48 protein-coding genes (2 of these 48 running past the window's edge) are annotated in these 57671 nt (G+C 51.2%); 24 read left to right on the forward strand and 24 right to left on the reverse strand.

Annotated features, from left to right (window positions below; all coding sequences use genetic code 11):
• The 3 genes in view from FOA19_RS08525 to FOA19_RS08535 are tightly spaced (at most 34 nt apart) and all read left to right on the forward strand, a layout consistent with a single transcriptional unit that may run on beyond the window.
• Nucleotides 1-2041, forward strand: the 3' portion of a protein-coding gene (locus FOA19_RS08525; RefSeq protein WP_149090308.1) for an ice-binding family protein. Its footprint begins 200 nt before the window's first position; only the last 2041 of its 2241 coding nucleotides appear in the window; its start codon lies off the left edge, out of view; the stop codon is at nucleotides 2039-2041.
• 34 nt (nucleotides 2042-2075) lie between these two features.
• Complete coding sequence (locus tag FOA19_RS08530; protein WP_149090309.1) at nucleotides 2076-3029, forward strand: PorP/SprF family type IX secretion system membrane protein; 954 nt, start codon at nucleotides 2076-2078, stop codon at nucleotides 3027-3029.
• A 17-nt stretch (nucleotides 3030-3046) separates the two neighbouring features.
• Nucleotides 3047-5032: an OmpA family protein gene (locus FOA19_RS08535; RefSeq protein WP_149090310.1), complete on the forward strand. Its 1986-nt coding sequence runs from the start codon at nucleotides 3047-3049 to the stop codon at nucleotides 5030-5032.
• An 87-nt stretch (nucleotides 5033-5119) separates the two neighbouring features.
• Here the strand turns inward: FOA19_RS08535 and FOA19_RS08540 are convergent, their stop codons facing one another.
• Both FOA19_RS08540 and gcvP read right to left on the reverse strand, forming a co-directional pair.
• Complete coding sequence (locus FOA19_RS08540) at nucleotides 5120-5743, reverse strand: DUF4136 domain-containing protein (protein WP_190300326.1); 624 nt, start codon at nucleotides 5741-5743, stop codon at nucleotides 5120-5122.
• Nucleotides 5744-6038: 295 nt separating this feature from the next.
• Nucleotides 6039-8954, reverse strand: a complete 2916-nt coding sequence (gene gcvP, locus FOA19_RS08545) for an aminomethyl-transferring glycine dehydrogenase (protein WP_149090312.1) — start codon at nucleotides 8952-8954, stop codon at nucleotides 6039-6041.
• Between the two features lie 205 nt (nucleotides 8955-9159).
• On the opposite strand from gcvP, the gene FOA19_RS08550 reads away from it, so the two are divergent.
• Nucleotides 9160-10392 (forward strand): NAD(P)-dependent oxidoreductase, encoded by a 1233-nt coding sequence (locus FOA19_RS08550; protein ID WP_149090313.1) that lies wholly within the window; start codon nucleotides 9160-9162, stop codon nucleotides 10390-10392.
• A 30-nt stretch (nucleotides 10393-10422) separates the two neighbouring features.
• On the opposite strand, the gene FOA19_RS08555 is transcribed toward FOA19_RS08550, so the two are convergent.
• The gene (locus FOA19_RS08555; protein WP_149090314.1) at nucleotides 10423-10881 is read right to left on the reverse strand and encodes a hypothetical protein; all 459 of its coding nucleotides are present in this window, start codon (nucleotides 10879-10881) and stop codon (nucleotides 10423-10425) included.
• A gap of 185 nt (nucleotides 10882-11066) precedes the next feature.
• A complete protein-coding gene (locus FOA19_RS08560) occupies nucleotides 11067-11309 on the reverse strand; it encodes a hypothetical protein (protein ID WP_149090315.1) in 243 nt (80 codons plus the stop codon).
• 545 nt (nucleotides 11310-11854) lie between these two features.
• On the opposite strand from FOA19_RS08560, the gene FOA19_RS08565 reads away from it, so the two are divergent.
• On the forward strand, nucleotides 11855-12730 hold the full coding sequence (locus FOA19_RS08565) for a manganese catalase family protein (RefSeq protein WP_149090316.1): 876 nt from the start codon (nucleotides 11855-11857) through the stop codon (nucleotides 12728-12730).
• Between the two features lie 65 nt (nucleotides 12731-12795).
• Here the strand turns inward: FOA19_RS08565 and FOA19_RS08570 are convergent, their stop codons facing one another.
• The 3 genes from FOA19_RS08570 to FOA19_RS08580 form a co-directional block, all read right to left on the reverse strand.
• Nucleotides 12796-13182 (reverse strand): DUF6960 family protein, encoded by a 387-nt coding sequence (locus tag FOA19_RS08570; protein ID WP_149090317.1) that lies wholly within the window; start codon nucleotides 13180-13182, stop codon nucleotides 12796-12798.
• 37 nt (nucleotides 13183-13219) lie between these two features.
• Complete coding sequence (locus tag FOA19_RS08575) at nucleotides 13220-14368, reverse strand: ribonuclease D (RefSeq protein ID WP_149090318.1); 1149 nt, start codon at nucleotides 14366-14368, stop codon at nucleotides 13220-13222.
• Nucleotides 14369-14610: 242 nt separating this feature from the next.
• Nucleotides 14611-15318: an SIMPL domain-containing protein gene (locus FOA19_RS08580; protein ID WP_223808786.1), complete on the reverse strand. Its 708-nt coding sequence runs from the start codon at nucleotides 15316-15318 to the stop codon at nucleotides 14611-14613.
• A 148-nt stretch (nucleotides 15319-15466) separates the two neighbouring features.
• Between FOA19_RS08580 and FOA19_RS08585 the strand changes: the two genes are divergently transcribed.
• From FOA19_RS08585 to FOA19_RS08595, 3 genes are all read left to right on the forward strand, one after another.
• Complete coding sequence (locus tag FOA19_RS08585) at nucleotides 15467-16471, forward strand: hypothetical protein (protein ID WP_149090319.1); 1005 nt, start codon at nucleotides 15467-15469, stop codon at nucleotides 16469-16471.
• A gap of 377 nt (nucleotides 16472-16848) precedes the next feature.
• A complete protein-coding gene (locus FOA19_RS08590) occupies nucleotides 16849-17040 on the forward strand; it encodes a hypothetical protein (protein WP_149090320.1) in 192 nt (63 codons plus the stop codon).
• A gap of 27 nt (nucleotides 17041-17067) precedes the next feature.
• A complete protein-coding gene (locus FOA19_RS08595; protein WP_149090321.1) occupies nucleotides 17068-17892 on the forward strand; it encodes a PRC-barrel domain-containing protein in 825 nt (274 codons plus the stop codon).
• A 133-nt stretch (nucleotides 17893-18025) separates the two neighbouring features.
• Here the strand turns inward: FOA19_RS08595 and FOA19_RS08600 are convergent, their stop codons facing one another.
• Nucleotides 18026-19126, reverse strand: coding sequence for an MBL fold metallo-hydrolase (locus tag FOA19_RS08600; protein WP_223808787.1), 1101 nt, complete (start codon nucleotides 19124-19126; stop codon nucleotides 18026-18028).
• Between the two features lie 22 nt (nucleotides 19127-19148).
• Nucleotides 19149-19394 carry a hypothetical protein gene (locus FOA19_RS08605; RefSeq protein WP_149090322.1) on the reverse strand — a complete coding sequence of 82 codons (246 nt, stop codon included), beginning with the start codon at nucleotides 19392-19394 and terminating at the stop codon, nucleotides 19149-19151.
• 259 nt (nucleotides 19395-19653) lie between these two features.
• Here FOA19_RS08605 and FOA19_RS08610 point away from each other — a divergent pair, with 259 nt between their 5' ends.
• Complete coding sequence (locus FOA19_RS08610; RefSeq protein ID WP_149090323.1) at nucleotides 19654-19914, forward strand: hypothetical protein; 261 nt, start codon at nucleotides 19654-19656, stop codon at nucleotides 19912-19914.
• Nucleotides 19915-20042: 128 nt separating this feature from the next.
• Here the strand turns inward: FOA19_RS08610 and FOA19_RS08615 are convergent, their stop codons facing one another.
• Nucleotides 20043-23594, reverse strand: a complete 3552-nt coding sequence (locus tag FOA19_RS08615; protein ID WP_190300327.1) for a BamA/TamA family outer membrane protein — start codon at nucleotides 23592-23594, stop codon at nucleotides 20043-20045.
• Nucleotides 23595-23855: 261 nt separating this feature from the next.
• Between FOA19_RS08615 and FOA19_RS08620 the strand changes: the two genes are divergently transcribed.
• Entirely contained in the window at nucleotides 23856-24407 is a 552-nt protein-coding gene (locus FOA19_RS08620; protein WP_149090325.1) for a hypothetical protein, read from the forward strand.
• A gap of 251 nt (nucleotides 24408-24658) precedes the next feature.
• Here the strand turns inward: FOA19_RS08620 and FOA19_RS08625 are convergent, their stop codons facing one another.
• From FOA19_RS08625 to FOA19_RS08635, 3 genes are all read right to left on the reverse strand, one after another.
• Nucleotides 24659-25138: a very short patch repair endonuclease gene (locus FOA19_RS08625; protein WP_149090326.1), complete on the reverse strand. Its 480-nt coding sequence runs from the start codon at nucleotides 25136-25138 to the stop codon at nucleotides 24659-24661.
• A 213-nt stretch (nucleotides 25139-25351) separates the two neighbouring features.
• The gene (locus tag FOA19_RS08630; RefSeq protein WP_149090327.1) at nucleotides 25352-25621 is read right to left on the reverse strand and encodes a hypothetical protein; all 270 of its coding nucleotides are present in this window, start codon (nucleotides 25619-25621) and stop codon (nucleotides 25352-25354) included.
• A gap of 118 nt (nucleotides 25622-25739) precedes the next feature.
• Nucleotides 25740-26012 (reverse strand): hypothetical protein, encoded by a 273-nt coding sequence (locus tag FOA19_RS08635; protein WP_149090328.1) that lies wholly within the window; start codon nucleotides 26010-26012, stop codon nucleotides 25740-25742.
• A 192-nt stretch (nucleotides 26013-26204) separates the two neighbouring features.
• On the opposite strand from FOA19_RS08635, the gene FOA19_RS08640 reads away from it, so the two are divergent.
• Nucleotides 26205-27821 (forward strand): hypothetical protein, encoded by a 1617-nt coding sequence (locus FOA19_RS08640; RefSeq protein ID WP_149090329.1) that lies wholly within the window; start codon nucleotides 26205-26207, stop codon nucleotides 27819-27821.
• Nucleotides 27822-27880: 59 nt separating this feature from the next.
• Here FOA19_RS08640 and FOA19_RS08645 read toward each other — a convergent pair whose 3' ends face one another.
• The gene (locus FOA19_RS08645) at nucleotides 27881-28474 is read right to left on the reverse strand and encodes a DsbA family oxidoreductase (protein ID WP_149090330.1); all 594 of its coding nucleotides are present in this window, start codon (nucleotides 28472-28474) and stop codon (nucleotides 27881-27883) included.
• 466 nt (nucleotides 28475-28940) lie between these two features.
• On the opposite strand from FOA19_RS08645, the gene FOA19_RS08650 reads away from it, so the two are divergent.
• From FOA19_RS08650 to FOA19_RS08665, 5 genes are all read left to right on the forward strand, one after another.
• Nucleotides 28941-31718, forward strand: a complete 2778-nt coding sequence (locus FOA19_RS08650; RefSeq protein WP_149090331.1) for a 2-oxoglutarate dehydrogenase E1 component — start codon at nucleotides 28941-28943, stop codon at nucleotides 31716-31718.
• Between the two features lie 87 nt (nucleotides 31719-31805).
• Complete coding sequence (gene odhB, locus FOA19_RS08655; protein ID WP_149090332.1) at nucleotides 31806-33449, forward strand: 2-oxoglutarate dehydrogenase complex dihydrolipoyllysine-residue succinyltransferase; 1644 nt, start codon at nucleotides 31806-31808, stop codon at nucleotides 33447-33449.
• A gap of 106 nt (nucleotides 33450-33555) precedes the next feature.
• Nucleotides 33556-34959 (forward strand): dihydrolipoyl dehydrogenase, encoded by a 1404-nt coding sequence (gene lpdA, locus FOA19_RS08660; RefSeq protein WP_149090333.1) that lies wholly within the window; start codon nucleotides 33556-33558, stop codon nucleotides 34957-34959.
• 272 nt (nucleotides 34960-35231) lie between these two features.
• Nucleotides 35232-37322: a hypothetical protein gene (locus FOA19_RS23330; protein ID WP_190300328.1), complete on the forward strand. Its 2091-nt coding sequence runs from the start codon at nucleotides 35232-35234 to the stop codon at nucleotides 37320-37322.
• 20 nt (nucleotides 37323-37342) lie between these two features.
• Complete coding sequence (locus tag FOA19_RS08665) at nucleotides 37343-39061, forward strand: T9SS type A sorting domain-containing protein (protein WP_223808788.1); 1719 nt, start codon at nucleotides 37343-37345, stop codon at nucleotides 39059-39061.
• A 119-nt stretch (nucleotides 39062-39180) separates the two neighbouring features.
• On the opposite strand, the gene FOA19_RS08670 is transcribed toward FOA19_RS08665, so the two are convergent.
• Together FOA19_RS08670 and FOA19_RS08675 are read right to left on the reverse strand one after the other, a co-directional pair.
• A complete protein-coding gene (locus tag FOA19_RS08670; protein WP_149090335.1) occupies nucleotides 39181-40662 on the reverse strand; it encodes an OmpP1/FadL family transporter in 1482 nt (493 codons plus the stop codon).
• Nucleotides 40663-40683: 21 nt separating this feature from the next.
• On the reverse strand, nucleotides 40684-41778 hold the full coding sequence (locus tag FOA19_RS08675; RefSeq protein ID WP_149090336.1) for a hypothetical protein: 1095 nt from the start codon (nucleotides 41776-41778) through the stop codon (nucleotides 40684-40686).
• Between the two features lie 200 nt (nucleotides 41779-41978).
• Between FOA19_RS08675 and proS the strand changes: the two genes are divergently transcribed.
• Nucleotides 41979-43457 (forward strand): proline--tRNA ligase, encoded by a 1479-nt coding sequence (gene proS, locus FOA19_RS08680; protein ID WP_149090337.1) that lies wholly within the window; start codon nucleotides 41979-41981, stop codon nucleotides 43455-43457.
• A 121-nt stretch (nucleotides 43458-43578) separates the two neighbouring features.
• On the opposite strand, the gene FOA19_RS08685 is transcribed toward proS, so the two are convergent.
• The 5 genes from FOA19_RS08685 to FOA19_RS08705 are packed head-to-tail and all read right to left on the reverse strand — an operon-like array spanning nucleotide 43579 to nucleotide 50287.
• Nucleotides 43579-45306 (reverse strand): hypothetical protein, encoded by a 1728-nt coding sequence (locus tag FOA19_RS08685; RefSeq protein WP_149090338.1) that lies wholly within the window; start codon nucleotides 45304-45306, stop codon nucleotides 43579-43581.
• Nucleotides 45296-47878, reverse strand: coding sequence for a ribosomal protein L7/L12 (locus tag FOA19_RS08690; RefSeq protein WP_149090339.1), 2583 nt, complete (start codon nucleotides 47876-47878; stop codon nucleotides 45296-45298). Before FOA19_RS08690 ends, FOA19_RS08685 begins: the two co-directional genes overlap by 11 nt.
• Nucleotides 47879-47881: 3 nt before the next feature.
• Nucleotides 47882-48628, reverse strand: a complete 747-nt coding sequence (locus FOA19_RS08695) for a hypothetical protein (protein WP_149090340.1) — start codon at nucleotides 48626-48628, stop codon at nucleotides 47882-47884.
• The gene (locus FOA19_RS08700) at nucleotides 48601-49770 is read right to left on the reverse strand and encodes an AAA family ATPase (protein ID WP_223808789.1); all 1170 of its coding nucleotides are present in this window, start codon (nucleotides 49768-49770) and stop codon (nucleotides 48601-48603) included. The genes FOA19_RS08695 and FOA19_RS08700 overlap by 28 nt, the downstream gene beginning before the upstream one ends.
• Nucleotides 49739-50287 carry a hypothetical protein gene (locus FOA19_RS08705; RefSeq protein ID WP_149090342.1) on the reverse strand — a complete coding sequence of 183 codons (549 nt, stop codon included), beginning with the start codon at nucleotides 50285-50287 and terminating at the stop codon, nucleotides 49739-49741. The genes FOA19_RS08700 and FOA19_RS08705 overlap by 32 nt, the downstream gene beginning before the upstream one ends.
• A 304-nt stretch (nucleotides 50288-50591) precedes the next feature.
• Here FOA19_RS08705 and FOA19_RS08710 point away from each other — a divergent pair, with 304 nt between their 5' ends.
• Nucleotides 50592-51173, forward strand: a complete 582-nt coding sequence (locus FOA19_RS08710; RefSeq protein ID WP_149090343.1) for an LOG family protein — start codon at nucleotides 50592-50594, stop codon at nucleotides 51171-51173.
• 89 nt (nucleotides 51174-51262) lie between these two features.
• Nucleotides 51263-51637 (forward strand): putative quinol monooxygenase, encoded by a 375-nt coding sequence (locus FOA19_RS08715; RefSeq protein WP_223808791.1) that lies wholly within the window; start codon nucleotides 51263-51265, stop codon nucleotides 51635-51637.
• Between the two features lie 178 nt (nucleotides 51638-51815).
• Here FOA19_RS08715 and hemH read toward each other — a convergent pair whose 3' ends face one another.
• On the reverse strand, nucleotides 51816-52844 hold the full coding sequence (hemH, locus tag FOA19_RS08720; RefSeq protein ID WP_149090344.1) for a ferrochelatase: 1029 nt from the start codon (nucleotides 52842-52844) through the stop codon (nucleotides 51816-51818).
• 510 nt (nucleotides 52845-53354) lie between these two features.
• Here hemH and era point away from each other — a divergent pair.
• The 5 genes from era (at nucleotide 53355) to FOA19_RS08745 (ending at nucleotide 56779) form a co-directional block, all read left to right on the forward strand.
• On the forward strand, nucleotides 53355-54245 hold the full coding sequence (era, locus tag FOA19_RS08725) for a GTPase Era (RefSeq protein WP_149090345.1): 891 nt from the start codon (nucleotides 53355-53357) through the stop codon (nucleotides 54243-54245).
• 257 nt (nucleotides 54246-54502) lie between these two features.
• On the forward strand, nucleotides 54503-55816 hold the full coding sequence (gene der / locus FOA19_RS08730; protein ID WP_149090346.1) for a ribosome biogenesis GTPase Der: 1314 nt from the start codon (nucleotides 54503-54505) through the stop codon (nucleotides 55814-55816).
• Between the two features lie 65 nt (nucleotides 55817-55881).
• Entirely contained in the window at nucleotides 55882-56082 is a 201-nt protein-coding gene (locus tag FOA19_RS08735; protein ID WP_149090347.1) for a hypothetical protein, read from the forward strand.
• Between the two features lie 257 nt (nucleotides 56083-56339).
• Nucleotides 56340-56534, forward strand: a complete 195-nt coding sequence (locus FOA19_RS08740) for a hypothetical protein (RefSeq protein WP_149090348.1) — start codon at nucleotides 56340-56342, stop codon at nucleotides 56532-56534.
• 50 nt (nucleotides 56535-56584) lie between these two features.
• Entirely contained in the window at nucleotides 56585-56779 is a 195-nt protein-coding gene (locus FOA19_RS08745; protein ID WP_149090349.1) for a hypothetical protein, read from the forward strand.
• A gap of 139 nt (nucleotides 56780-56918) precedes the next feature.
• On the opposite strand, the gene FOA19_RS08750 is transcribed toward FOA19_RS08745, so the two are convergent.
• Together FOA19_RS08750 and murQ are read right to left on the reverse strand one after the other, a co-directional pair.
• Complete coding sequence (locus tag FOA19_RS08750; RefSeq protein ID WP_149090350.1) at nucleotides 56919-57488, reverse strand: hypothetical protein; 570 nt, start codon at nucleotides 57486-57488, stop codon at nucleotides 56919-56921.
• A gap of 150 nt (nucleotides 57489-57638) precedes the next feature.
• Nucleotides 57639-57671: the end of an N-acetylmuramic acid 6-phosphate etherase gene (murQ, locus tag FOA19_RS08755; RefSeq protein WP_149090351.1), read on the reverse strand. The gene runs 774 nt beyond the window's last position; the window shows 33 of its 807 coding nt (coding positions 775-807); the start codon falls outside the window, past its right edge; it ends in the stop codon at nucleotides 57639-57641.

The raw sequence follows: 57671 nt of genomic DNA on the forward strand, positions 1-57671 counted from the left end.
AGGCAAAGTGCTGGGAGACACGCAACGCGGGAATGCCGCGGCCGCCACTGCCAAAACCGACGTTGTACGGGTGTACAATGAACTGGGGCAATTCACGCCCACCCGCAACCTAACCGGGCAAACGTTAGGCGAAGGTTTTACCAAAGGGGAGGCCGCCGTGCGCGGTACTTTGCTTACCCGCGGGGTTTACAGATTTGACGGTAACGCGCGTATCAGCGGTCGCCTGAAGTTTGATGGCCAGGGAAATCCCAACTCAGTGTTCATCATTCAGGTGAACGGCGACCTAGTCATTGACCCAGGTTCCGCTATCAATGTCTTCAACGCTACCCCAAACAACATCTTCTTCCGGGTAACCGGAAACATCACCATAGGCACAGGAGGGATGTTGACCACGCCTTCTACCTTGAGTGGAAACTTTGTGGTACAGAATAACGCCTTCCTGAGCCTGAGCTCCACGCTGGTAGGGCGGGTGTTGTCTACGAATGGGGCAATCACGCTTAATAACAACAACATTTCTTTGCCGGAGCCGCTTACCACCAACAACGGTGGAGATGATGGTGACGACGGCGATGGCGATGGAGGAGATGGAGGACCTGGCGATGGTGGTACCGGTGGCGGGGGAACAACCCCTGGTAGCGCTAACCTAAGCATCACCAAGGCAGTCAATGCTACTACCGTGACTTTAGGCGATAATGTCATCTACACCATCAGAGTCACCAACTCAGGAGCCGCGGATGCCACCAATGTAACGGTAGAAGACAGATTGCCCGAAGGCTTGGCCCTGGTGCCACCAGCGGTAGCAGACAAAGGAACCTATAATGGCACCACGGGAATATGGGACATCGGCACCTTGCCTGCGAACTCCATTGCCACGCTGACCATCACTGCTAAAACTTTGAGGCTTGGAGAAATCACCAACGTTGCGGTTATTGAGAATAACGGCGGAACTGACGAGGCAACTACCTGCGTGCGTCCGGCCAGACCTAATGTGGTAGGTCCGCAGGAAGTATGCGTGGGCGGAACCTCTACCTTCACAGTAAGCAACGTCTCAGCAGGCGTGACAAGCCTGGCCATCGTAGCGCCAGCCAACAGCGGCATCACCATTGAAGCACAATCGCTGACTTCTTTCACGGTGAGAGCAAGCGCCACAACAGCACCAGGCACTTATCCAATCTCCGTTGTGGCGGTAACTACGGGCAACTGCCAGAACAGCCTTGCCTTCCCAATTGAATTGGTGGTAAGAACAGCTCCGACTACTCCAACCATTACAGGCCCGGGAACCGCCTTGTGTGCCGGGGCCACCTACCAATACAGCATCAGCCAACCGGTAGCGGGCGTAACCTATACCTGGAGCGTGTCTGGTACCGGCTGGGAGAGAGTAGGCGCTGCTACTGGTACTTCTATTCAAGTAAAAGCTGGGACTGGCTCAGGAAAAGTAACTGTGGTGGCTTCTAACGCCTGCGGTACGGCTACGGCCTCTACCCCAGACGTGACCCCGAGCACGCCACCTGCTACTCCAATTATCCTGGACAACAGCGGACCGTGCACAGGCCTGACCTACGGCATCTCTAACCCAGTGGCGGGTGTGACCTACACCTGGACCGCGCCAGCCGGCTTCACGTTCGCCGATAACAGCACGACTGCCACCGGCACTTCTGTGACCCTGAAAGCCGCTAGCGCCAACGCCGTGGGCACACTTAAGGTAAGTGCCAGCACTGCCGGTTCTACCTGCGCCAGCAACGAAGCCTCGGTGGAAGTGAGAGCCGCCGATGCCGGTACTGAGATCGTGGTGCCTACGGTGTTCAGCCCGAATGGTGATGGCATCAACGACACCTTCGTGATCCGGAACCTCCTGAACTTCCCTGACAATGATCTGACCGTCTACAACCGTTGGGGCAACGAGATCTACAAAACCAAAGGCTACAAGAACGACTGGCAGGCTGCTGGCCTGGAAGAAGCCACTTACTTCTATGTCCTGCGCGTGCGCGGCTGTGACGGCAAAGACCAGGTATTCAGAGGACCGGTACAGGTAGTGCGCTAAGCGCAGGTAGTTCAAACATTAATTTCCCTTAGAAATGAAAAGAATCTTTATCATACTTATTTCCATGCTGGCTGCGGGGAGCAGTTGGGCACAGCACCGGTCACAGTTTTCCCAGTACATCTTCAACCAATTAGTAATCAATCCGGCCTATGCCGGGAGTAAGGAAACGCTTACCCTCAACGCCTTCCACCGCACCCAGTGGGTAGGCTTACGGGGAGCGCCCAATACGCAGACCTTCAGCATTGACGGGCTCACCAAGAACAAGCACCTGGGCCTTGGTTTCCACGCCACCCGTGATGAGATCTTCGCCCAGAACCGCAAGAACATCGAGGTAGACGCGGCCGTGAAGTTGCCGGTAAGTGAAACCGGTATCCTTTCCTTCGGGTTGGCGGCTGGGGTGTCGCACTTCGCGGTAGACGGCTCTAAACTGATCACCGGGAATGACCAGGAAGATCCGGCGGTGATCAACGCCCAAAAGGAAACCACTTGGAGCCCGAGTTTGAAAGCGGGGATTTTCTTCCACACCGAGCGCTTCTACGCCGGCGTTTCCGTGACCGATTTGCTGGGCATCGACAAAGACATCAACTATGACCCGGAGCGCCACTACTTCTTCAACATCGGGTACGTGGCCGACATCAGCCACAACATCAAGGTGAAGCCCAGCATCATGCTGAAGGAGAACTTTGACGGTCCTACGAACGTGGACTTTAATGCTTTCTTCCTGTTTGGCGAGCGCATCTGGTTAGGCGCCAGCTACCGCACAGCCATGAACATCTTCAAGAATGATTTCGAGGCGAAGGGACTTTCCTCCAAAGACGCGGTGGTGGCCATGGCCGATCTGTACGTGACAAAGCGCCTGCGCCTGGGTTATGCCCATGATTTTACGCTGCACGGCAACCTGAATGATTTGAGCACCCATGAAATATCCGTTGGCTACAGTTTCCTGAGAAAGGAAGCCACCAAGATGGTAACTCCCCGGTATTTCTAATTTTAACAGACGCTTCTATGCATAACATATACAAATCTCTTTTACTTTCCTTTTTTGCTGGTAGCCTAGCCTTAGGCGGCTGCCAAACCACCCGCAAAGCCGACAGGCTGTACGAGAACTTTGACTATTCCCTGGCTATTGAAGAGTACCAGGAGGTGTTTTCCGATAAGGAACCAACCCTGCAGGGAGCCCAACGCCTGGCCGATGCTTACCGCCTGACAGGTCGTACTAACGAGACCGAGCAGTGGTACGCCAAAGTAGTGGCCATGCCTGAGTCCGACCCCATTAACACCTATTACTATGCCGAGGCTTTGCGTAGCAACGGGAAGTATTTCGAGGCGAAAACCCAGTACCAGGATTACGCCCGCAAGGTGCCCGCCGAAGCCGCCAGAGCCAACGCGAAGGCGCAGGCCTCAGACGCTGCTTTGAAGCTGTTGGAAGAGCCTGCCTCCGCTATTGTGGTGAACGAGACGCAGATCAACTCCGGCAACGCCGACTTCAGCCCTACGGTGTATGACCAAGGCATCCTGTTTACCTCAGACCGCGGCGGCAATGTAAGCAGCGACAAAGATGTGGATGCCGGCACTTACGGTTGGACCGGCCGCCCGTACCTGCAGATGTTCTACGCCCAGCGCAACGCAGACAGCACCTGGCAAATGCCTGCCATCGCGAGCAATACGCTGAACTCCGTTTACCATGACGGCCCCGCGGTGCTTGATTCTGCGAATACCACTCTTTACTTCACCCGCACCCACATGGTGGAGAAAAAGCAGAAAGACGTGAATGTGGACCCCACCAGCTGGGTGAAAAAGCCGCTCTCCAGTGACTATGTGAACCGTCTGGAGATTTTCTCGGCCCGCCGTGACGGAACCAACTGGACCGAGGTGACCCCTTTCACCCATAACAAGGTGGAGGAATACAGTGTGGGGCACCCGGCCATCTCCCCCGATGGGCAAGTGCTGTACTTCGTGTCTGACAAACCCGGCGGCTACGGCGAGACCGATATCTACTACGCAGAACTGCAGGCCGATGGCACCTGGGGTCAGCCCATGAACGCCGGCAATATGGTGAATACCGTGGGCAAAGAGATGTTCCCGGGCTTCGACCAGAACGGTACCCTGTACTTCTCCTCAGACACGCACCCGGGCTTCGGTGGATTGGATGTGTTCAAGGTGAAAGGCAGCCGTGCTACCTGGAGCAAACCAGAAAACCTGCGCGCACCCGTGAACTCGCCCAAAGATGATTTCGGGATGGTGTTCATGCGCGGCGCGAACAATGCCCAAGTAGGGTATCTGTCCTCTAACCGCGACAGCAACAACGGCACCGATGACATCTACTCGTTCAAGCTGTTGAGCAACGCCGTCTTGTTTGTGACTACTTTAGAGAGAGTGCAAGTGAAAGGCAAGCGCGCCATCAACCAGCCGCTAGCCGATGTCCGGCTGAAACTAACTCCAAAAGAGACCCAAGATTCTGTGGTAGCATTCTCCGACCGCAACGGCGAATACAAGTTTGGGGTGCAGAAAGGCACCACCTATGACCTGGTAGGGGATAAGTTCGGGTACCTGACGCAGTCGGCCTTGGTGGCCATTGACACCGTGAAGCTAGCCGATACTACCCGCGTGACGCTTATCTTTGACAAGAGCCAGAAGAACCAAGTGATCGCTATAGAGAACATCTACTATGACCTAGACAAATGGAACATCCGCCCCGATGCTGCCAAGGAACTGGACAAACTGGTGCGCATGCTTAAAGACAATCCCAGTATCAAGATTGAGTTAGGCTCCCACACCGATAGCCGCGAAGGCCACGGCTACAACCAAGTCTTGTCTGAACGCCGGGCCCAGTCGGCGGTGGAGTACCTGGTGAGCCAGGGCATCGCGAGAAACCGACTCACCTGGAAAGGCTACGGCGAGACCGTCCTGATCAACGGCTGCGCCGATGGTGTGGAATGTACCGAAGACCAGCACCAACTCAACCGCCGGACGGAAATCAAGATTAAGTAGCGTTTTGCAGGTGTTTTCGCTAAAACAGTCTTAAAACAAAAGAGCCACTCAAATGAGTGGCTCTTTTGTTTTGGGTATGTCAATTAATTACCGGCGAGCAGTGGCTCTCTCCTGCTCTTGTGGCGGGAACTTGGCCAGAATGCTGGAGACAATCTGCTGCACTTTCTCATCGGTGAGGGATCTTTCAGAGGCGGCAGTTTCGCTGCTTCCGCGCCAGATCAATTCATTGGATTTAGCGTCTACCACGTCCAGAATCAAGGTGCCTTGCTGATAGTCCTGCAAAGAGGTGGTGTTGTACAGGCGGTTGTAGGTGTACGCATAACGATACCCGTACCAGTACCCGTAACCGATAGACGGCACGCTTACAAAGTTAGGGTTCAGGCGCTGCTGGTTCTCGATGGTGAAATCGTAGGCCAGTAACATGTCTGGTTTGTCAGAGGCACTTGCTTTCTGGAAGCCGCGGCGCTGCATCTCGGCTTCTACCGCGTTTTTCACGCGTTTATCTAAAAACGTAGTGTAACGACGGTTGGTAGAATCCTTGGCAACTGGTGCGTCCTGGTACCAGCGCCAGGTTTTGTACGCCTGGAAATTGGTGCCTTTGTCAAAGTCGGTGGTAACGTTATAGGTGGTGGCACATCCGGTGAAACCCAGTACCAACAGCCCCATCATTACCCCTGTGATCAACTTCGCTATCTTATTGAATGGTTTCATTGATTTGTACAGTTTTAGTGTAGTGAAAGAATAGGAGAGAAACATCTCGTAAATGGCCTCTCCGCTCAGATTGATAACATGAAAGCGGAAAAGTTGGTTTCGGAGAATGTTTCTTTCGTACAATCAATACGCAAAAACTATGCCTTTATTATACCAATTGGTTTATTTTCAATCTCGATTTTTTAGATTGTTTAAGGTGGGGTTTGAGGCTTGTTTTTTGCAAAGTAGGCTTAAAACAAAAAGGCCTGCGGAATGTCTCCACAGGCCTTTTTTATTACCAATAATTAGATCAGCTTTAAACGGCTTTCATTTCCTGGCCTTGCTCGTTGTAGGCCTCAATAGGAGCGCAGCTGCACACCAGGTTACGGTCACCGTAGGCGCTGTCAATCCGGCTCACGGTTGGCCAGAACTTAGCGGTGCGGGTGTAAGGAATCGGGTAAACGGCACGCTCACGAGAGTACGGGAATGACCAATCTTCGGCCAAGGCCACGTGTGCTGGGTGCGGAGCGTTTTTGAGCAGGTTGTTTTTCTGATCAGCCTGTCCTTCCTCAATCTCGGTGATTTCTGCCCGAATGGAGATCATGGCATCGCAGAAACGGTCCAGCTCTTCTTTGCTCTCACTCTCGGTAGGCTCTACCATCAACGTACCCGCTACTGGGAACGATACGGTTGGGGCGTGGAAACCATAGTCCATCAGACGCTTCGCGATGTCTTCCACTTCAACGCCGGCCTTTTTGAAGGAGCGGCAGTCTAAGATCATCTCGTGGGCACAACGGCCGTTAGAACCAACGTACAACACTGGGTAGTGCTCTTCCAGGCGCGCTTTGATGTAGTTTGCATTCAGGATCGCCATTTTGGTCGCCTCTGTCAAGCCCTCGCCGCCCATCATGTTGATATAGGCGTAAGAGATTGGCAGAATGCTGGCGCTTCCCCAAGGTGCCGCAGAAACCGCGTTGATCGCTTCCGGACGCTCTAAGTCTACTACGGCGTGGCCTGGCAAGAACGGAGCCAAGTCAGCAACTACGCCAATCGGGCCAACGCCTGGTCCACCGCCACCGTGCGGAATGCAGAAGGTTTTGTGCAGGTTCAGGTGACACACGTCCGCGCCGATGTTGGCCGGAGAGGTCAAACCTACCTGGGCATTCATGTTGGCACCGTCCATGTACACGCGGCCACCGTTCTGGTGGATGATCTCGCAGATCTCGATGATGCTTTCCTCGTACACGCCGTGGGTAGACGGATAGGTTACCATGAGGCAAGACAGGTCATCTTTGTGCTCATCGGCTTTCGCACGGAGGTCGGCTACGTCAATGTTGCCGCGCTCATCGCATTTCACAATCACCACTTTCATGCCAGCCATTACCGCCGAGGCAGGGTTAGTGCCGTGCGCCGAGGAAGGGATCAAGGAGATGTTGCGGTGATGATCGCCACGGGCTTCGTGGTAGGCTCTGATTACCATCAGACCAGCGTACTCACCCTGGGCACCGGAGTTAGGCTGCAATGAAACGGCGGCAAAACCAGTTACTTCGCATAACCAGGCTTCCAGGTCCTGGAAGATCTGGGCGTAACCTTTAGCCTGATCAGCCGGGGCGAAGGGGTGCAAAGACCCAATCTCTGGCCAGGTCACCGGGATCATCTCGGCGGTGGCGTTCAGTTTCATGGTGCAGGAACCCAACGGAATCATGCCGTGCGCCAGCGAGAAGTCTTTGTTCTCCAAGTACTTCATGTAGCGCAGGATTTCGCTCTCAGAGTGGTACTTGTTGAAAACTTCGGCTTGCAGGTAAGGAGAGGTACGGATCAAGGACTCAGGCCAGGTGATTTCGGTCTCTTCCGGAATAGCGTCCAGTTCCAGCGTGGCATCCGGTTTTCCAGCTACTTTCGCGAAAACGGCCAAAATATCCTTCACCTCGTCCAGATCAGTGTTCTGGTGCAGGGAAATCCCGATGTTGTTGTCACCAAAATAACGGAAGTTGATCTGCGCCGCTTCAGCCTCCTGACGGATGGCCTGCTGCAACTCCGCGCTCTCAATGCGCAGGTTCAGCGTATCGAAATAGTTTTCGTTCAGTTGCTCGAAGCCTAAGCGCTCCAGACCTTTCTCCAGAATCTGCGTCAAGCTGTGGATGTTCAGACCGATGTATTTCAGACGGCGCGGTCCATGGTAGACAGCGTACATTCCGGCCATTACCGCCAGCAATACCTGCGCGGTACAGATGTTGGAAGTCGCTTTCTCTCTCCGGATGTGCTGCTCGCGGGTCTGCAGGGCCATGCGGTACGCTTTCTGCCCAAAAGCATCCTGTGACAACCCGATGATACGGCCCGGGATAGAGCGCTTGTACTCGTCTTTGGTCGCGAAGAAACCAGCGTGCGGTCCGCCGTAACCCATCGGTACGCCAAAACGCTGCGAAGAACCCACTACCACGTCGGCACCCATCTCACCTGGAGATTTCAACAAAGTCAAGCTCAGCAGGTCAGCAGCTACAGCTACCGGTAAGCCAACGGCGTGTCCTTGCGAGATGAAATCGGTGTAATCGAATACCTCACCGTCAGCGGCGGGGTACTGTACCAAGGCTCCGAACAAGGTATCGTCTTGCAGGTTGATTTCGCGGTGATCGCCAATGACCAGTTCAATGCCCAGCGGCGTGGCGCGGGAAAGCAACACGTCAATGGTTTGCGGCAGTACCTGGTTAGACACAAAGTAGCGGTTCGCGTTTTTGCGGGCGCCTTTGCGCAGCGAGTACTGCAGGTTCATGGCCTCAGCGGCGGCGGTAGCCTCATCCAACAGAGACGCGTTGGCGATGGCCATACCAGTCAGGTCAATGATGAGGGTCTGGTAGTTGATCAACGCCTCCAAACGACCTTGGGCAATCTCGGCCTGGTAGGGCGTGTAAGCAGTGTACCAGCCTGGGTTCTCCAGAATGTTACGCTGGATCACCGGCGGCAGGATAGTGTCATGGTACCCAAGCCCGATGTAGGATTTGTAGAGTTTGTTCTGCTTCGCAATCTTGGCGAACTTCCGGAGGAAGTCACGCTCAGTCAGCGCAGCAGGTAAGTTCAGCGGGTTTTTCAGGCGGATAGCCGGCGGAACGGTCTCGTCAATGAGTTGGTCTAGAGATGCTGCCCCAATGGTTTGCAGCATATCCTGCATCTGCTCTTTTACGGGGCCGTTATGGCGCTCCTTGAAGATATCGGCAGGCTTGGTTTTAAAGATCATTTATCGCTGGAATTTAGGTAGATAAGTTTCTTTTGTCCTGTAACAAACGTTTGGTGCAAATGATTTAACAAAAGTACAGGTTATAATTCACAATTACAGCCAGAGCCATTAAATTGCGGGACAGGCTGAGAGGGAGTTATGGTTTTTGCCTTGTTTTTTGGAAAACAGCCCCAGAACGTACATCAGGCCCCTTGGGTCGTCCCCTATGAAAAAGCTAAAGATTGGAGTTTTGCGCGAAGGAAAAGTGCCGGTAGACAAACGGGTGCCCCTTACGCCAAAAAAATGCCAGGAAGTGCTGCAATCCTTTCCGGAGGTGCAGTTGGTGGTGCAGCCCAGCCCCATCCGGTGCTTCTCAGACGAGGAGTACGCCGACCTGGGTATTCCCCTCAAAGAGGACCTGAGCTCCTGCGATGTTTTGTTTGGCGTTAAGGAAGTGCCTGTAGACCAGCTTATCCCTAACAAGACCTATTTCTTTTTCTCGCATACTATTAAGAAACAGGCCCATAACCAGAAACTGCTGCAGGCCATTCTGGAAAAGAAGATCACCATGATTGACTACGAGACCATCACCAACGCCCAGGGCGAGCGGGAAGTGGCCTTCGGGAGATGGGCCGGCATTGTGGGTGCCTACAACGGACTGCTGACCTACGGACGTAAATGGGATCTCTATCACCTCAAACCCGCGCACCAGTGCACAGACATGGAAGACATGCTGGAGGAGTTCTTCAAGGTGAAGACTTTGCCCAACATTAAGATTGCCATTACCGGAAACGGCCGCGTGACCCACGGTGCCCTGGAGGTGCTCACGCGCATGGGCCTGCGGCAGGTGAGCGTATTTGACTATCTGTACAAAGAGTTCGCTGAGCCGGTGTTTGTGCAGTTGCGCTCTTCAGACTACCACGTGCGCCCCGATGTGGAGGTGTGGGACTCCAAAGATTTCTACCAGAACCCGCACCTGTACCAGTCTACTTTCCATAAGTTCTCCAAAGTGACCGATCTGCTCATGCCTTGCGCCTACTGGAACCCCGCCGCGCCCGTGCTGTTCACCCAAGAAGACATGCAGCAGCCAGATTTCAAGATCAACACCATTGCCGATATCACCTGCGACGTGGGCGGATCCATCCCCTGTACCAAGCGCGTGTCTACCATTGCGGAGCCGGCCTTTGACTATAACCCCTTGACGGGCGAATTGGAAGAAGCTTATTCCTCAGAGAAGAACATCACCATCATGGCCGTGGATAACCTACCCTGTGAGTTGCCCCGCAATGCTTCCCGCGATTTCGGGCGCCAGATCATTGACAAGGTGCTGCCCTATCTGTTTAACGGGGATAAAGACGGTGTGTTGAGGAATGCCACCGTTGCGAAGGATGGCCGATTGTGTGAGAAGTACAGCTACCTGCAGGATTATGCCTATCCGGCCCAGGCTAGCAGCATCTGACAGGTTGATATAAGGTAGGGAAAGGATTGCCTACAGAGCCGAAGCCAGGCTTTTACGGGAAGAAGTCAGTGGGTTGTTTTCTAAGGGTGTTGTTTTGGAAACCCATTCCAATGCAGAGGCCACGTCTTCAAAATACTGTAGCTCAAAGGGAATAGAGAGGTATTTTGAATAGACCAGTTGGTTCAGGTCCAGCAGGTTGGTGCCGTTGGCCGCCTCCAGAACAGCCACTTTCCGGATGGGTGCATCCATTAATAAAGGTAGTACCTCGTCAATAAACCAATCCTGGTCCTGGGGCGGTATGCTTTTGAGCTGCCGGATGTCATAGATGCAGGCCAGCAGGTTGTTGCTTTTGATCAGTTCCATGACATAAAGCAGGGTTCTCCGGAAGGTATCGCTGGGGACAAGTCCTTCACACGCAATATGAACAGCCTGTAAACTGGCGTCTACGAATATGTTGGTATAAGGTGATTTCTGGCAGTCTAGATCCACAATGCAGGTTGTTATTTGTATGCTGAGAAACGGGGATACAAATATAGCGCCTTCCTGATAAGTTATATCATTATGCCAAAAAAAAATTGAATAATTCTGTATGGTGCTGATTATAAAATAAATCCGTTGGCCCAAGCATTTCCAGCGGGCCAACGGATTTATTGCAAATCTATATGAGAGTATTTCTATTGGTTGTCCACCTTGTCGGCTACGCCGTCTTTCACAGGTTCTTCTCTCACTGAGATAGTATCTGTAGAGGTTAGAGCAGAATCTGCCTCAGCGGTTACTTCTTCAGCGGCGGAAGATACTTCGTCTGCAGCCGATTCAGCGGTGTTTTCTACATTCTGGGCGGTTTTAGATTCACAGGAGGTAAACCCAAAGGCAAGTGCTATCATAGCCGCTGCCAATACCTTAGATGCTTTTTTCATAGTTTTGGTACATTGGTTTCGTTGGGATGTGTATACGGTAAATACTCATTTAAGATTGAGGTGCCTGCTGTAAATCATATAACACCCTCTGCTTTATGTTGGAAGCTTAAGAATTTGCTGTGGTTTTATTTTTGTAACTATTCCATTCTGAACTTATCTATATTCCTTCAATTATTCTATCTTTTTCTGATAGCGTTTTATAGCTGTTTTTTGATAACTAGCTTTAAAATAAATAAGAAGCTTAGGCGTAGCTTAAGAAGAAAAATAGCCTTTTCATTTCTGCTCAGCTTAGGAATAAATACAGAGCGATATTGACGGTATTAATACTGAATTTTACTAAACATTCTTTCTCTTTTATTCAAACCTATTATGCATAAATTATTGCGTAAGCAACTAAAAACTAATCAGTTAAGGTGAATACGTTAATATATTTATATTGGGTTTAATTAATTTATAACAGGATTTTTTAATTGCCCTAAAACAAATTATGCTCGTTTAGGAAGTGGGTATGCTTTTGTTTAATTCACTAAAAATAGAACAAGCCCATGTTTTACCATGATCGAAAACTCCAGTACAAAGTAAGAGTTGACAAACCCAATCCTCAGTTTGCCAGATTGCTGCAACAGGCCATTGGCGGAATTGAGGGAGAGATGCGTGTGTGTTTACAGTACTTGTTCCAGGCCTGGAACTCCCGCGGACCAGTGAAATACAAGCACATGCTGCTGGAAACCGGAACCGAGGAAATAGGCCATATTGAGATGCTAGCCACGGCAGTGGCGTTGAACCTGGAAGGGGCCACTGCCTCTCTCAAAGATGAAATTGTAGGCAATAACCCCGTGGTAGGCCACATTATGGGCGGGATGGACCCGCGCCATTTCCTGTCCGGGGGATTAGGAGCCATGGCTGCCGATGCCAATGGCGTGCCGTTTAACGGCTCATGGGTCGTAAGCAGCGGTAACCTGGCCGCCGATATGTACGCCAACGTAATGGCCGAGTCTACCGGCCGGGTGCTGGCCACCCGCCTGTGGGAAGCCACTGATGACCCTGGTATGAAAGACATGCTTTCGTTCCTGATTGCCCGTGACACCATGCACCAGAACCAATGGTTGGCCGTGATTGAAGAACTGGGCGGTTTGACCAATGCGGTGCCTATCCCTAACAGCTTCCCGCAAAGTGAGGAAGTGGAAGGCTTCAACTACGCCTTTGTGACCACTAACATTTACAAAGACGATGCTGCTTCCGGCAGATGGTCCAGTGGTCCGTCATTAGACGGTAAAGGGCAGTTTGCGATGGTTCCTGGCGAGCCGATGGGCGGTGAGCCTACCTTGGCCCCACCCGTACCTTTCGCGCATGCGCAGGTAGAGCAAATGACCGGCTCTCCAGACGGTGGAATCATTAATAAGATCAAGGATGCGCTGTAAACGTAGCCAGCCATAAAAGAAGTGGTACATAAAAAAAGCCTTCCTGTAAACCAGGAAGGCTTTTTTTATGCGGGGCGTAGTTTCTCTTGCCGAAATACGCCGTCTAGTCTTTGTTTGCCTTGCTTAAGGGCAAAGAATGGGGCATCGTCAGGGACGCTCCAGTAAATGTCGGTGATCTCGGCTACGGGTCCAGTGGGTTGGTTGGCGGGCCTTACCCATTCGCCAAAAGTAAACGGCAACCAGGAAATGCTGGTGAACAGATCGGGCCGCACCTTGAACTCCTCGTCTGAGTACCGGAGCAGCAGCCATCCGTTTATCTCGCCAATCTTTTCAAATACTTTGTTGTGGGGCTCCAGCAACTCAAACTCGCGGCGGTTGGCCGGATGAATGTGGGTGTAGCCGTACCCCGGAAACCAGTTGTATAAACCAAATTCAAGGCTTTTCTTAGGCATAATCCTTTTCTATTTCTGTGCAAGCCAGTCCTCTCGGTTACAGGTTCACCTGCATTTCGCGGGCGGTGGCATGTACGATCTCTCTCGCGTATTTCTTTGGGATCACCAGCTCGCCGGTCTGGCTGTAGTTGGTGATAATGCTTTGGTCCAGGAGCATGGGCGTGGCGTGGGTGCCGTAGCGTTCAATAAGGCCGCGCTGCACGGTGCAAAGCAACTCTCTCCTGGCCTCTGTCTCCGGCGTCTTGAGCCGCGGAGGGTAGGGGTTAGGCGGCAACCGGTTGGGGATGCGCCGTTTCTCTGCTTCTCTCAACGCCCCGTTCAGGATGCGCTGTAGTTGCTCCTCGTAGCGGTCCTGCTGCAGCCGTCCATTGATGCCTTTGGTGTGGTAGAGCCATTCGTTCATGCTCTGCGCAGGGTTGCTGAGAAGCGCCATGAGCGCGTTGGTATTGATGATCTGGCCCGCTGGCAGGTTCCATTTTTTGGCCAGTTGGTCCCGGAAGTCATAGATGGGTTTCAGGATGAACTGCTGCAGTAAGGTAAGCCGTTGCGGAAACTTGATTTTGAGGTGCGGGTCTTCCAATTCCACATAGGTGATGGATTCCAGCAGTTGGTCTTCCTCCTCTAGCCAAGCCATACGGCCCAGTTCCTGAATCTTGGTCACCATGGCATTTTTAAGGGCATGCAGGTACAGCACATCCTGAGCGGCGTACTCCAGCTGTCGTCTGGAAAGCGGGCGCTGGTTCCAGTTGCTCATCTGCTGGGATTTGTCAAGGTGCAGGCCCAGTTCTTCTTCCAGCAGCGTGCCCAGGGCAGCCTTGGCGTAATTCAGGATTTTGGCCGCCACTGCGGTGTCTACCAACGTGCGTACCTGGCAGCCCAGCATGCTCAGCAGCATGAGGTCATTGTTGGCGTGGTGGAATATCTTCACAATAGCCGGGTTCTCCAGCACGTGCCAGAGCGGCTGCAGGTCAGATAATGGAAAGGGATCAATTACAAAACACGTGTGGCCGTCAGAGATTTGAATCAGGCACAGCGTGAAACCGTAGGTATAGTGATGTTGGTCAAATTCCAGGTCTAAGGCTAGCTCTGGCTGCTGACTTAAATGGGCCACAGCCTCCTGTAATGCGTCATCGGTTTGCACCACATGAACAGGCTTCCCCTCCAGAGTAAATGCAGGTTCCTTCATAATCTTGTAAATGTACCCAAAAAACAGGTTAGTTCCTTGACGGGTAAGCGTAGTGTAGCGTTGCCGTTTTGCGGCAGATTCCAGAAAAACAGTTCAAAAATGCGAACATCTGCTTACATAACTTCGCCACAGGCGAAAATAGTACGGGAGCAACGGAAAGAATGACCACCTGGCCACGCTTCCCGTTGCTCCCGTACTTGTCCTCTAGAGTCTGCGCTGAGGCGCTAACAGAAGAGAGGCTGTTACTCCAGCAGGAAACTCACCTGCACCGTAGAGCTGACGATGATCTCTCCCAAGGCCAGGGTAGTGCCCCCCGCATCCATGGCCTGCTCCCGCATGGCGGCTTTATACATCACCGGTCCTATGGGTTGGTTGTTGATTGCCTCGTTTATCTGGTAAGGTCTTCCAACTTTGGCCCCTAGTTCCGAAGCCAGCGCCACGGCTTTCTGTTTGGCGTCTTGCACGGCTCTTTTGCGGGCTTCCTCCTGGTGCTTCTTCAGTTGGGAACTCTGGTAGTTGATGCCGTCTACCCGGTTGGCGCCCGCTTTGTACAGGCCGGCCATGACCTCGTCAAACTTATCTGGTTTGGTTAACGTGACGGAGATAGACCGAGTGGCCAGGTAGAACTGGGGTGTGGTCTGACCAAACTCGCCGGTGTACACCGGTTGCAGCGAAAGATAAGCGGTTTGCACGTGCTTGTCTTCTACCCCGTTTTTCTTCAGGTAGCTCAGCAAGGCGGCTGTCCGTTGGTCGGCTACGCGGCGGGCATCCTCCAGGGTTTTCTCCCGGATCTCTACGCCGGTCATAAAGATCACTTGGTCGGGCTGCACCTTTACCTCGCCTAATCCTGAGGTGCTTACCAAAGGAGGCAACTGGGACTGCTGGGCTTGGGACGAAAAGGAGAGAAACGAGGCCATAAAGGCAAGGGCAAAGGCAAGGGTGGTTTTCATAGTGTTATAAATATATACTGAAAATGAATTTACAAGTTCCGTGCCGAGTTTTGGCGTCGCTGGTTTAATAAACGCCACCAACGCAGGTGTGCGGGCCAAGCCGGTCTTGTGTGTATCTTTGTAGATTCATTATCTTACCCTTACCCCTATGCAGCAGCACCTGTCCATTTTTGATCCGTTTGAGGGAATGCGTTTCGGGAACCACATCTGTTTTCTGTGCGGCACCCACGTGACCGCGGAGGAGCAGACGCCCGTCTTCCCGGCCTGGCTCATGAAGGAGTATGCTTTTGCCCACGAGCCGCTCCGGCTGCTGGACCAAAGTGTGGTCACCTACCAGGACCTGAAAATCCCCTGCTGCCATAACTGCCAAACCAACCACCTGCAGCCGCTGGAAGACAAGGTGCAGCAAGCGCTCTCCCAAGGCATAGCCGGTATGCGGGCCCTGGACGAGAAACTGCTCTACCAATGGATGGGCAAGATGTTCTACGGCACGCTCATTACGGAGCTCATCAAAGAGCAGAACCCGCTGGTGCAGCCAGAGCACGCCGTGAGCGAGCAGCCCAAAATGCTCATGAAGTTCCAGGCGTTCTTCAGGGTGCTGCAATCCCTGCGGGTGCCCATGGAGTTCCCCGATTTTATTCCCGGGTCTTTGTTTGTCTTAGACGTGGATGCCGCTTCTGAGCCTACCCGGTTTGAGTTCCGCGATGAGCTGTCTACCATGATGTTCAGCCTGCGGCTGGATAACATGCTCATCGTGGCCTGCCTTCTGGACAACGCCATGATCAAAGACGCCATGAAACGCGTGTGGCAGGAGATTGAGCCGCGGCAACTGCAACCCATCCAGGCTGCCGAATTCAGTGCCCGTGTTTTCTATGCCGGGTATCTGCTCAACGTGATCCCAGATTACCTGCTCAGGCCCGTAAAACTCCAGGACGATCACCTGGTTATGGACACGCTCATTGACGATGTCACCAACGTGATCTTCAACCCGTGGCAGAACAGTTCCTACGCCAAATTGCTGGCCACCATGTGGACCCGGTGGGGCATCACCCAAGCCGATATCCTGCGTGACCCCCAAGAGCCCATGAGCATGCTCTTCAGCCCGGAGGGCGAGTTTATCCAGTTCCCGCAGATACCGGGGCAGGAGAAGTAAAAGCCGCTCAACCAAGGATTCGTTAAATCTCCAAAGGCTGCCGTTTCGGGCCTGTTTTAGCTAAAACAGGCCCGAAACGGCAGCCTTCTTTTATGGTGGAAATGCTTGCTAACAAGCTGCAGGGCGTCCACTTCTGCCGGCAGATGGAGGACCTGCCCAGGTTTGGGTAAAAGAAAATTCATATCCCTTGTTACTTCCAAAAACGGAAATAGGCTAACCAGGTGCGGTGCAGTGACCTGCGTTCGGCTGCACCGCCGTTTTCACCCGTTTGGTACTCTCCATGCTATAGTTTGTGCCTGGCTAAGGATAAACCTCTGTAAAAAAGCTTCGTACGCAAGTAAACGGTATTGCCGTATTGATCTAAACAAAATAAAACTATGGCTGAAATAAACATTGAACCCAAGAAACGATCCAGCTGGGCCTGGATCATAGTGCTGCTCATTCTGCTGGTGGTAGGCTATCTTTTATACAAATACTTCTTTGAGGCGCAGGGAGGGAACCCCGAGACCACAGGCGCCCCTACCTCTGGCATGATCATGTCCTTGGTCCCTGGTTTTGTGTCTATTTAACTAAAGAACCCTAAAAACAAGAAACCAATGGCAAACCATGCAAATGATGGGCTGGCACGACTGGCTCCCCTACACGACTTAAAAGATTTCAAAGTAGCCAACCATAACCTGGACGTTAGAGGCTGGGAGGTAATTGGCTCAGACGGCAAACGCATAGGCAAGGTAGATGACCTCATTGTAGACCGCGAGCTCATGAAAGTGCGCTACCTTGACATAGACGTAGACAAAGACCATGTGCTCGTAGATACAGATCCACGGCATATCCTTATCCCTATTGGGGCGGCGCAGTTAGACGATGACGGTGATCAGGTGTTCATTAGCCTGGACAGGAACTCGCTGTCCCGTTTCCCTTTTTACCGGGGCGGAGCCGTAGATTCAGAGTATGAGTACCGGGTGATGCACGCGGTAACCAGCCCTAACGACACCTACGCGCAGCAGACCACAACTCAGAATTCTCCCAACGCAGAATTCTATGGCCGCGACCAGTTCAACGAGGATCGGTTCTATGGAAACCGGCACCAACGGTCCCAAGCTATGCCGCAGGACCAAAGCCATCTCCATACCTCCACCTCTAATTTCAACACAAACCCCAACTTCAACACCGGCCCGAGCTCGTACTCTGATGCAAACTTAGGCTCTGGTACGCACGCTACCTCTGGTATGGGGTCAGGAACTGGCATGCATTCCAACTCGGGGTTGGGGGCTACGGGCTCAAGCTCTAACTCTAACATGGATAGCAACCCTATCCAGAATGACATTGCCACTATTGAAAGGCTACGCGCCATGCTAGAGCAGGGAACCATCACCCAGGAGGAATTCACTGCCCTAAAGCGGAAAGCGATTGGGTTGTAATGGAAACTGTTTCGGGGCTGCTTTTCCATAATCAGCTCCTAAATGGGATTTTACAATTCAGTTAGACCAAATACAAATAGAGAGGGCACGCTTTACGGCGTGCCCTCTCTATTTGTTAACCCTTTGGTTTCCTTTACGGGTAATTGTTGGTGATGTGATCGTCTTGGTCATGGGTGAAGGAAGCGTGTTCCTGCACGTGCGGCTCAGAAGAAGACCTGTTGTTAGGATTGCTGGCATAGCCCGGCCAGGTTCTTTTAACCCTGGAATAAGTCCGGTTTTCTTTCCGGCGCTTGGTGAGCGCGTACGTGGCCAGACCCGCCAGGGCTACCAGGCCAGCAGTCGCCAGGACCTTGGGCACGGTGTTGTTCACGTTAGGCGGAAGCTGCACTACCCCGTTGCGGTTGGTGATGGCCGGTTCTGGTACGTAGCGTCCTTTAGAGGGAATCGCCAACTGGTCAAATAACCGGGACAATTCATCCAAACCTTGTTTCAACTCCTGGCCCTGCATAGGCAAGCCGTGGCCGGTGGCCGCAATCTCCGGCCGCAGGTCATGGAGTTTCCTTACCGAGGTACGGGCCGAAACCCAGTCTGGCGTGAAATACGCCGGAGGTCCGCAGACTTCCTGTTTCTGGGTAAGCACCGCCAACGCAGATTCTGGCTTCCTGGTCACAAAAGCATCACCTGCAATAAGCAGCCGGTCACGCTCCCTGAAGAAGGAAACGTGCCCCGGTGAATGGCCCGGCGTCTCCAGCCACTTCCACTCCGGCAGAAACGGCACCGATCCGTCTGAAGGGAGCAGTTCCAGCCGTCCTCTGAACGTGATGGGCTTTTTAGGGTACATGAAAGACAAGTACGCCATGCCGCCGCCGCCCACGCTGGAATCTGGCGGAGGGTAGCTGGACAAACCGGTAAGGTAAGGCAGCTCCAGCGGATGCGCGTACACGGGCACCTGCCAGATATCGGCTAGGGTTTGCAGGGCGCCTACGTGGTCAAAGTGGCCGTGCGTGAGCAGAATGGCTTTGGGCGGATTGCCTTTGCCAAACTTGTCCTCGGCGGCTTTTCTGATCCTATCGGCAGAGCCGTATAAACCGGCGTCTATCAATACCCAGGATTTGTCTGGGTTCTCAATGTAGTACAGGTTCACAAACACAATCTCCATGCCCATGACACCTGGTGCCACGTGAAAAGTGGAGTGCTGCTTCTGCCGAAGCACGTTGGTTAACTGATCTTGCATATATCTTTCTGGCTCAGGGAGATTAGCTGTCTAAACGGCCAAATACGCTCATTTCATCACCGGTGTCATGGCGAGAGTTTTCATCTGAGTCTGACGATTTGCCGCCCTGGCCACCCTGGCTGTTGCCTGGTTGCTGACCGCCCTGCTGGAAGCTGGCATTGCCTTTGGCCTCGGCACCCGGTTCCTCGGAGGTGTTTTTCAGATCATCCTGAGATTCTTTTCCGTTCGGCAGTTTTTCCTTTTCGTTAAACTTATTGTCGTTTTCCATGGTGCAGTATAATTTATGTTTTAAAAACAAGTAAAAACCGGCAGAACCGGCATGTGATTGTACGAGCAGATAGAAAAGAGGGTGTCTTCTGGCCGATAAATTCTGACGGGCAGAGTTGCAAAAGTCAGAATCCGTGCGTAAACTAGTCATACCATTGTACCGAGATGCACGTGATCTGGACGGAGGAGTTTAAGTGAACAGCAAAGAAGAGAGTCATGTGCCGCCGGAATTTTTCTCACCTGTTTATAGTTAATAAGACATGGTAAATTTGATCTATCCACCTAGCTATATGGCGGTCTACGCCAAGTGCATTGATGCCACCCTCCCTAGCTTTGAGCCCGAGGAATGGGTAAAGGAGGGGCATGTTTATGTTGTGAAACACTTTACAGAACCTTTGAACCAGGAAGAAGGAATGGCGGTGACCATTATTGACGAGGCCGGCGAAGAGATTCACCCATCGCCCTCGCACTGGAGTTTCTCCTCAAACCGTTTTGAGCTGTTCTCCATTTTCCTGAACTAAGCGTTTAACAGCTCTTTTCCTGAAAAGAGCCCTAAAACAGAGAAGGCTGACCCGCGGGTCAGCCTTCTCTGTTTATAAGGGGAATATGGTTTGCACGCATTCCGTTTTAGAGAGATGCTGGGTTCAGCCTAGAACTGGAAACCCGCTCTTAGCAGGAACTGGCTCTGCTCTGGCGTGGAAGCAAACCCTGCGGAGATGACAATCTGGTTAAGGGGCGAGATCCACAATGCGCCGCCGTAGCTTCTATGCCACTTGTCTGAGTCTTCGTTCTTCATCCATACGCGCCCAATGTCATGGAAGCCTAGGATTCCCAACGAGGCTGGGAAGAGATAGGTGGTGAAGCTGAACAGACGCAGGCGGGCCTCGGTGTTGTTGTAGAAGCTGCTTTGCCCACTGAAACGGTTGCGCCGGTAGCCCCGCAGCATGGTAGGACCGTCCAGGTACTGCGCCTGGAAGAACTCAAAACCATCACCGAAGGTGTGACCGCCGCCAAAGCGAGTAGCCAACGTGAGTTTCAAAGGAATGCGCACGGTTTGGTAAAGCGCGAATTGGGAGTGTACCCGCGCCACGTCTGAGGCACTCTGGTTCACGCCTTTCAGCAGGTCACCGGCTACCTGCCAGAACACACCTTTGGCCGGCAAGGCCGGATGGTCGCGGGAGTCCAGGGTGTACTCTACTCGTGCACCGGCGTACGCTTTGGGCTCATAATATCCTTCAAACTGGTCTGATCCTTCCAATTGCTCTGGCAGAAACCGGCCGGTGGTGCGGTCTACGTTCACGTTCTGGTACACTGGCCCCGCAAACACGCTCTCGTACTCCCCAATTTTGCCGCCAAACAAGGCGTTCGCATAAAGCTGCGAGGACTGGAACCGGTAATAGTCTATGTCAATGTCTGGGTTGAAGTCGGTTTCGTTACCCAACCCGAAGAAGTTCTCGGCGTAGCCGGGGCTTTTGAAGTTCACGTTCAGCTTCACGTCCATGCCTAACCGCAACCTAGGGAAATGCGCGGCATAGTCCACCAAGAAGGATTGGGTGTTGAAGGCATACGTGCCCACCAGGCGCTGCATCATGCCGTAGGGCTGCTTCTGGAACCCCTGGGTTTTGAGCAACACGCCGGCACCCAGCAAGAGACCATCATCGCGGTTAGCTTCAATAGACAACAGAGGCCCCAGGTAATTGTAGTTGAAACTTTTGCGGTCATACACGGGTGTTTTGCGCAGGTAGGTGAGGTTGCGGGCCTCAGAACCTAACTGCAGCTGTGCGCCATTGGGCTGGTCATAGACGTACGTGAGCCGGCGCAGACCTGCCACGCTGGAACTGTCCGTGATTCTGTCCTGGCCATCGCCGCCAATTATCCGTAACCTGATGCCGTCTGAAGCTTTGCCCTGCACGTTGAATTCATCTGCCCCTCCCAGGCCATACAGCCTGATCTCGCGGGTTTCCCCTGGCTGGAAGAGCCGACGGTAGAGTTGGTCTTTGGCTGAGTTGCCCCCTTTTTTGTAAATGGTCACCAAAGTGGCGCCACCAGCCTCGCGCTGTACCTCAAAACGCTCGTCCAGGTCGGTGCCAATGACGTCTACTTTCTGGGCCAGGAACTCATAATAGTCCTCGGCGTCGCGTTTTATGTAGGCGCGGCGTGCTTTTAAGGTGTTGGCGAGCCTGGCCCCGGATACCTTCTGGATCTCTGGGGGTAATTGGCGCACGGCTTCCTCAATGGCTTCATCAGTGAGGCTAGCACGGACAGAATCGGCCATGGCCACCCAGTCAGCACGCTCCAGGCCGGTGAGGAAGTAGCGGTCAAAGTAGCGGTTGTTGAAGTTGAAGCCTTTGATGTCGCGCAGGCTCTCATCAAATCCCTGCACCTTGGGCAGAATCCAGCGCCGGCTGGCAATGTTGGGAATCACCCCCTGGTTCACGAAGAAAGCCTGGTCGCGGTCGCGCGGGATGGGTTTGTAGATCTTGCCTTTGCCTTCTTTCTCAAACTCGGCCCAGCGCCACTGGTCATCGTGGCGGTCCCAGTCTGCCATAAAGAAATCCAGGAGGCGCGCGCGTAGCAGGCTTCTCTGGTCTACTTCGTCGTTCTGGTCTTCCAAGGTATTCTCCAGGACTTTGTCGGTGCCCACCACGTTTTTGGCGTTCCCGAAGCTGGCCATGTCAGACATGTCCTCATCGGGGCGCTCCTCAAACAAACCGATGGTATTGGCGAACCCTTTGAGGTACCGGCCAAATCTTGGGTCATCCGGAATCACAAAATATTGCGGGTTGGTATGGTACACGCCCACGGCATCGGCGAGCTTAGGCGCCACCAAGGAGCCGTACGGGTGCGAGGCCGAGATCTGATCTTTCACCACATCGGCGGCCAAGGTCTGGCGCAAAATACGGGGCAGGGCCGCATCGGGGTACTTCTCCACCGAGCGCAACACGTACTGGCGGCCAGTGCTGTCTTCCAGCCGCAGAGAGACCGTCTGGAAACCGCCACCGCGCTGTACTACCTTAAGACCACCGTTTTGGGTGCCTATATCAAAAACCGGCAACGAAACGGGTGTTTCCCATTCAGGTCGATAGTTCTGGCCCAGGAGCCACTCTCTGATACCGCTGGCCTTGTACACCTGGCTGGCGGGCAGCGTAGCTTTTTTTCCAGCAAAGCTGATGTTCATTTTCTTTGTTTGCTCTTCCAGTTGTTTCTGGGTAGGCTTGCGGGAGAGAAGCTGGCGGTGGGCCACTTGTCCCTGGGCGCTTTGCGCGTCTGGGGCAGTCCAGATCTCTAGCCAAGTTTCGCCGTTGGGGAAGTATATCAGCTTCACCAGCCCTGCCGAGGACTGTTGGAAAGCCGGTGTGCCGTGGAGTTGGTTCAGCTTTTTCATGCCTGTACCGGCGCCCACGTAATGGATGCTGTCCTGGAAAGCGTGGTTTAAGGCGGCGGAGTTGCCCTCGGCGTGTACCAGGCCTTTGTGCTGGCTGTACATCTGGGCAAGTTGGCGGTGCATGAGGCGGTACTCCAGGCTCTTGATCTCCGGCGAAATGCTCATGGCCACCAACAGGTTCTTGTCTTCGTTGCTGCGCAGCACGTCATCCAGGGCAGCCAGCGTGGCGGTGCCGCCCGTGGTGGGGCAACCGCGCTGCTCCTTGTCATCGTCCATGCGGCGGTTGGGCAGCAGCCACTGGGTGTCCAGCAGGAGCAGGTGCACATCGTTGGTGAGGGCAATGTCGGTGGGGCCGGGGCAATAGTTCTCCGGCTGAATAAGCTGCTCGTTTTTCAGGTACTGGGAGATGAATCTTTCCTGGTTCCGGATCTCGGGCACCAGACGGCCTTTGGCATCGTGCTCGCCCGGCATAAGAATGATCTTGCCTTCGTAGCCCTGCAGGTAGTTGAGTTGGGTTTGAAGTTGCGTTTCCAGGTCTTTGCGGTTGGCCGCCGATACCCCAGGCAAGCTGGCCGGCTGAAACGGATTGCCTAGAAATACCACGGTGCTGTTCTTGCCCGCGCTTGTCAGTTGGTTCTGCAGCAACGGCAATGGCGCAGTGGAGCTTTGGCCCGGCGACGAGCGGCCCACCAGCAGTACCATGTACGAGGGGGAAGCGGTGGGCAGAGCCGGTAGTTGAGCGAGGGCCATAGCCGGACCCATTAGCCAGGCGCAAATCTGAAGTAGGATTACCCTAAAGGGTAAAAGTTCTCTCATGGTCATGATGTTAGATGCTGGCAGCTTCTCTGTTTTAGGCCTCTTTTTCAGGAACCAGGGTGAAAACAGGAAGAAGCTCTTAGGTATAAGTTGGGGATAACCAGCCACGTTTGCCGCTGTTTACGCAGTTTAGGGCGGTTTAGGTTAAGGCAATTGTGGTGTAGGTACGTAAAGTGAGTACCTAAAAAAGGAAATAAAGAAAAATCACGGGGATGGAATATGTAGCCGCCTTTGCTTGTTCTTTCTTTAGAGAATCAATTTATGCCCGCATTAGAGAAAGACTTACGCCAGGCCGTTCTTGGCCTGCCCGCCGCCCGCAAAGACAAGTTGCTTCTTCAGTTGCTTTCTTCCCAGCCCGTGCTGCAAGACCAGCTCAAATTTGAGTTGCTGGAAGGCGAGGAGGGATTGGAACTGCGGCGCGAGGCACTGGCGGCCCAGATACAAACCGTAGCCCAAGGCTTCTACTATAACGCCACAGACCTGCTGATTTGCCTCCGGACGTTGTGCCCGCCCCTGAGCTACCATGCCAAAATCACCAACGATGTGTACGGGGAGATCAACCTGCTCCTGCAGCTGCTGCAGGAAGTATTAACCCACCAAAAAGAGATGCTGCAGGTGCTTACCGGAGGAACGGAGGCGCTGGGCCTTTTCCTGGCCAAACGCGCCGAGGAGATGCTGCAGAAACTGAACAAGCTCCATGAAGACCTGCACGTAGAATTTGCCGATGCCGTCAATGAAGTGCTGCCCAAACTACATGCCTCCGCCGCTGGTTACGCCGCCAGAAAACAAGGTGTACCGGTGCAATGGAAGTAGCTAATAGCGGATGTCGTAGTAGGCTTTACTTCCAGAGTAAAAAGACAAAAACTTTAAGGATGGTTTAGCCTGGATATAGGAGGAAATAGCCTTGCATACTAAATGCATTTCATGGTGCTGCGAGACTTTTCGCCTGACCTAATAGAAGTTGCATGCATGAGGGACTTAAAACCACAATCGTTTAAAAGCCGATTTCTGGGAATGGCCTTGAAACAGAGGCGTCCTAAAGTTATTCTGAAGTCGAAGGATGGCTATGCCGCCTCCAGCCAATAACTCTCCGGAGCGCCTGCGTGTAGCGCTCTAATCGTGAATACGCAACCGTCTAGGTTTTCCTGTAACTGGCAAGCCCAGATCACCACAACCTGCCAGCCGGCGGCTTTCAGTTTCTCCCGATGACGCTGGTCTCGTTCCTGATTACGGGCAAATTTATCGGTCCAGAAAGGGATGTTGGTTTTGGGCATGGCCGGCAGGCAATGGGGGCAACGGTGCCAGAAACAGCCATGGATAAAGATCGCGAGCCGGCGGCCGGGGTAGCAGACATCGGGCTTGCCCGGCAGCTTTTTCCAGTGCAACCTGTACCCGCGCAAACCGCCGTGCCAAAGTGCCCGGCGCAACAGCAGCTCGGGTTGCGTGTGCTTGGCCCGGTTGCCGCGCATGTAGCGGCTAATCCGCTCCTGGGCGGTGAGAGGGGTAGCTTCTGCGGCAGCGTATTTTTTCTTCTTCTTTGGCATGCACGTGGCGTGTTACAAGTAAACACAAATGCCGCCGACAGAGTGCCGCTACAAGGCCTACTTTTACATACCCGTAATGAGAACGCCCAAAAGCTGGAAAAGGAAGGAGCCGTTTTAAGCTTGTTTCTTGTAAAATGGCTTTAAAAAGGCCCCTAACACAAAAGCCCCGCTTATCTAGATAAGCGGGGCTTTTGTGTTAGGGGCAGAATTACCTTACGGGGTTACCACTTCTTCGGCATCTGAGAATTGGGTGCTGCCGTAAGAAACCAGTACAATGGCGCCAATGGCCACGGCGGCCACAGACAGCACCAACTGCACAGGAGTCATTTTCTGTCTTACTTTCAATAACATTCTGCCGGCATCTGAAAGCAGGTCTGGGAGCACGTCGTGGTTGCCTTGGTACACGTTCACAATAGATTCTACGGTTCTGGCGAAGTCTTTTGGCTGTACCAATTGGGTGGAGGTATTCTGTGTTTGTTCCATAGTTGTTTTCTCTGTGATAGTGATCTGTTTGTAAATGAAAAATCCCGGCCTGCGCCATAAGGCAGGGCCGGGATTTTTATACGCAAATAAATACGCTTAGGTCAATCTTTTTTGCAAGTTACGCCACCTGGCCACCCGCGCCGCGCACGGCTTCGTCTATTTTCTGGATAATCTTGTCTGGGCTAAACATCATGCTGGCCGGAAAGCTTACCTGTACGTTGTTGATCTGCAGCGTTTGGGAAGTTTCTTCATAGGCATAGTCTGCGGTTACGCCTTGCTTGGAAACACGGCCGTTATTGCCTGCCAGTTCAATGCCGGCAGCGCTCAATTTGCCTCTAAGGTTGTTGTACAGTTCTGGGGTAATGCCTTTGTAAGTAGCACTATTTGCCATAGGGGTAGTATTAAGATTGTGGATAGAATAGTCTAACGCAGCCGGTAACGCAAAGTTAACTTCTGCTCTAAAGCTTAAAGATATATGTTTTCCGGCGGTTTCACGTAAAAGAAGCGGGCAGACTTTGATCCTTCTTTCTGAACCTTTCCCGCCCAATTGAGGTAAAGCTGAACTCGAAATCAAACCACACAAATGAAAAGGAGGATTTTTCTGGCATTGTTAGGGGCGCTTTTCCTGTACGGAGTGGTGCGCTTGTTCTTTGCCGATCAGCCTTCCGGAAAAAGGAGTAACTCAGCAACCTACTTCGGCGATGCCGGTCTTAAAAAATACCCCCAGGACAGTGTGATGGTGAGCGCCGGAGACCACTACCAGCTTAGCAAAGTAGGGGAGTTTTTCCTGGGCCGCCATTACCGGGCGGTGTGGGCCGAGCCCGTAAAAGCCAAGGTGTTTCACATGAATGAGGCAAAGGGCGGGCTCTCCATTGAGAAAATTGGCGGCGGTATGCAAACCACCAGCCTTACTCTTATAGACTCCCTGGGCAGGCGGTTTGCGTTGCGCTCTTTAGACAAAGATCCCGTAAACGTGCTTTCTCCCTTCTGGCGCAAGACCTTTGTGGGTTCCTTTGTGCGGGACCAGGTATCGGCCACCAATCCGTATGCCGCGATGGTAGTAGCGCCACTGGCGGAGGCCGCCGGAGTTTTTCATCCTACCCCGCAGCTGGTGTATGTGCTTCCCTCAGACCAGAGCTTCAAACAGTACGCCAACCTGTTCGGGAATAAGCTTTTCATGATGGAGGAGAAGTTCACCTCCCGGGCCTCACTGCCAAAAGAATTTGGGGAGGCCGCGGATCTGGTAAGTACAGAGGAGATGCTAAGGCGCCGTTACAAGTCTAGCCAGCACCGCATAGACCAATGGGCGTTTGCCCGGGCCCGTCTCCTGGACCTGCTGCTCAGCGATTGGGACCGTCACGAAGGCCAATGGGACTGGGCCGTGTATGCCCAGGACCAAGAGGTCTGGTACAAACCAATCCCTAAAGACCGTGACCAGGCCCTTTGCCTGTATGACGATGGACTTGTACCGTGGCTCGCCACCAGAAAGTTTGCGATGCGCAAGTTTGAGTCTTTCCACCCGAAGTTCAAGGATGTGTTTGGGCTCACCATTAACGCGGCTTTCCTGGACGCCCGCGCTCTTTCCGAAGTTTCTTTGGTGGATTTTAGAAGACTGGCCCGGGAGATGCAAGTGAACCTATCTGATTCTGTCCTGCGCCTGGCTGTGAAACGTATGCCGTTGCCCGTGTACAAATTGGTGGGAGAAGACACCTATAAAAAACTGAGGAGCCGCCGTCAACTGTTGGTGCAGACCTCCGAGGAATACTATAAGATTCTGGCCAAAGAGGTTTCAGTGGTAGGAGCCGATGAGCCCGAGCGTTTTGTGGTGCAGCGCCTCTCCCAGGGAAGAACCGTTGTAGAGGTGTACAAGTTGGGCAAAGGGAACATCAACGGCGAAAAGATCTACAGCCGCACTTTCTTTGCGAGCGAGACCGAGCAAATCAACCTGTATGGCCTGAATGGAGACGATATTTTTGATATCAAGGGTGCCGCTGCCAAAGGAAGCTATGTGCATGTGTTCGGAGGTCCCGGGGCAGATCAGGTAATCGACAAGTCTAGCGTGGAAGGCTGGCGCAAAAAGACGGTGGTCATGGATGACACCCGTGGCGTGCAGTTGCAGGAAGGACCCATTACGGATGCCAAGCTATCAGAATCATTAAAGGAGGTGCCTTCCTTTGTGCGGGTCCGTATCCGGCCCTAAAGGGCTTTCCGTTTATTGCCTGTTTTCGCTAAAAGAGACGGAAAACGTGAAAGCGTACGCTATTCTGTACTTTGTAGCACTTTCACTAAATCCTGGGCCCGCAGCATTCCCCTGATCGTATGTCCTTTAATGATCATAGTGGGGACGGCGGTAATCTTCTTTTCCTCAAACGCGTGTTTAAGCGCCACTTCGTGCACCGCCTTGTACCTGCGCGAAATCAAGGCTTCTCTGAAAGCTTCTCTGTCCAGACCTATCTCTGCTGCCAACTGCGTTAATACTTCTATGTCGCCAATGTCCTGGCTTTCCTGAAAGAAGGCCGTAAACATGCGGTGGGTGTAGGCATTTCCTTTGCCGTGCTCTTTCGCGAACTGAAAGCCTTCAAACGCCAGGTGCGAGTACGGCTGCGGAGAGACGCTGGGGAGCTGGATTTTCACCCCCAGTTCCTCGGCCATAGGATACACAGAGTTCTTCCAGGTAGTTTGCAGGTAGTTGTCTTCGGGCCGTAAGGTAGGAGTGGGTTCGGACCGAAGCTCAAAGGGCATCCACTCCACCTCTATTTCCTTGCCCAACATCCGTTGCGCTTTTACCACTTCCTCTTCGGCCAGAAAACAGAAAGGGCAGACATAATCTGAATAGATGGTGATTGCTGGCATAAGACGAATGGTTTTACCTACTTCTACTACGGTTATATGTTGAAAGATGCCATAAGCGCTGGGGGTGTTCACTACGAAAGTTTACCAACTAAGTACACACTAAAGTTACGCCCTGGAGTGTTTAAGAAAGGAATTCCAAAAGAAGCGAGAAGGTTTTCTGCGGTCTGGTATAAAGTGGGTTTCTATACCTGAGAAATTGAATATTGGAAAGAATAGAAGAAAAGAGTGTAATTAAAAGGCCAGTTTTACTAAAGGTTTGTCTCTTATCTATTTATCCATAATTTCGCCAAAACCAAAAATTTTCACGTATCCCATACATGAGATTTTTACGCCAGGGCAGATACGTTAGAGGATCAATGCAAAATTGATAAACAGAGATGAATATTTGCTTATGCGAATGTATGATTATGTGTATTGCTTAAGTTTTTATAATTTGCCTTGAATTAGGCAAGTACTATCAATTTTTATGGATAAATACTCATATATAGCCAACGCGCACGGTGCGTACATTGATGAGCTGTACAAGCAGTATCAACAAGATCCGGGTTCCGTGGATTTTGGTTGGCAGAAGTTTTTTGAAGGATTTGACTTTTCTCAAACCTACCCTAACGGAAACGGTCAGGCAACCACTGCGGCGGCTCCTGCGGCGGCTCCTGCTGCTGCGCCTGCTACTGGTGCAACTGCTTCTGCCGGTGAGATAGAGAAGGAAATCCAGGTGCGTAATTTGATTTACGCCTACCGTTCGCGTGGTCACCTGCGCTCTAACACGAACCCAGTTCGTCCGCGCAAAGACCGCAAGGCCTTGTTGGACCTGAAAGACTTTGGTCTGTCTGAGGCTGATTTGGACACTAAATTCCAGAGCGGTTCTGAGCTGGGCTTAGGCGCGGCCACGTTGCGTGATATTCTGGCTACCCTGAAGAAAGTATATGAAGGAACCATCGGGTTTGAATTCATGTACATCCGGGACCCAGAGGTTTTGACCTGGTTTAAGGAAAAGGCCGAGAAAGAGTCGGTGAACTTTAACCCTTCAGTAGATTATAAAAAACGCATCCTGTCTAAGTTGAATGAGGCAGTGGTGTTTGAGAACTTCCTGCATACCAAATTCTTAGGTCAGAAGCGTTTCTCTCTGGAAGGTGGCGAAACCACTATTCCGGCGTTAGATGCCATTATTGACAAAGGCTCTGAACTGGGCGTAGAGGAAGTGGTGATAGGCATGGCGCACCGCGGCCGTTTGAACGTGCTGGCCAACATCATGGGCAAAACCTACGAGCAAATCTTTTCTGAATTTGAGGGAACTGCCGTTCCGGATTTGACTATGGGTGATGGTGACGTGAAATACCACATGGGATTCTCCAGTGAGGTAAACACCCCGTCAGGCGGAAAAGTGAACCTGAAACTGGCGCCCAACCCTTCGCACTTAGAAGCGGTAAACCCAGTGGTAGAAGGCTTTGTGCGCGCCAAACTGGACTCCATGTATGGTCGTGACACCAACAAGATTCTTCCAATCCTAATTCACGGGGATGCAGCCGTAGCTGGACAAGGCATCGGTTACGAGGTGACCCAGATGGCGAACCTGGAAGGCTACAGCACCGGCGGTACCATCCACTTCGTTATTAACAACCAGGTTGGTTTTACCACCGACTTTGAAGACGCTCGTTCCTCTATCTACAGCACTGATTTAGCGAAAATCATTGACGCTCCGGTACTACACGTAAACGGCGATGACCCGGAAGCAGTGGTGTTCGCCGTGCGTTTAGCGACGGAATACCGTCAGCGTTTCCACAACGATATTTTCATTGACATGGTGTGTTACCGCCGCCATGGCCACAACGAGGCAGATGAGCCTAAATTCACGCAGCCACAGTTGTACAATCTCATCTCCAAGCATGACAACCCACGGGAAGTCTATAATAAGGAATTGATTAGACGCGGTGAGCTGGACGCGAAGGTAGCCGAGGAGATGGACAAAGAGTTCCGTCAGATGCTGCAAGACCGTCTGGATATGGTGAAGCAAAAGCCATTGCCATACAACTACCAGGTTCTGGAGAAAGAATGGCAAGAGCTTCGTCGTTCTAAGCCCGAAGACTTCAACCAGTCACCAGAAACCGGTATCTCTGCCGAGGCGATTGAGAAAGTGGGGAAAGCGTTGACCACGCTGCCAGAAAACTTCAAGCCGCTGAAGCAGATTGAGAAACTGACCAAAGAGCGTCAGGATATGTTCTTCAATAACCGTGCACTGAACTGGGCCTCGGCTGAATTGCTGGCCTACGGCTCAATCCTGTTAGAAAACAAGATTGTGCGCATGAGCGGCCAGGACGTGCAGCGGGGGACTTTCTCGCACCGCCACGCCGTTTTGCATGATGCCAACACCAGCGCTGCTTATACCAACCTGAACCACATTCAGGAAGGTCAGCAGAAGCTGCAGATTTACAATTCCCTGCTGTCTGAGTACGGTGTGTTAGGCTTTGAGTTCGGCTATGCGATGGCGAACCCGAATGCCTTAGTGCTTTGGGAAGCGCAGTTCGGTGACTTTGCCAACGGCTCGCAGGTGATGATTGACCAGTTCATCTCGTCCACAGAGTCTAAGTGGCAGCGCATGAACGGTGTGGTAATGTTGTTGCCGCACGGTTACGAAGGCCAGGGACCGGAGCACTCCAATGCTCGTCCTGAACGCTTCCTGCAGTTGGCCGCCGAGTACAATATGTACGTGACCCAGTGTACCACCCCTGCCAACTTCTTCCACATGCTGCGCCGCCAGTTGGCTACGCCATTCCGGAAGCCGTGTATTCACATGTCGCCTAAGTCTATGCTGCGTCACCAGAATGTGATGTCGCCGCTGGAAGACTTCATGCAGGGTTCTTTCCAGGAAGTAATTGGAGATACCTACGCCGAGGCAAACGCTGTCACCAAAGTGTTGCTGTGTACCGGTAAAGTGTACTATGACCTGTTGGAGGAACAGCAGAAAACCAACCGCAAAGACGTGGCCATCATCCGTCTGGAGCAGCTGCATCCGTTCCCGCAAGTACAGCTAGACCGTGAGTTGAGCAAGTACCCGAACGCACAGATTTTCTGGGTACAGGAAGAGCCGTACAACATGGGTGCCTGGACCTACATCCTGAGCGTAATGCGCAAAGGCATTGATGACGTGGTTTCCCGTAAACCAAGCTCATCACCGGCCACTGGTTACAACAAAATCCACCAGAAAGAGCAGCGCGCGGTGGTAGAGAAAGCATTCAGTATCTAAGTAAAAGGTATGTCCGTTTAAAGCCTGTTTCAGAAAAGCAGGCTCTAAACGGACTTTTAACAACATAACTTAATCTAAAAAGAGATTATGGCATTAGACGTAAAAGTGCCGGTAGTAGGCGAATCCATCACGGAGGTAACCATTGCCAAGTGGCTTAAACAAGATGGCGACCAAGTGGCCATGGACGAGGTGATCTGTGAACTGGAATCAGACAAAGCCACCTTTGAGTTACCCGCCGAAGCTGCCGGTATTCTAAGAATTGTGGCCCAGGAAGGCGATACCATTGCCATTGGAGAGGTAATCTGCTCCATTGATGGCGCCGGACAAGGTGCTTCTACGCCTCAGCCTACCACTGTTTCTACTGAGCACAGCCTTACTGAGTCTAAATCAGTAACAGACCCGCAGAGCACCGTGGCCGCTGAGAACACGCCAAGCCAAGGCGTTCCCAACCAACCGCAAGGTGGTGGAGCCGGCACTGGTCAGACGTTAGAGGTGAAAATCCCAACCGTAGGCGAATCTATCTCTGAGGTGACTATCTCCAAGTGGCTCAAAGCCGATGGCGACCAAGTTTCTATGGACGAAGTTCTTTGCGAACTGGAGTCTGATAAGGCTACGTTTGAACTGCCAGCCGAAGCGGCGGGTGTTTTGAGAATTGTAGCCCAGGAAGGTGATACCGTAGAAATTGGTGCTACCATCTGCCGCATTGAAGTAGGTGCTGGTTCAGGTGTTTCTACCGCTCCTGCTCCTCAACTAAATGCTCCGGCCGCACAACCAGCCCAGGCTGCTGCTGCTTCAAGCGGTGCTACTACCTACGCCAGCGGAACACCTTCGCCAGCCGCCGGTAAAATCCTTTCTGAGAGAGGCATTAATGCTGGTGACGTAAACGGTACTGGCCGTGACGGACGTATTACCAAAGAAGACGCCCAAAACGCCCAGGCTCGTCCGGCTGCTCCGGCGCCGCAACCTGCCGCTGCTTCTGCTGCACCAGCTGCCAAAGAAGCTGCTGCTCCGGCTCCGGCTGCTCCAGGTTCCCGCAACAGCCGTCGCGAGAAAATGACCAGCTTGCGTAAAACCGTAGCGCGTCGTTTGGTGGCGGTGAAAAATGAAACGGCCATGTTGACCACCTTCAATGAGGTTGACATGAAACCAATCATGGACATTAGAGCCAAATACAAAGACAAGTTCAAAGAGAAGCACGAAGTAGGCTTAGGCTTCATGTCGTTCTTCGTGAAGGCGTGTACGGTTGCCCTGCAAGAGTGGCCAGCCGTAAACGCCCAGATTGACGGCGCTGAGATTGTGTACAACGATTTCTGCGACGTATCCATCGCGGTGTCTGCGCCTAAAGGCCTGGTAGTTCCGGTTATCCGCAACGCCGAAGGCCTGAGCTTAGACGGTATTGAGAAAGAAGTGGTTCGTCTGGCCAAGCGTGCCCGCGAAAACAAACTGGGTATTGACGAGATGACCGGCGGTACCTTCACCATCACCAACGGTGGCGTATTCGGTTCTATGATGTCCACGCCTATCATCAATGCGCCGCAATCAGCAATACTGGGTATGCACAACATCGTGAACCGCCCAGTAGCCATCAACAACCAAGTGGAAATCCGTCCGATGATGTACCTGGCCCTGTCTTATGACCACCGCATCATTGACGGTCGTGAGTCAGTGAGCTTCCTGGTACGCGTGAAGGAGTTGCTGGAAGATCCAATGAGATTGCTTCTAGGAGTCTAAACGTACGCTTTACGCGTGATTTCGTAAAAATGAGTTAAAAACGAAAGGCTCCGTGCTGCTGGACAAGAGCGGGTACGGAGCCTTTCTTCACATAAATAGAAAGAACATGAAATACGATGTAACGGTAATCGGTTCCGGTCCTGGGGGCTACGTGGCAGCAATCCGCTGTGCGCAGTTAGGTCTGAAAACCGCCATTATTGAGAAATATTCAGTGTTGGGTGGTACTTGCCTAAACGTAGGCTGTATTCCGTCTAAAGCGTTGTTAGATTCATCTGAGCACTTCCACAATGCCGCGCACACCTTCAAGACGCACGGTATTGAAATTGAGAACCTGCGGGTGAACCTGGAGCAGATGATTGCCCGCAAAAGCGACGTCATCAAGTCTAACAACGACGGGATTGCGTACCTCATGAAAAAGAACAAAGTGGACGTGTACAACGGCCTTGGCTCTTTCGTGAACAAGAACACCATCAGAATCACCGGACAGGACGGTGCCGAGCAGCAGATTGAAACTGATAAGGCCATCATCGCGACCGGCTCTAAGCCGATCAACTTGCCGTTTCTACCTGTAGACAAAAACCGGATCATCACGTCTACCGAGGCCTTGACGTTGAAAGAAGTACCGAAGCACATGATCGTGATTGGCGGCGGTGTAATTGGTCTGGAATTAGGTTCTGTGTATGCCCGTTTGGGCGCGAAAGTGTCGGTAGTGGAATACACCGATGCTATCATCCCCACCATGGACCGTTCCCTTGGGAAAGAATTACAGCGCGTATTGAAAAAGACACTCGGCTTTGAGTTCTTCTTCGGGCACAAAGTAACCGGTGCCGAAGTGCAAGGCGAAGGCGTAGTAGTAACGGCTGAGTCTCCCAAAGGCCAAACCGTAACGTTTGAAGGTGACTATTGCTTGGTGTCCGTTGGCCGTAAACCGTACACCGAAGGCTTAGGCTTAGAGAACGCGGGTGTACAGTTGGGCGAGCGCGGCATGATTGCCGTAGACGATCACCTGCAAACCAACGTACCCGGCATCTACGCCATCGGGGACGTGATCAGAGGCGCCATGCTGGCGCACAAAGCCGAGGAAGAAGGTGTGTTGGTAGCCGAAATCATGGCGGGCCAGAAACCACACATCAACTATAACCTGATCCCAGGGGTGGTGTACACCTGGCCGGAAGTGGCCGGGGTTGGCTTCACCGAGGAACAATTGAAAGAGAAAGGAACTGCCTACAAAACCGGTTCTTTCCCGTTCAAAGCATCAGGCCGCGCCAAAGCGTCTATGGATACCGATGGTTTCGTGAAAGTACTAGCCGATGCGCAGACCGATGAAATCCTGGGCGTGCACATGATCGGACCCCGCATCGCGGATTTGATTGCGGAGGCTGTCGTTGCGATGGAATTCCGGGCTTCCGCCGAGGACATTGCTCGTATGAGCCATGCGCACCCAACCTATACTGAGGCTATGAAAGAAGCTTGTCTAGCAGCAACTGAGAACAGAGCCATTCATATCTAAGGTTTATTTACCTAAACAGCGAGGCCTCTTCTATCTTAGGAGAGGCCTCGCTGTTTTAAAGCGTTTATGGCCTGTTTTCTTAAAAGCAGGCCGTAAACGCTTCTTTTTTTAAAGAGGGATACCAAGGCGTAACCAAAGGAGAATTCATCAATGCTGAGTTTGAGGTGCTGAAGGAAATCTGTATATCAGAAATATTGCTATAAAGTGTAGGGGACATTTGTTAGTTCTCCCTGATTCCTTACTTTTCTACTATCTAAGAAAATGCCGTCTGCATGAAACACCGTTTACTCAAAGCTCTTCTCCTTTTCTTTTGTTTTTTGCCCCTTTTAGCTAAAGCACAGCTAAAAGGGAACATCCTATCTTTTGGCGGAAAATACGGGGATGGCATCTCCAAAGTCCTGCACGATAAAGAGGACAATAGGTATGTATTGGGTTCAATTGGAACGCCCGGTTCGTTAAGTTTGAACGAATACCAAGGCGAAGAGGTAGATTTCGGCGATTTTAAAAAGAGAATATTTAATGGCTTTATAGCAAAATTCAGCAAAGACAATAAGCTCTTATGGGTGAGGGAATGTCCAAAAGACCTGGGAGGTTCTTATTACGACTTTGCTATTGACGCTAGCGGGGCCGTATTTGTGACCGGTTCTGTGCACTATGTGCATTTTGTGCTGGAAAAGCTTGACACCAACGGAAATCTACTCTGGGAAAAGAAATACCGATCCCAAACTATTTTCAGGGATTTTATTGGGCAAAGTGTGGCCACCGACAGTAAAGGAAACGCCTATGTAGTTGGTTCTTTTGACGGTACCGGCATGGACCAGTTAACGTTTGATTTTGTTGGAACCGGCGAAGACTACTACACAGACTTTCTAGCCAAGTTTAAGCCAGATGGAACGGTGGCATGGGTAAAGACATCTTTGAAGACTAATATGTCATATGACCGGGTGCTCGTAGATAGCCAAGATAATGTTATCACCGCTGGAGGGTTTAAAGATACCATCACAATAGGTGAAAATACTTTTATAAACAAAACTCCCGCGGATAGCTACGGGTCTGTGTACAATAAGCTATTGGTGAAAAGGAGCCCCGAAGGAGAGGTACTTTGGGCTAAAAGTTATCCCATCAGAACGCACGGATATGTAACATTGGCAGATGATAATTCTTTTTATCTTTTTACAAATAATAGTGCATCAGACAATAAAGAAGTGACTCTTGATGGTGTCACCTATAACAATTCACTAGGTAGTGTTTTACTGAAATTAGATGCCAGTGGAACAGCCGAGTGGGCAATCCCATTCTGGTTGCCTCGCTATCCTGTTTCCTTGTTACCAGTAAAAGATGGACTCTATTTTGCAGGAAATTTATTCTCAGAGCTTGTCTTTAAGGACAGAGTCGTCAAAGGGAAATCATCTGGGGATTCCGATATTTTTTTAATGCATTTAACTTCTTCGGGAGAAGTTTTAGGAGTAATTACTTTTGGAGGGCAAAATACTGAAGGAAGTCCGAAGCTTTCTTACATGCCTAAAAGCAAAGCTTTAGGGTTAGCGGGGATTTTCTACAACCAACTTCCTATCAATGACAAATTCCTGCAGAGTAAAGGCGATGCCGATATTTTCATAGGTGAACTGATAGATACCTTAAGTGGGGAGCAGACGGCCAGAATAAGTGGCAGGCTGTATAAAGACCAGAATGCTAACTGCGTATTTGATGCTACTGATAAAGGCCTGGCCAATACCCTGATCAAGATTGAACCGGGGGCTTTCTACAGTATGTCAGATAGCGCAGGGAATTACTCATTTAGAGTGCCTTTGGGAACAACCACTATCACACCTGTGCTTTCCCCTGCTTCCAAGTCGCAGGTTGTAAAATCTTGTTTGGAAACCGCTGAGGTGCTAACGGACAGCCTGAAACGCGACATCAAGAATGTGAACTTCGGGTACAATATTAAAGAGTGTGCAGTCCTTTCAGTTGATATAGCCGCTGACCGCCGCCGGCGCTGCTTCAGAAGTAGCACCACCGTTACCTACACCAATGAAGGCTCCGCAGCGGCGCACAACGTCAAAATCAAGGTCATCTATCCGCAATATGTAGTGCCCATCAGCAGCAGTTTGCCTTGGATAGCCAGACAAGATTCTGCCATGATTTTTGATATTGGCACTTTAAAGGCAGGTGAGCGCAAAAGCTTTACCATTGCAGATTCCACCATTTGCGGAAACGAATCCATAAGAGGGTTGAGCCAATGTGTGAAAGCTTTTATCACTCCTCAAAACTCCTGTACTCCCCAAAGCGAAGAATGGAACCAAGCCAGTGTGCCCTGGCTGCTAATTTCACAAATCAGCAACAGACGGCAGAATTCACCATAGCTAATGAAGGAGTTGGTGATATGACGGATAGCACGAAGTATAGGGTGTACGCCAATGCTTCTCTGGTGAAGGAGGGGAAAGTCAAACTGCAGAAGGGGGCATCTACTACCTTGGAAATGCCTTCCCAAGTGGTCACCTACCGGTTAGAGGCAGACCAGGTGCCGCACCATCCCGGCCAAAGCCGACCCACCGTAAGCTTGCAACCAACAAGCATCCCTACAAATCTTCCATCCATGGCCATGCCAATGCCTATTGATGATTTCTACCAGGATGACGCCGATGCGGAGGTGGATATTTATTGTCTGGAGATTGTAGATAGCTTTGACCCTAATGACAAACAAGTAAGCCCTAGAGGAATTTCTTCTAGGCATTACATCAAAGCCGAGGATGAGTTAGAGTATTTGATTCGTTTTCAGAATACAGGCACAGATGTGGCGTACAATGTGGTGGTAAAAGATACCATTAGTGAGCATCTGGATATCGCATCGTTGCGGGTGGGGTCAGGCTCGCATCCTTTCACTTACACGGTCACTGGGAGAGGCAAGCCGGTGATTACGTTTACCTTCAAGAACATCAACCTGCCAGACCATAAAACCAATGAACCGGGCAGCCATGGGTTTGTGAAGTTCTCCATCGCGCAGAATCCAGACAACCCAAAAGGAACCGTGATCAAAAACACCGCCCATAATTACTTTGACTACAACAGTCCTATTGCCACAAATGAAGTCACCAATATTATTGGGGATACGGTGCTTGTCTCGCCCGTAGCAGTTGCAGTCACTGATTGTGGTGTAGAAGAACCTACCGTTGCGCAGGCCGGAAGCACCATTAGTTTATGTGAAACCAGTAGTGCGGTCCTGAACGGAAACCAGCCTATCAAAGGAACTGGCAGATGGAAAGTCGTGAGTGGGCAGGCCTTTATTGTGGACTCAGAGAACCCTGGTTCTGCTGTTCAGGCCCTTGGGTACGGTGAAACGGTGCTGGAGTGGACGGTTTCTTTATGTAAGAAGACCTCCACCAGCCAAGTAAAGATCTTCAGATACCAAGTGCCAACTGCTCCATTTATTGCTGAGGTGCCGCTGCAGTGTGAGGGAGATGCGTTAAGGCCATTGGTAGCCACGGGTACCAACATCACCTGGTATTCAGATGCGGTCAAGAAACACAAGCTTTCTACAGGAAATGAATTCACCCCGTCTGTAACCAGCAGTACCACCTTCTTCGCTACGCAAAATATCAACGGGTGCGAAGGACCTGCAAAGGCCGTGGAAGTAAAGATTCAGCCTAAAAAGATTGAGATTGTGGCAAAGGGTGATACGCTAGTGGCTCCGCCGGCAGACAGTTACCAGTGGTACTTCAACGATGAACCCATGCCACATGCAAAAGGGCAGAAACTGATCGTGAAGAACTCAGGCCTCTACAAAGCAAAAGTGGTAACCAATGGCTGTGAATCCATCAGCGAGAATCTGGAGCATACCATCCATTTGCCCGCAGCAGAACTCAAGGTGCAGCCCAATCCGGTTTCGGAAGCGCTCTCTTTGACTTATGCCTCCAACGCTACTGGGCAAGTTCAGTTGATCGTTAGAAGTCATTTGGGAATACAGGTGATGCATTTTTCCGCTGAGAAAAGCCTGACCGTACTGGAGAAAAACCTCATTGTAAGCAGTCTTGTGCCGGGGATGTATGTCTTGGAAGTAAGGTTAGGGAGAGAAGTACAGCGGTATAAGTTTATCAAACTCTGATGCTCGCCTAAACTGGGTAGAAGGTGTATAAAAAGAAAGGGCTCTCCAGATGTAGGAGAGCCCTTCTTATTTGAATTATGTTTTGCGCCTGTTTTTAGTAAACAGGCCTTAAAACGGTTTTAGAAGTTCCAGCCAACCGTAGCAATGAAGTTGGTGTTAGAGATTTTGCTGTTTACAGTGGGCACCGGTAAGTTGTAGAACTCTGAATTCTGATCACCTGCCTCCAGGTTGGTGTAAGGCGAGTACACGCTGTTGTATTTGCTGAATACCAGGGCACCGTCAATGAAGAAGTTGTTCTGCCTGATCCCGAAACCACCGGTATAGTAAGACCGGGCCTGATCTACGTCGCTGTCTTTGAACGGATCTCCGTAGAGCGCATATCCCGCTCTCACCCGGAAGATGTTGAACCGAGCCTCTGCACCTAGACGGTAGTTCAGGGCTTTGTTATACACATTCTTGATGGTCTGGTTCTCGTTCTGGAAAGAATCGTCGGAGTCAAGGCGAGAGTTGCTGTAGTCCACGTACTCCACATCGGCGGTAATGAACCCGTTCTTCCCTATAAAAAACGCTGCCCCACCACTGGCTTTGAAAGGCGTGGTCAGGCTATACTCGTACTCACCCGGATCTGTGGAGAAGTACTGGTTAAGGGAAGCACCGGTTTCCGGCGCCTGGTTGAAGTTCACCGTGAGGTTGGTGTTATACCGGTCGGTTAACGTGTACCAGGTGGGCGTCTGCACCGAGAAGCCCAACCGCAGAGCGTCGCTCGGACGGTAGATGGCACCCACGCGCAGGCTCAAACCAGACCCTTCGGTGGTTAAATCATCCCGCAGGCTCAGGTCGGTGATGTCAGAGGCGGGGCCTTCCTCAGAGTACGTTCTGGTTTGCTTGAAGCGCAAGGTAGTCAGGCCCAAAGATGCTCCTACAAAGAATTTGTCTCTGAAACTGGCACCGTAGGCAAAGTCCCACTGGTTCTGCGAGCCGGTAGTCTGGATGGTCTCTTGAAACGCGTTTGTCGCTGCCATATTAGGGAAATAGAACCCTTGGTCGTCTTCGTTGATCAGGTACGTTTCAAAGGCCAGTTCCTGCAGGGAGTTGGTGTTCAACCCAAAGGCATTGGCCCGTTGCGCGGCGTATTCCCCAAATTTTAGGTTATCCTCAGGGGCAGTAGCCCGATAGAAGCTGCGCTGGTTGAAGTTGTTCTGTCTGGTGAAGCCAATCCCGAAAGAGCTGGAACGCCAGTCACCTTCCTCGTCATCGGCTTTGCGGGTAGAGAACACGGCAGAGAAACCCGGGATGTTGAGGTTGTTGCGGCTATTGGTAGCCTGTGAACCATATACGGTGCTGTTGACCTCATTCACGTTCACACCGGCAGACACCGTGATCTCAGAGCGTCTGAAAAGACCCAAGCCAGCTGGGTTAGTGGAAAAAGAACCGGCGTCGCCGCCAAGGGCTACGTTGGCACCGCCAAGACCCATGGAGCGGGCAGTACCGCCAAATTCAGTACGGGAATAACGAAGAGCATCTACCTCATTCTGGGCAAAGCTCTTCCCGGCACTGCCTAACAAAGCCAGGCAGGCCAAAAGAAAGCTATATTGTTTCATGTAGTTAAAGGGAAGGGGGGATTAATTTCTGCCTCTGCGACCACCGCCGCCACCTGAGCTGCTTCCACCACCGCTAGAAGAACCAGAGGAAGAACGGGAAGGCTCATAAGATGGGCTAGGCTCGTAAGAGCGGGTACGGGTTTCTGTTTGTCTTGGGGCCGGAGCAGGCGTGTACTCGGTCCGCTGGCGTCTGGTAGGCTGTGTACCTTCAGAACTTCCGGAGCTGGTACGCACTCTTCTTTCCTGAGACGGAAGGCCTATTTCCTGAGACTGGGTGCCGGCTGGCATCTGTCTGCGGCGCGGCTGTACGGTACCGTCTGCGTTGGTTACGTTACCACGAGACGAAGACCGGTTTCTGTAGCCTGGTTCCAGGGCAGTCGCGTTGCTGGATCTGTTGGTGCCTGGTGCGGCAATGCTGCCACGGCCGTCACGGGAAATGTTAGGATTACGACCCAGGTTGGAGCCTCTGTCATCTCTGCGTCCGTAAGCCACGCGGTTCGCAGTCACGCCTCTGCCACCGTAGTAGCTGTCATAGTACCCACCGCCATAGTACCCGCCACCGTATCTGTAAGGGTTGTAGCCATAGCCGTAACCAAGGCCATAACCCCAAGGGTTGTAGTAGCGGCCAAAGCCTAAGCCAATGCCAATGGAGATGCCACTGCTAGGGAAGAAAGGATCATACATCGCCATGCTTGCCATACTTGGTCCGTAGAATGGGTCGTAGAAAGGATCCATCCAAGGGTTCATCATCACGGCTCTGGAGTAGTAGCGGCCGGGATTATAGAACGGAGACTGGTAGGCGTAGTACGGATTCCCGAACGGCGCATCATAGTAAGAGTACTGGTAAGGCATGTTGTTGTTTCTGCGGTTCTGAGCATAGGACCCTGGGTCGCTCACGCGCTCCGTGATGTCCCGGTCAGCGTCTTCCACCTCACCGGCGTCTGCATCGCTCATCGGTTGCTCCTGGGCCACAGGCTCAACATAGGTCACCTTGTCTGAAGAGGAAAAATACACGTCATCTGCCTCGCTGGTCTGCAGGTTAGAGGACGTGCTACATCCGGCCGCCAAGAAGCCCAGCAGCGGTAGTATGAGCAGTTTGTTGGTATAATATTTCATGGAAGTATAGTAGTTGGTAATGGATGCTAGATCAATTCACGAGCCCAAACAAGAGTATCCGGTTCGCCAACGTTTCTATTCGGATATATTAACGTATTTTTGAGCCGAAAAGGTATAGATTCGCCTAAGAAATAAAGCAAAATCTATGCCGCGTTATTTAGATATCGCTATATATTTCTTCTCTATCAAAGATACAAAAAATGAGCAAAGGGTTGCCTAAACGAAGTGAGGATTATTCTCTCTGGTATAATGAGTTAGTGAAACGGGCCGGGCTGGCCGAAAACTCGGCGGTGCGCGGGTGCATGGTCATCAAACCGTACGGATACGCCATCTGGGAAAAGATGCAGCGCGTCCTGGACGATATGTTCAAAGCTACTGGACACTCCAACGCGTACTTCCCCCTATTTGTGCCCAAAAGTTTGTTTGAGGCCGAAGAACAAAACGCCGAAGGTTTTGCCAAGGAATGCGCCGTAGTCACCCACTACCGCCTGCAAACTGACCCAGACAAACCCGGGAAACTGCGCGTTGACCCTAATGCCAAACTGGAGGAAGAACTCATTGTGCGCCCAACTTCTGAGGCCATTATCTGGAGCACCTACAAAGGTTGGATCCAAAGCTACCGCGACTTGCCCTTGCTCATCAACCAATGGGCCAACGTAGTGCGCTGGGAGATGCGGACGCGCCTGTTCCTGCGGACCGCTGAGTTCCTGTGGCAGGAAGGGCACACCGCCCACGCCACCGCACAAGAAGCCATTGCCGAGACTGAGCAAATGCTGCACGTCTACGCTGACTTCGCCGAGAACTTCCTGGCTCTGCCAGTGGTGCGCGGCAAGAAAACGCCTAATGAGCGCTTTGCCGGAGCTTTGGATACCTACTGTATTGAAGGCTTAATGCAAGACGGAAAGGCCCTCCAGGCCGGTACATCCCACTTTTTGGGTCAGAACTTCGCGCAAGCGTTTGACGTGAAATTTGCGACCAAAGAAGGCGGACTAGAGCACGTTTGGGGAACCTCTTGGGGCGTGAGTACTCGTCTGATGGGTGCCCTGGTCATGGCGCACTCCGATGACGAAGGTTTGGTATTACCTCCAAAATTGGCCCCAATCCAGGTGGTGATTGTACCTATCTATAAAGGCGAAGAGCAACTGGCACAGATTTCTGAGAAGGTTTTAGGCCTGAAAAAACAATTAGAGGCCAAAGCCATCTCCGTGAAATTTGACGACCGCGACACCGAGCGCCCTGGCTTCAAGTTTGCCGAGTGGGAGCTGAAAGGTGTGCCAGTACGCATCGCCATCGGTGGACGTGACCTGGAGAACGGTACTGCCGAAGTAGCCCGCCGCGATACCAAAGAGAAAAGCTCACAGCAGTTTGATGACCTGGTGAACCTGATTCCTGCTTTGCTAGACGAGATTCAGGCCAACATCTTCCAACGCGCCCTGGACTTTAGAGAAGCCAACACCACCAAAGTGGATTCTTACGACGAGTTCAAGCGCATTCTGGACGAGAAGCCTGGTTTTGTACTGGCCCACTGGGACGGCACCTCTGAGACTGAAGAACGCATCAAAGAAGAAACCAAAGCCACTATCCGCTGCATTGCCCTGGACACTCCAGCGGAAGAAGGCGTGGACATGGTGACTGGTAAACCTTCCAGCCGACGCGTGTACTTCGCCAGAGCGTACTAAGATTTGGTAATTGGAGGAAGAAAACTTTATTTAATAGAAAACATAAACGGGAGCCTTGCAAGGGCTCCCGTTTATGTTTTGGGGCGGTTTATTTGAAATTAGGCTTAAAACAGGAGTGAGGTCATTTTAAGGATTTTCTGCTGAGCTTGTACTTGAGAATATCCTTGGTTAGGTTCTTGTCTTTCTTGTTGAAGGCATTCAATTCCGAAGCAATAGCAGGGTTCCCAATCAATTGAACGGCTATGATCTCATAGGCAATGTCTTTGATGTTTTCGGCTATCTCTGGGTGCTTGTTATAGCTTTGTTTGATGACCTGCAGGAAAGCTTCTCTGTTTTTGCTATTGGTGTTTTGGGTGTAGACAGACTCTATTTCGCTTAGCAAGACCTTAGGATCTTTGATGTTAGCGAAATAGTTGTTGAGGCAGTTGACAGGGTCTTTCTCAGAGCGCCAGCCGTCTAACAATAAGGCTTGTGCTTGGGACGTATCGCCTATTTTGTTTCGGTAAACCAAGGAGGCTTTGACATATTGACCATAGCCTTTGTACACCGTAATGACCTTCCCGTAATACCTGTGCGCTTCTGGGATGTTGTTGATTCTGGCGTAAAGGTCCCCTATTTTCTCAATGTTATTGAGTTCCTTATGAAGTTCAATAGCCTGATTGATCATGCCACCCTTTTCATAGCACTCCGCGGCCTTCTCCTTCGCTTTGATCTTTAAGTAAATGGCTGCCGCCTCTGCAAAATGTGCTCCTTTCTCCAATGTTTGAGCAGCCATGTACTCGTTTCTCAGCAGTTTCATGTACACAAAGGCTGCTTTGTGGTACTGTTTCTGCTCAATAAGGTCATTGGCTGCCTGGGTGTATTGGGCCTGTAGTCTTTGAAACTGATCACTGGCTAAAGTAGAGCCTCTCCCGCCAGAGGCGTGGATGGTGTTGCCAGAACCAAGCGACAATTCACCCCACAACTTAGAAAACTTGAACAGACCTTCCTGACTGCTCCTGCCAGAATTGTTCATGTCCAGGGGGATGGAGTATTTCAGCGCCTCCTCCAGGTTCTTCTGGAACAGGTCTAGGAGTTTGTCAACTTCGCTTTGGTTGCGTCTGCTCAGTTCATCAAAGTCTAGTTGCAACTTGTCAACCACCTGAGTTCCGTTAGCTGTAAACAGGCCAGCCAATTTCTCTATCCAGGAGGCTGGAGTGGAGGCCACCTCTGCAGAAGAGTTGCTGTTTTGGGGTTCTTTTTTAAAAAGCAGGCTTAAAAGGGAAAGCTTAGCTTTTTCCAACAGGTTTAGGGGCTTGTCTCTTAAAGGCTCTGTCTGTGGGAATATTTCCTGCTCCAGTTTTTGAAGCACGTCCTCAGGCGACGGCTCCACTATCTGAGCGCTCTTGATTTGGTCGGGAACAGAGACACCCTTCGCTGGCCTTTCGGTTGGCAGTAGCATTGGCTCGGGCAGATCCAGAATATCCAGCCACTCTACCTCTTCCTCCAGTTCCACCCAACCTGTTTCTGGGTGAAAGAAATGTAAGTGCCGGGGAAAAAGCCTTTCTGTTTCTTCCTGTGATAGCTTTGGCCGGATTTCGGCGTTTTCTGGTAGATAGATTCTGTTATGAAATACCTGACAAAACGCATTTTTGCCAATTGCGGTAGGTAGCTTACCATCCTTGCAAAGAAGTAGGCAGCCCCAAATACTATTAGGAGTCTTGCCAGGGATTGGATAGGCTACTACTTGGGTGAGTGATAAGCCCATAAAGCCTATTTGCTGCAGCCAGGTATGCACCGAAGAATCTTTCACAAGTACCCCGCCCAAGTGATTGCTGTTCCGCGAAGAGGGAGTAACCTTAATTTCCATGTTCTAACACCTTTGAAATGAAAGTAGTAATGTGGGTGTGAAAAAAGGAGTTCGTATCTATTACCCGTAATTGGCTCTTGTTAGGAAGGTAGTAACTGTTGCCTGCAAAATAATGCTGGGTAGAGACTCCTAAATTGCTATCCAACACCGATGGTATATACAACACATTTCCTTGATGTGCCGGCGCCACCCTTGCTATTCCTCCCTGCTCTTCAATACGCATCTTTAGTACGTCTGCCTCTGTCTTGCTGATAGTTGACTTCACTACTCTAGGAGCATGATCTACTATGTCCTTGGCGGTTTTCAGGGAAATGTTTGCGCTTGCCTGAAGGCTTTTAACCAAGTATATTTTATGCGGACCGCTTTTCTCCAGGATCACTTCATAGGTTGGTTTCTCCTCTGTAATAGGTGCAAGCAACTGGAGTATGCCAGATCGGTTCAACGTCACTTTGCCACCTCCGGCGAAGGAAAATTCATTTTCAGCGATGAGGTAAGCCTCATGTATGGCTTCTCTGCCAAAATCTACGGCGGGCTTCAGTTGAATTACCCCATATTGGTTTAGCAGCAGCTCATGTTTGTTGAAAACCAGGTTTCTCTTTTTATTGATGAACACTTCTGTCAGGTTTTTGAGCACAGAGACAGGGGCCGCTTTGAAGGCAGCTTCAGCGCGCTTTATTTCTTCTTGCCGAGCATGGTAAGCTTGTTTCAGCTCCTTTCCCGTGTTTGAATGCTTTACAAGGTGCCATTTAGGGAAATGCTCCAATTTCCAGTGATGTGCAACACCTAGCGCGTAAAAGGCTCCTTGGTAGGAGAAGAACTCTGGGGCTGTAGAAAGACTCCTTTCATTGAAAGGCACGGTTTCCTGTTCCCTGGTGGTAAGATTGTACACCGTTACTTCCTTTGTGCTGGTTTTAACGCATAAAAAGATTAGGTCGCCATTCTCATCCACACCTATCTCGTGCCCAGACCCGCCAGAAGGTAAATTAGTCAGGCAAAGTTCCAGTCCTTTTTGCACAGGGTAGTAGCCAATATCATGGAACTTCATCAGCTTTTTTTCAGGGGTCACTACAAAGCAGTGAGTGCTTAGGCGCAAGAACTTTTTATAATTGGCCGTGAATGCAAAAAGGATGGGCCATTCATTTTCCTCTGTCTCACCGGCTGTAATGGCGGCTTTCAGAGAAGTTGGCGCGCGGCGTTTCCATAGCTCTTCCAGCGGAAGTTGTATCTTCTGCACTAACTTTCTACTGCTGTGCTGGTTTTTGTAGAATTCAATGGTACCCTCCTGGTCAGTGGTGATCCAGTATTTGAAGGCTGCATGATGCTCACTGATTACCTTCTGCACGGCGGGTTGCCTTAGGGTGTCTGGGGAGCAGATAAACAGTACTTCGGTGTTTTTGCCAGTGCTGTACTCTTGGAAAAACTGCTCCAGCCCCGCGGCAGGGTGGAGCGTTCCCTCCAGAACATTTAAGCTGTCAATTACTTCATCTACCGTGTTAAAGTGGATAGCCTGGTAGTTGTCGCCCACCGCATACGCCGTGCAAGGAATATCCGTCTTAGGATGGTTGGCAATGGCCACCAAAATAGAATAGGCTAGTGTTTTAGGGGTTCCCCAACTTCTTAGGGAAACATCCAGCAACAGCACCCGCTCCAGTTTGTCTGTGGCCGGTGGGCTCTCGCGGTGCAGGTACAAGGCCTCATTATTGGCCAGTCTGGAAAGGAACACCAAATCATCGTTGGCGAACTCAGAAATCAGCAGGTTGCCAAAATTGCCTTTGTTGGATAAATCAGAAACGCCGCCCAAGGGCTGCTCGCTAGGTAAGAGATGATGCAGCTGAATAGTCAATCCTGACCAGATATGCTTCACCAGGGACCCAATTTGGAAAGTGGTTGTATGGCTTGTCAGTTCCTCAATGAAGTCAGGACCTTTTCCTGTTGCCGCCTGCTCTGGTTTTTCCAAATCAAGCTCAGGAATGGGTTGTAAAGCTGCCATAGCCGCAACAATGGAATCTGCATCCGGAAACTTCTTGCTCAGCAAGCCAATGCACCTGAAGTCTTTTTTGTAAGTGGCAACACTGAACGGATCTTGTTGCTCCAGCGTATCTATTAAGCTGCCTCTGTGATGAATAAACGTCTGTTTTGCCTCTTCAAGGAGCTTTTTGGCTTTAATGCCGGAAATAATATTGTGGCAAGACTCAAAAAGCACTTGAAACAATTGCAGCCTTTTATTGCCTGTGGTGTATTGCGTAGGCACCAGGTGTAGCCGTTTCAAAAACTGCATGGCTTCCTGCAACGGTTCAAATTGAACCAAAGCGGGAGGCTGTTTTAGAATGCTTTCCCTTATTTCATCCTCTACCTGCTGCAGGTCATCTCCCATGGAATGATTGGTGGCAATAATAGCCAGTAACAGAGCACCGAAGGGCGGGATGCCCTGCTCAGAAAGATGCTCCAGCGCCTTGAAGACAAACTCGCGGTACGCAATGGTGCTACCTTTGGGGATTGTCAGCACCTCGGTGTGTTCTTCCCACCGCCAGAAGTAGTCTTGGGAAGATTGAAAATACTCGTGGAACTGCATGCGCTAAGATGTTACAGAGGCTGATTGAACAGACAACCGTACCGAACTGATGGTCAGCGGCCGGAATTGGGCTTTGGTGATGAAACTGTATGACCCGTTTGGCTGCCAGAAGACCCATTCTTCCTGCTCGGGATTGATTTTCTGTTGAATCACCTCTTGTAATACAGGTAACTCAAAGTCATAGCCAGTGGGTAGCAGATGACTGCCTCTCTGCCAATAGCTTCTGCCAGGCACCGGCAAAAGTGGCGTGCCTAAAACCAAAGCTGCCTCTGGTTTCAAAATAAGCCAGGATAGATTTTGTAGTCGAATGGCTGGGGCGGTTTGTACATAGGCACTAAGCGTGGCAAGGCTGACCACCAGCCCAAAATCAGGCTGCTCTATGTCTGCTGGTACTAACTTTACTTGTATCTTTTCCTGCAGGCCAAAATAATTATGGTTGTACGCCGGAAGCGTTACTGGAAGCCCACGTTCCAGGGGTGTCCAGAGAAGCGCCGAAGGCAGACGTTTGCTGGGTAATTTACTGCCGTATGGAAACAACAGGTTGTTCTGCAGGGAGTAAAGTTTCTTGAACGGAATACTTTTAACCTCTAATGACTCAAGTTGCTGCTGGGTGAAATCTTTGACCCAATACGTGCGCCCCTCATGAGCAATTTTCAGGTTGAACCAAGAACGAATCTGAACCAGGTCAGATAGATGCTCTTGGTCTATCTCCAGCAGAAAGTTTATATGGTTTGAAGGATTTTCTGCCATAGACTTTCTATTTCCTGTTGTATGTATTGCTTTTGCTCGGGGTTCTTGATCCACTCACAGCGGGTTTGAACATACCGGAGCTTGTCTTTGATGATGTTCTGCTCCTCAAATGAGAGCGATGCAGTTTGCCACTTTTGGGTTAAATAAGCTACTTCTTTCAGCACCTCCTCAGGGTTTGGCAACTTGTTGTAAAGCGCCTGGGGGTGAACCGCTTCTGACTCAGATTTTTCAATGAGCTGGTTGATGATGCCTTCCAATATCTCAATCTGTTCTTCGGTGTCCCAGATGTATTTGAGGACCCAAAGATCAGATACATTCGCCTCCGTACGTTTGCAGATGAAGGCGCTAGCGGCAATCAGGTTTTGCAGTTTCACGGCGCGGCGGTCAGATACCTTGATGCCGGTATTTCGCAGGCTGTGTACCAGGTCTACATACTGTTTCCGGATAGGCGTGAGGTCTACCAGCCGGGCCTGTTTCTGCAGGGCTATGATGTCTTCTGGGGTGATGGTTGGTTTTTGGGTGGCGGGGGCGTTCTCCAGTTTCCAGCCAGCTAACAGAACCTCGTGCAGGAGGTCTGGGTCTACATAGTCACAGTTCACCCTGATCAGGAAGCGGTCAAGCAAGGCGTTCAGAGCTTCGTCTTCGGGCAATACGTTGCTGGCGCCTACAAACATAAGGGCAGGTAAGGTGCGGGTCTCCTTGCCGCGCCGGAACATCTTCTCATTAAGGGCCATGAGCAAGCTGTTCAGAATGGCACTGTTGGCGTTGAAGATCTCGTCCAGGAAAACCAGGGAAGCTTCTGGCAGCATGCCCTCTGTGTTGGTCACCAACTCGCCCTCTTTCAGTTGCCTGATGTCAAACGGCCCGAAGATTTCATTAGGCTCTGTGAAGCGGGTAAGGAGGTATTCAAAGTTCTTGCCGCCCTCCAGACAGTTGGACAATTGCCGGACAATGGCACTTTTGGCGGTACCCGGTGGGCCCAGCAGAAACATGTTTTCTTTTGCAAGTAAGCTAATGCCCAGCAGATCTATGATCTCGTCTTTGCCAATAAAAGAATGCTTGATGTAGGAAAGTACGGCGTTTAATTTGTCAATCTGGTTCATGAAATAGTCAAGATAAGGCGCTCCAGAAGGTAGAAGCATAATGGCCTAGGCTGGCCTTTATTTGTGTTTGTATAGGGGCGTGTTCTGCTAGTCTGCGGGACTTTCTTTGGATCACTCTATCTGCGTAAAGCTGCAGGAGACAATTATCACTAAGCACTGTCTCAAAACTCAGGTTCTCTAAAGCGAGGTCATAGCCAACGGCCGAATAATGCCATTGCTGCAGGTGCTGCTCCAGGACAGAGATCAAGGCATCCTGGTTGTCAATGGAACTTGCCTGCTCTAACAAGGGCGGCAGAAAACGCAGGCAAAGATCTATGGATAAAACTGCCTCAGGAGTTAGGGTGTTGGAATAGGCCGGCAAAAGGAAGGATAATTCTTCTGCTTGGTTCTCTCTGTAGAGCAACAATTGGGAGGCGGAGTACACCGTTTGGGCTCCCCACAGGGCAGCGGGGCCATCAAACGCCGGAGGCGTGAAAGGATAGTTCAGGCTCTCTTTTTCATATTCCAAGGCAAGCAATTCCGTTACCAAATCTTCCTCTTCAGGGGTTACCTTCATTAATCTGGTAAACAGAATCAGTTCCTCTTTCCTGCGGAGGGTATCTATAGTTTGAAAAAAAGGGTGCTGCATCTACTTAAGTTCTCTGTTGCCCTGACCTTCTTTCCTGATTATATAGGAATTTAACTATTTTATGAAGGTTCGCTCGTTACAATTTAAAGATAAATACCAAGAATGTACTTCTGAAGGAAATTTAGTTTTAGCCTGATTTCCTGAAATCAGTTCTAAAACAGGAGTAAAAACCCAAGGTCTTCATGGAGGCTTTCGTACTTTTATATCCTCTAACCTCTACGCTGATAGACTTATGAAAAGTATCGCCATTTTTTGCGGGGCCAGCAGCGGCCACCATCCGGTTTACCGTGAAGCCGCCCATGCCCTTGGAACACTGTTTGCCGAGAAAGGCATCCGCTTAGTCTATGGCGGCGGAAAAGTAGGGTTAATGGGCGTCATTGCCGATGCCGTTTTAGCCGGAGGTGGCGAAGTAGTAGGCGTAATCCCGCAGAGCCTGGTAGACATGGAGGTGGCGCATATCGGCCTTACCAAACTGCACGTGGTACAGACCATGCACGAGCGCAAAGCCCTGATGGCCGCTGAGTCAGACGCTTTTGTAGCCATGCCCGGCGGCTTCGGGACCTTTGACGAGTTCTGCGAGATCGTGACCTGGAACCAGTTGAAAATCATCCAAAAGCCTGCGGCCTTGTTCAACGTGAACGGCTACTTCAATCCGTTCCTGCAGATGATGGACCACAGCGTCACCGAAGGGTTTGTGAAAGCCGAGCAGCGCAACAACATCATCATCGCTGATAAAGGCGAGGACTTACTAGACCAAATCCTGAACCATTCACCCATCATCACTGAGAAGTGGGTAGATTTCAAGCGGATTTAAGTTTTCGGTTTTAAGTGCGTTTTTCAGAAAAGAGGCGTTAAGGGGCTATACATCAGAACCAGCTAATCAATATGAGGTATTTGCTAGTAATGTCATTCCTCCTGTTTGCCAGCATGAGTGTCTTTGCCCAGAAACAGGAGATGATCATTCGGTTGTCAGAATTGGAGATTGACTCTAAGTACCTTGACGAATATAACAAGATTCTGCAGGAGGAAGCGGAGGCATCCGTGCGTTTAGAACCGGGTGTCATTTCCATTTTCCCGATGTCTCTGAAGGAGGCTCCGAACCAGATCAGAATCGTGGAAATATACGCGAACAAAGCAGCGTATGAGTCGCATTTGAAAACTCCGCACTTTCAGAAGTACAAAACCACCACGCTTAAAATGGTGAAAAACCTGAAGCTGATAGACATGACTGCCTTAGATGCAGACACAATGAAAAAGATATTCCATAAGTTGAAGTAAAATCAATCTTCTAGGACTCAACTAGAGGGGTGTAGGCATCAATAGTGAGCAGTAACCTTCAACTTATCGCTTTGCTTGCATTAGGTAGAAGTATTGAAAACAAGAATAAAAAGAGAAGCCCGAGCATTTGCCCGGGCTTCTCTTTTTAACTCTAATCCGTGCTCCTTGATACAGAAACTTACGCTTCCAGCACCATCTGCGTCACGGCATTGATCCAGGTGGGGTGCGTGTTGCAGCTTTCCACCAATTGCCAGTGCTCTCCGCCGGCAGCCTCAAACTCCTCCTTGAATTCCTTGCCTACTTCAATGGTGGTTTCCAAACAATCGGCGACAAAGGCAGGGCTGAATGCCAGAACACTTTTCACTCCGGCAGCGGCCAGGTCTTTCAGAATGAAGTCGGTGTAGGGTTGCAGCCATGGGTCTTTGCCCAGACGGGACTGGAACGACACGGTGTACTTGTCCTCGGGGATGTTCAGGGCCTTGGCCAGTTGGCGGGAGGTCTCAAAACACTGGGCCCGATAGCAGTAGCGGTTTCGGCTGTGGTACGTGTTGCAGCAGGCTCCTAGCTGGCAATAGCCTTTGGTGCTTGCCTTCAAAATCTGGCGCTCCGGCAAGCCGTGGTAACTGAAGACAAAATGGTCATAGTCGCGCTTGGCCATGTGCTCACGGGCGATCTCGGTGAAGGTGCCAATAAAGCCCGGGTGGTTACAAAACGTGCTGATGAAACTTATGTCTGGGATCACCTCCCACTTGCTTACAATCTCCATCACCTTCTCCTGCACAGAACCCGTGCTGGCCGAGGCATACTGCGGGAACAGCGGCAGCACCACAATACGGTCCACTACTTTCTCCTGCAGTTCTCTCAGGGCATTTTCAATGCTGGGGCTCTGGTACCGCATGCCAAAGGCCACGTGGTAATCTTTGCCCAGTTTCTCCTGCACCAGCCGCTGTAAGTCCAATCCGTGGAAAAGCAATGGCGAGCCACGCTCAGTCCAGAGCTGCGCGTAGATTTTCGCCGATTTTGGGGCCCGGAAAGGGGCGATCACGCCGTTGACCAGCACGTATCTATTGGGCGCCGCAATGTCCAGCACCCGTTTGTCCAATAAGAATTCGCGCAGGTATTTGCGCACGTGCGGTACGCTGGGAGAGTCCGGCGTGCCGAGGTTCACTAATAATACTCCTGTTTTGCCAGTGGCTCCACTTTTCATATATGTTCAATTGAGGGCGCAAAGATACGGATAAGATGAGCTTCGGCATGAGCCAAAGACATGATATGCATCATTTTCCTATAGATATTAACAATGTCTTATAGAGACGACTACTTAAGTTTCAAGGTTGTTTTCTGGAAAACAAACCAAAAACACATAAGGCCTAAAGCCCGGTAAATGTTTCAAATTTCTGTTGACTTACTTTATAAGTAAATCATAAGTCTCCGCTGGCGCGAGCGTCCCGCTCGTGTCCACGCGTATTCCTGATCCTCTTCATCAGAACAATAATCTTCCGGAGCAATCAGCAGGAGTAATCCCGCAATGCGCGCGGACACGAGCGGGACACTCGCGCCAGCGGGACCTTTAATATCTTTCGGAGCTGTTTTCAAGAAATCGGCCCTAAAACGTAAGGCTGGTTGCTGCGTACCTAAAAGACAGACTTTTAGCTCCTGAGGGAGAACTCATTAAAAAGCGTTACCTTTGCAAATTGTTTTAAAAAGGAGGTGAAAAATGGCAGAGAAGCCGCACAAAGCAGGGTTTGTAAGCATCATAGGCAAGCCTAACGTAGGCAAGTCCACGTTGATGAACGTGATGGTAGGCGAGAAACTCTCCATCATCACCTCAAAAGCCCAGACCACCCGCCACCGCATCATGGGAATCCTGAACGCAGAGGATTTCCAGATTGTGTACTCAGATACCCCCGGTATCATCCAGCCGCAGTATGAGTTGCATGAGTCCATGATGCGCTTCGTACACGCTTCCCTGGAAGATGCCGACGTGATTCTGTTCGTGACCGATATCTACGAGAAGCACGACGAGAGCGAGGTGGTGGAGCGCTTGCGCAAAGCCAAAGCCCCCATTCTGCTGCTCATCAACAAAATTGACCAGGCCACGCAGGAAGAGGTAGAAGCCAAGATTGCGTACTGGAAAGAGCAACTACCTGCCCAGGAGTACATGCCCATCTCGGCGCTGCACAGCCAGGGCACGCCCGGCGTGTTCCAGAAGATTCTGGACCTGCTGCCCGAGCATCCGGCGTATTATCCCAAAGATGAACTAACCGACAAGCCTGAGCGTTTCTTTGCGGCCGAGATGGTGCGCGAGAAGATCTTCCTCAACTACAAAAAGGAAATCCCTTACAGTTGCGAGGTGGTCATTGAGGAGTTCAAGGAAGACGATGACATCATTAGAATGCGGGCCGAAATCAGTGTGGAGCGCAAAAGCCAGAAAGGCATTGTCATTGGTGACAAAGGCGCTGCGCTCAAGAAAGTAGGTACCCAGGCCCGCATAGACATGGAAGAGTTCTTCGGCAAAAAAGTGTTCCTGGACCTCTACGTGCGCGTGAACGAGAACTGGCGCGCCGACAAACGCCTTCTGGACCGTTTCGGCTATAACAGCATTTAGATTTGATTATTTGGAGATGTGAACATGTGCAAATTCATAATTACACATGTTCATATCTCCTTTCAGGATGACAAAAAGAAGAAATTGTAAATGAAGTAGTTGCGATTGGAGAGAAGCTCAGAGATGATCAATCAACAATCAGCAATTAACAATACCAACAATTCCCTAGCGGCGCCACGAAGGCGATACCGCAGGTTTAACCCGCGTTTTGGGAGCGATTCCCGAAAAGGAGCCTCAAAACGCACATTCCAATTGATATGGCACAAAATACAATCGCCATTGTAGGACGCCCCAACGTGGGCAAATCAACCCTGTTTAACCGTTTGGTAGGTCAGCGCAAAGCCATCATGGACAACGTGAGCGGCGTAACCCGTGACCGTCACTATGGCCACGGCGAGTGGACAGGCAAATATTTTACTGTCATTGACACCGGCGGATACGTGCACGGGTCAGATGATATTTTTGAGGAGGAGATCCGCAAGCAGGTGGAACTGGCCATCAAAGAGGCTGATGTGATCCTGTTCATGGTAGACGTGGAGGCGGGCCTCACCGGTCTGGACGAGGAGTTCGCCAACGTGTTGCGCCGCACCGATAAGCCGGTGTACATTGTGGCCAACAAAGCCGATACGCACTCCCGCGGTCACTTGTCTGGCGAGTTTTACGCGCTGGGTTTTGAGAACGAAATCTTTCCGGTTTCCAGCCAGAACGGCTCGGGCACCGGTGAGTTGTTGGACGCCGTGGTGTCCCACTTCCCAGAAGAAGGCATTGAGAACCCAGAGGCCGGTATTCCGCGCATCGCGGTGGTGGGTAGACCCAACGTGGGTAAATCCTCGTTCGTGAACCTGCTGTTGGGCGAAGACCGCAACATTGTGACCGATATTGCCGGCACCACCCGTGACTCTATTCACTCGCACTACAACGCGTACGGCAAGGAGTTCATCATTGTGGATACCGCCGGTCTCCGGAAGAAAAGCAAAGTGCATGAGGACATTGAGTTCTACTCGGTGCTGCGTTCGGTGCGTGCGCTGGAGGAAAGCGATGTAGTCATTGTGATGCTGGACGCCACCCGCGGCATTGAGGCCCAGGACATGAACATCATCGGTCTGGCCGATAAAAACCGCAAGGGTCTGGTGATTCTGGTGAACAAGTGGGACCTGGTGGAGAAAGAAACCAACACCATGCGTGACATGGAGAACGCCATCAGGGAGAAGATCGCGCCTATCGCGTACCCGCCCATCGTGTTCATCTCGGTGCTGAACAAGCAGCGCGTGCACAAGGCCATTGAGACCGCTATTCAGGTACACGAGAACCGGTCCATGAAGATCCCGACCTCCAAGCTGAACGATGCCATGCTGAAGGAGATTGAGCGCTATCAGCCGCCGTCCATCAAGGGCAAATTTGTGAAGATAAAGTACGTGACGCAGTTGCCTACCAACACGCCTACGTTCGCGTTTTTCTGCAACCTGCCGCAGTACATCAAAGAGTCTTACACCAGGTACCTGGAAAACCGCCTGCGCGAGCATTTTGGTTTTGAAGGCGTGCCCGTTAACTTAGTATTCAGAAAGAAATAAGCAGGCACTGCTCTTTTCTTTCTACCTGCGACTTACGTACTACCTAACCCTGTATTATTAATTTTATGAGGACCCTATTTACTGTAGTGGCAGCAGCAGTTTTACTGTCTTTTTCTGCCTGTGAATCAAAAGAAGCCCAGGAAACGGAGGCCCCTACCTCTGCTACCATGGAGGATGCCACCACCGCCACGGATGTTGCCGAGACCACGGCGGCACCCATTGACACTACCGGACTGGGCACCGATTCTCTGTCTACTGAGAAATAAGTTTAATTCTTAGATAATACCATGCGCAAAGGCGCGGACCGCTCCTGATTGAGTTCAGGAAGGGTCTGCGCCTTTGTTCGTTTAAAAAGAATGTGATTGCATTGTTCCTATATCAGGTCTGGGAAATATATCTATTTTCACATACACGCGTATACATGCCCAAGAAGCATTTATCCTCCTGTGTAAATCCTTCATTTACCACGGTTTACAGAGGAGCGTGCCTAGAAAAAGATTATCCGTTCAGACAAAATAAAACTATGAAAAAGACATTGGTTCTGGTTGCTTTCCTGGGGGGCGTGGTAAGTTTCTCCGCCTGTGACTCTAAAAAAGAAAACAACATGGAGCAGCAAGCTGAGAAAGTAGAAACTCACGCCGAGATGGCCGGAGACACTGCTCTGGCCAGACAAGCCAGACAAGCCAAGGACAGCGTTGACCAAGTGGATCCGGAATAAACCGAACCAGATCCCTCTCCCGCACTTTTGACCATAAACGAAATAAAACTATGAAAAAGACATTCTTGATGGTGGCCATGGCCGCTGGTATGATGACGTTTGCCTCTTGTGATTCTGCCAAGGAGAACCAGGTAGAAGACCAGACCGAGAAAACCGAAGACATTCAAGACGATGCCGATAACCCCGGCCCTGAAGAAGCAGCCGAAGAACGGGAAGACAGCGTTGACGCTGCTGATCCTAACTAAGCTCTTCTGTTAGAACAAAAAAGAGACGGCGCCCCAGGGTGCCGTCTCTTTTTTTATGCCTGTGGTAGAATGGGTAAAGATTCCTTCACCGATGGGCAGCTGCGTTTTAGGGCTGTTTAGAGGAAAACGGCACCAAAACTCAAGCCCCCAATCGCCGCTGGATCATGCTGTCTACCACGTTGAACAACTGCGGCGGCGCCAGGGTGCGCCACGGAATCTTGTCCAGCCCGCCACCGAAGTTGATGTAATAATCCAAGTGGAACTGCTGCATCTCCTGCACCACAAACTCCTGGAACCCGATGGCCGCAATCCAGCCTTCTTCCACTTCCTCAAACCATTCCTCATAGTAAGAGTCATCTGAGCCGTGGAAATTGAAGACGTTCTCCCCAATAAGGATGTAGTGGTTAATGCCTTCGCCAATCATGAGGTCCAGCACGTTGCGCTTCAAGGTCATGATGTCATTGTTGAGGGTATCGTTCCACTCGCCAATGAGTTCTATCACGGCGTAGTTCTCATGGTAATCAACGTACAGTATCTTGATGAAGAGCGTCTCAGAATCAATGTCATCCCACTGCGGGTGGATGTAGTACCCGTAGATGGTGTGCGTGTATTCGTTCTCGTTGTTCTCGGCGCCATACAGCGGCGAGCGTTCGTCTTCGGAGGCCGAGTAAGCCTCTATCCAGTTATAGAAAGGTTCAATGGTGTGCATGGCAAGAGTGAATGACTGCAGAATTGCATAACGAAGAAACCACTGGGATGGATGGCAGAACGGCATAAAAAAAGATCCGCCGGTTACCGGCAGATCTTCCTTTGTTCGTTTCAAGGCTATTTCCCAGAAAACAGGCTCAAAACAGAAGTCTTAGTGTTCCGCCGCCGAGGTGATGGCCGACCG

Source organism: Rufibacter hautae (assembly GCF_008271695.1).
Lineage (GTDB): Bacteria > Bacteroidota > Bacteroidia > Cytophagales > Hymenobacteraceae > Nibribacter > Nibribacter hautae.

Coding starts and splice junctions, on each gene's coding strand:
- FOA19_RS08530 (WP_149090309.1), top strand. CDS start 2,076: ATGAAAAGAATCTTTATCATACTTATTTCCATGCTGGCTGCGGGGAGC.
- FOA19_RS08535 (WP_149090310.1), top strand. CDS start 3,047: ATGCATAACATATACAAATCTCTTTTACTTTCCTTTTTTGCTGGTAGC.
- FOA19_RS08540 (WP_190300326.1), bottom strand. CDS start 5,743: ATGAAACCATTCAATAAGATAGCGAAGTTGATCACAGGGGTAATGATG.
- gcvP (WP_149090312.1), bottom strand. CDS start 8,954: ATGATCTTTAAAACCAAGCCTGCCGATATCTTCAAGGAGCGCCATAAC.
- FOA19_RS08550 (WP_149090313.1), top strand. CDS start 9,160: ATGAAAAAGCTAAAGATTGGAGTTTTGCGCGAAGGAAAAGTGCCGGTA.
- FOA19_RS08560 (WP_149090315.1), bottom strand. CDS start 11,309: ATGAAAAAAGCATCTAAGGTATTGGCAGCGGCTATGATAGCACTTGCC.
- FOA19_RS08565 (WP_149090316.1), top strand. CDS start 11,855: ATGTTTTACCATGATCGAAAACTCCAGTACAAAGTAAGAGTTGACAAA.
- FOA19_RS08570 (WP_149090317.1), bottom strand. CDS start 13,182: ATGCCTAAGAAAAGCCTTGAATTTGGTTTATACAACTGGTTTCCGGGG.
- FOA19_RS08575 (WP_149090318.1), bottom strand. CDS start 14,368: ATGAAGGAACCTGCATTTACTCTGGAGGGGAAGCCTGTTCATGTGGTG.
- FOA19_RS08580 (WP_223808786.1), bottom strand. CDS start 15,318: ATGAAAACCACCCTTGCCTTTGCCCTTGCCTTTATGGCCTCGTTTCTC.
- FOA19_RS08585 (WP_149090319.1), top strand. CDS start 15,467: ATGCAGCAGCACCTGTCCATTTTTGATCCGTTTGAGGGAATGCGTTTC.
- FOA19_RS08590 (WP_149090320.1), top strand. CDS start 16,849: ATGGCTGAAATAAACATTGAACCCAAGAAACGATCCAGCTGGGCCTGG.
- FOA19_RS08595 (WP_149090321.1), top strand. CDS start 17,068: ATGGCAAACCATGCAAATGATGGGCTGGCACGACTGGCTCCCCTACAC.
- FOA19_RS08600 (WP_223808787.1), bottom strand. CDS start 19,126: ATGCAAGATCAGTTAACCAACGTGCTTCGGCAGAAGCAGCACTCCACT.
- FOA19_RS08605 (WP_149090322.1), bottom strand. CDS start 19,394: ATGGAAAACGACAATAAGTTTAACGAAAAGGAAAAACTGCCGAACGGA.
- FOA19_RS08610 (WP_149090323.1), top strand. CDS start 19,654: ATGGTAAATTTGATCTATCCACCTAGCTATATGGCGGTCTACGCCAAG.
- FOA19_RS08615 (WP_190300327.1), bottom strand. CDS start 23,594: ATGAGAGAACTTTTACCCTTTAGGGTAATCCTACTTCAGATTTGCGCC.
- FOA19_RS08620 (WP_149090325.1), top strand. CDS start 23,856: ATGCCCGCATTAGAGAAAGACTTACGCCAGGCCGTTCTTGGCCTGCCC.
- FOA19_RS08625 (WP_149090326.1), bottom strand. CDS start 25,138: ATGCCAAAGAAGAAGAAAAAATACGCTGCCGCAGAAGCTACCCCTCTC.
- FOA19_RS08630 (WP_149090327.1), bottom strand. CDS start 25,621: ATGGAACAAACACAGAATACCTCCACCCAATTGGTACAGCCAAAAGAC.
- FOA19_RS08635 (WP_149090328.1), bottom strand. CDS start 26,012: ATGGCAAATAGTGCTACTTACAAAGGCATTACCCCAGAACTGTACAAC.
- FOA19_RS08640 (WP_149090329.1), top strand. CDS start 26,205: ATGAAAAGGAGGATTTTTCTGGCATTGTTAGGGGCGCTTTTCCTGTAC.
- FOA19_RS08645 (WP_149090330.1), bottom strand. CDS start 28,474: ATGCCAGCAATCACCATCTATTCAGATTATGTCTGCCCTTTCTGTTTT.
- FOA19_RS08650 (WP_149090331.1), top strand. CDS start 28,941: ATGGATAAATACTCATATATAGCCAACGCGCACGGTGCGTACATTGAT.
- odhB (WP_149090332.1), top strand. CDS start 31,806: ATGGCATTAGACGTAAAAGTGCCGGTAGTAGGCGAATCCATCACGGAG.
- lpdA (WP_149090333.1), top strand. CDS start 33,556: ATGAAATACGATGTAACGGTAATCGGTTCCGGTCCTGGGGGCTACGTG.
- FOA19_RS23330 (WP_190300328.1), top strand. CDS start 35,232: ATGAAACACCGTTTACTCAAAGCTCTTCTCCTTTTCTTTTGTTTTTTG.
- FOA19_RS08665 (WP_223808788.1), top strand. CDS start 37,343: ATGACGGATAGCACGAAGTATAGGGTGTACGCCAATGCTTCTCTGGTG.
- FOA19_RS08670 (WP_149090335.1), bottom strand. CDS start 40,662: ATGAAACAATATAGCTTTCTTTTGGCCTGCCTGGCTTTGTTAGGCAGT.
- FOA19_RS08675 (WP_149090336.1), bottom strand. CDS start 41,778: ATGAAATATTATACCAACAAACTGCTCATACTACCGCTGCTGGGCTTC.
- proS (WP_149090337.1), top strand. CDS start 41,979: ATGAGCAAAGGGTTGCCTAAACGAAGTGAGGATTATTCTCTCTGGTAT.
- FOA19_RS08685 (WP_149090338.1), bottom strand. CDS start 45,306: ATGGAAATTAAGGTTACTCCCTCTTCGCGGAACAGCAATCACTTGGGC.
- FOA19_RS08690 (WP_149090339.1), bottom strand. CDS start 47,878: ATGCAGTTCCACGAGTATTTTCAATCTTCCCAAGACTACTTCTGGCGG.
- FOA19_RS08695 (WP_149090340.1), bottom strand. CDS start 48,628: ATGGCAGAAAATCCTTCAAACCATATAAACTTTCTGCTGGAGATAGAC.
- FOA19_RS08700 (WP_223808789.1), bottom strand. CDS start 49,770: ATGCTTCTACCTTCTGGAGCGCCTTATCTTGACTATTTCATGAACCAG.
- FOA19_RS08705 (WP_149090342.1), bottom strand. CDS start 50,287: ATGAAGGTAACCCCTGAAGAGGAAGATTTGGTAACGGAATTGCTTGCC.
- FOA19_RS08710 (WP_149090343.1), top strand. CDS start 50,592: ATGAAAAGTATCGCCATTTTTTGCGGGGCCAGCAGCGGCCACCATCCG.
- FOA19_RS08715 (WP_223808791.1), top strand. CDS start 51,263: ATGTCATTCCTCCTGTTTGCCAGCATGAGTGTCTTTGCCCAGAAACAG.
- hemH (WP_149090344.1), bottom strand. CDS start 52,844: ATGAAAAGTGGAGCCACTGGCAAAACAGGAGTATTATTAGTGAACCTC.
- era (WP_149090345.1), top strand. CDS start 53,355: ATGGCAGAGAAGCCGCACAAAGCAGGGTTTGTAAGCATCATAGGCAAG.
- der (WP_149090346.1), top strand. CDS start 54,503: ATGGCACAAAATACAATCGCCATTGTAGGACGCCCCAACGTGGGCAAA.
- FOA19_RS08735 (WP_149090347.1), top strand. CDS start 55,882: ATGAGGACCCTATTTACTGTAGTGGCAGCAGCAGTTTTACTGTCTTTT.
- FOA19_RS08740 (WP_149090348.1), top strand. CDS start 56,340: ATGAAAAAGACATTGGTTCTGGTTGCTTTCCTGGGGGGCGTGGTAAGT.
- FOA19_RS08745 (WP_149090349.1), top strand. CDS start 56,585: ATGAAAAAGACATTCTTGATGGTGGCCATGGCCGCTGGTATGATGACG.
- FOA19_RS08750 (WP_149090350.1), bottom strand. CDS start 57,488: ATGCACACCATTGAACCTTTCTATAACTGGATAGAGGCTTACTCGGCC.